Annotated in this window: 59 protein-coding genes (2 of these 59 running past the window's edge); 47 read left to right on the top strand and 12 right to left on the bottom strand. The window is 71.2% G+C overall.

Annotated features, from left to right (window positions below):
• The 14 genes from ACZBH1_RS17015 to ACZBH1_RS16950 all read left to right on the top strand — a co-directional run.
• Positions 1-287, top strand: the 3' portion of a protein-coding gene (locus ACZBH1_RS17015) for a UDP-N-acetylmuramoyl-tripeptide--D-alanyl-D-alanine ligase (RefSeq protein WP_452324269.1). It extends 1,129 nt beyond the left edge of the window; 287 of the gene's 1,416 nt are visible here — the last part of the coding sequence; the start codon falls outside the window, past its left edge; the stop codon is at positions 285-287.
• Positions 284-1,396, top strand: coding sequence for a phospho-N-acetylmuramoyl-pentapeptide-transferase (gene mraY / locus ACZBH1_RS17010; RefSeq protein ID WP_336397787.1), 1,113 nt, complete (start codon positions 284-286; stop codon positions 1,394-1,396). Before ACZBH1_RS17015 ends, mraY begins: the two co-directional genes overlap by 4 nt.
• On the top strand, positions 1,393-2,970 hold the full coding sequence (gene murD / locus ACZBH1_RS17005; RefSeq protein ID WP_463647000.1) for a UDP-N-acetylmuramoyl-L-alanine--D-glutamate ligase: 1,578 nt from the start codon (positions 1,393-1,395) through the stop codon (positions 2,968-2,970). Before mraY ends, murD begins: the two co-directional genes overlap by 4 nt.
• A complete protein-coding gene (ftsW, locus tag ACZBH1_RS17000; RefSeq protein ID WP_336397789.1) occupies positions 2,897-4,192 on the top strand; it encodes a putative lipid II flippase FtsW in 1,296 nt (431 codons plus the stop codon). Before murD ends, ftsW begins: the two co-directional genes overlap by 74 nt.
• A 148-nt stretch (positions 4,193-4,340) precedes the next feature.
• The gene (locus ACZBH1_RS16995; RefSeq protein ID WP_463646999.1) at positions 4,341-5,426 is read left to right on the top strand and encodes a UDP-N-acetylglucosamine--N-acetylmuramyl-(pentapeptide) pyrophosphoryl-undecaprenol N-acetylglucosamine transferase; all 1,086 of its coding nucleotides are present in this window, start codon (positions 4,341-4,343) and stop codon (positions 5,424-5,426) included.
• Between the two features lie 75 nt (positions 5,427-5,501).
• Positions 5,502-6,908, top strand: coding sequence for a UDP-N-acetylmuramate--L-alanine ligase (murC, locus tag ACZBH1_RS16990; protein WP_452324271.1), 1,407 nt, complete (start codon positions 5,502-5,504; stop codon positions 6,906-6,908).
• Positions 6,909-6,914: 6 nt separating this feature from the next.
• A complete protein-coding gene (locus tag ACZBH1_RS16985) occupies positions 6,915-7,931 on the top strand; it encodes an FtsQ-type POTRA domain-containing protein (RefSeq protein ID WP_463646998.1) in 1,017 nt (338 codons plus the stop codon).
• A 171-nt stretch (positions 7,932-8,102) separates the two neighbouring features.
• On the top strand, positions 8,103-9,257 hold the full coding sequence (gene ftsZ / locus ACZBH1_RS16980) for a cell division protein FtsZ (RefSeq protein WP_336397791.1): 1,155 nt from the start codon (positions 8,103-8,105) through the stop codon (positions 9,255-9,257).
• A 35-nt stretch (positions 9,258-9,292) separates the two neighbouring features.
• Positions 9,293-9,979 (top strand): YggS family pyridoxal phosphate-dependent enzyme, encoded by a 687-nt coding sequence (locus tag ACZBH1_RS16975; protein WP_463647070.1) that lies wholly within the window; start codon positions 9,293-9,295, stop codon positions 9,977-9,979.
• A gap of 32 nt (positions 9,980-10,011) precedes the next feature.
• Positions 10,012-10,476, top strand: coding sequence for a cell division protein SepF (locus ACZBH1_RS16970; RefSeq protein ID WP_336398050.1), 465 nt, complete (start codon positions 10,012-10,014; stop codon positions 10,474-10,476).
• 9 nt (positions 10,477-10,485) lie between these two features.
• Complete coding sequence (locus ACZBH1_RS16965) at positions 10,486-10,785, top strand: YggT family protein (protein ID WP_336397793.1); 300 nt, start codon at positions 10,486-10,488, stop codon at positions 10,783-10,785.
• A 141-nt stretch (positions 10,786-10,926) separates the two neighbouring features.
• Positions 10,927-11,505 (top strand): DivIVA domain-containing protein, encoded by a 579-nt coding sequence (locus tag ACZBH1_RS16960; protein WP_336397794.1) that lies wholly within the window; start codon positions 10,927-10,929, stop codon positions 11,503-11,505.
• A gap of 9 nt (positions 11,506-11,514) precedes the next feature.
• Positions 11,515-12,114, top strand: coding sequence for a signal peptidase II (gene lspA / locus ACZBH1_RS16955; RefSeq protein WP_336397795.1), 600 nt, complete (start codon positions 11,515-11,517; stop codon positions 12,112-12,114).
• A gap of 1 nt (position 12,115) precedes the next feature.
• Positions 12,116-13,036 carry an RluA family pseudouridine synthase gene (locus tag ACZBH1_RS16950; RefSeq protein ID WP_336397796.1) on the top strand — a complete coding sequence of 307 codons (921 nt, stop codon included), beginning with the start codon at positions 12,116-12,118 and terminating at the stop codon, positions 13,034-13,036.
• A 96-nt stretch (positions 13,037-13,132) separates the two neighbouring features.
• Here ACZBH1_RS16950 and ACZBH1_RS16945 read toward each other — a convergent pair whose 3' ends face one another.
• Positions 13,133-13,609 carry an NUDIX hydrolase gene (locus tag ACZBH1_RS16945; protein ID WP_378880494.1) on the bottom strand — a complete coding sequence of 159 codons (477 nt, stop codon included), beginning with the start codon at positions 13,607-13,609 and terminating at the stop codon, positions 13,133-13,135.
• A gap of 48 nt (positions 13,610-13,657) precedes the next feature.
• On the opposite strand from ACZBH1_RS16945, the gene ACZBH1_RS16940 reads away from it, so the two are divergent.
• The 7 genes from ACZBH1_RS16940 (at position 13,658) to ACZBH1_RS16910 (ending at position 22,493) form a co-directional block, all read left to right on the top strand.
• Positions 13,658-14,227, top strand: coding sequence for a GNAT family N-acetyltransferase (locus ACZBH1_RS16940; RefSeq protein ID WP_463646997.1), 570 nt, complete (start codon positions 13,658-13,660; stop codon positions 14,225-14,227).
• Between the two features lie 9 nt (positions 14,228-14,236).
• The gene (locus tag ACZBH1_RS16935; RefSeq protein ID WP_463646996.1) at positions 14,237-14,686 is read left to right on the top strand and encodes a DinB family protein; all 450 of its coding nucleotides are present in this window, start codon (positions 14,237-14,239) and stop codon (positions 14,684-14,686) included.
• A gap of 158 nt (positions 14,687-14,844) precedes the next feature.
• Positions 14,845-18,315: a DNA polymerase III subunit alpha gene (dnaE, locus tag ACZBH1_RS16930; RefSeq protein WP_378881281.1), complete on the top strand. Its 3,471-nt coding sequence runs from the start codon at positions 14,845-14,847 to the stop codon at positions 18,313-18,315.
• Positions 18,316-18,441: 126 nt separating this feature from the next.
• A complete protein-coding gene (locus ACZBH1_RS16925; protein WP_463646995.1) occupies positions 18,442-19,545 on the top strand; it encodes a hypothetical protein in 1,104 nt (367 codons plus the stop codon).
• A gap of 46 nt (positions 19,546-19,591) precedes the next feature.
• Positions 19,592-20,929, top strand: a complete 1,338-nt coding sequence (gene hisD, locus ACZBH1_RS16920; RefSeq protein ID WP_463646994.1) for a histidinol dehydrogenase — start codon at positions 19,592-19,594, stop codon at positions 20,927-20,929.
• A 12-nt stretch (positions 20,930-20,941) separates the two neighbouring features.
• On the top strand, positions 20,942-21,427 hold the full coding sequence (gene nrdR, locus ACZBH1_RS16915; protein WP_336397803.1) for a transcriptional regulator NrdR: 486 nt from the start codon (positions 20,942-20,944) through the stop codon (positions 21,425-21,427).
• Positions 21,428-21,467: 40 nt separating this feature from the next.
• The gene (locus ACZBH1_RS16910; protein WP_463646993.1) at positions 21,468-22,493 is read left to right on the top strand and encodes a quinone-dependent dihydroorotate dehydrogenase; all 1,026 of its coding nucleotides are present in this window, start codon (positions 21,468-21,470) and stop codon (positions 22,491-22,493) included.
• Positions 22,494-22,529: 36 nt separating this feature from the next.
• On the opposite strand, the gene ACZBH1_RS16905 is transcribed toward ACZBH1_RS16910, so the two are convergent.
• A complete protein-coding gene (locus ACZBH1_RS16905; protein WP_463646992.1) occupies positions 22,530-23,111 on the bottom strand; it encodes a DUF3043 domain-containing protein in 582 nt (193 codons plus the stop codon).
• Between the two features lie 46 nt (positions 23,112-23,157).
• Here ACZBH1_RS16905 and ACZBH1_RS16900 point away from each other — a divergent pair, with 46 nt between their 5' ends.
• The 6 genes from ACZBH1_RS16900 (at position 23,158) to ACZBH1_RS16875 (ending at position 29,211) form a co-directional block, all read left to right on the top strand.
• Entirely contained in the window at positions 23,158-24,561 is a 1,404-nt protein-coding gene (locus tag ACZBH1_RS16900) for a dipeptidase (RefSeq protein WP_463646991.1), read from the top strand.
• 113 nt (positions 24,562-24,674) lie between these two features.
• The gene (gene erpA / locus ACZBH1_RS16895) at positions 24,675-25,040 is read left to right on the top strand and encodes an iron-sulfur cluster insertion protein ErpA (protein ID WP_336397807.1); all 366 of its coding nucleotides are present in this window, start codon (positions 24,675-24,677) and stop codon (positions 25,038-25,040) included.
• Positions 25,041-25,227: 187 nt separating this feature from the next.
• The gene (ctaC, locus tag ACZBH1_RS16890) at positions 25,228-26,124 is read left to right on the top strand and encodes an aa3-type cytochrome oxidase subunit II (protein WP_336397808.1); all 897 of its coding nucleotides are present in this window, start codon (positions 25,228-25,230) and stop codon (positions 26,122-26,124) included.
• Between the two features lie 2 nt (positions 26,125-26,126).
• Positions 26,127-27,890 (top strand): aa3-type cytochrome oxidase subunit I, encoded by a 1,764-nt coding sequence (gene ctaD, locus ACZBH1_RS16885; protein ID WP_336397809.1) that lies wholly within the window; start codon positions 26,127-26,129, stop codon positions 27,888-27,890.
• On the top strand, positions 27,891-28,355 hold the full coding sequence (locus ACZBH1_RS16880; protein ID WP_336397810.1) for a cytochrome c oxidase subunit 4: 465 nt from the start codon (positions 27,891-27,893) through the stop codon (positions 28,353-28,355).
• A 118-nt stretch (positions 28,356-28,473) separates the two neighbouring features.
• Positions 28,474-29,211: a PP2C family protein-serine/threonine phosphatase gene (locus ACZBH1_RS16875; protein ID WP_463646990.1), complete on the top strand. Its 738-nt coding sequence runs from the start codon at positions 28,474-28,476 to the stop codon at positions 29,209-29,211.
• Positions 29,212-29,240: 29 nt separating this feature from the next.
• Here the strand turns inward: ACZBH1_RS16875 and ACZBH1_RS16870 are convergent, their stop codons facing one another.
• The 5 genes from ACZBH1_RS16870 to ctaE form a co-directional block, all read right to left on the bottom strand.
• A complete protein-coding gene (locus tag ACZBH1_RS16870; RefSeq protein WP_463646989.1) occupies positions 29,241-29,660 on the bottom strand; it encodes a rhodanese-like domain-containing protein in 420 nt (139 codons plus the stop codon).
• Positions 29,661-29,837: 177 nt separating this feature from the next.
• Complete coding sequence (gene qcrB, locus ACZBH1_RS16865) at positions 29,838-31,688, bottom strand: cytochrome bc1 complex cytochrome b subunit (RefSeq protein WP_378880524.1); 1,851 nt, start codon at positions 31,686-31,688, stop codon at positions 29,838-29,840.
• A complete protein-coding gene (gene qcrA, locus ACZBH1_RS16860) occupies positions 31,685-32,764 on the bottom strand; it encodes a cytochrome bc1 complex Rieske iron-sulfur subunit (protein WP_336397813.1) in 1,080 nt (359 codons plus the stop codon). Before qcrA ends, qcrB begins: the two co-directional genes overlap by 4 nt.
• Before the next feature lie 37 nt (positions 32,765-32,801).
• The gene (qcrC, locus tag ACZBH1_RS16855) at positions 32,802-33,605 is read right to left on the bottom strand and encodes a cytochrome bc1 complex diheme cytochrome c subunit (RefSeq protein WP_336397814.1); all 804 of its coding nucleotides are present in this window, start codon (positions 33,603-33,605) and stop codon (positions 32,802-32,804) included.
• 20 nt (positions 33,606-33,625) lie between these two features.
• The gene (gene ctaE, locus ACZBH1_RS16850; RefSeq protein ID WP_336397815.1) at positions 33,626-34,267 is read right to left on the bottom strand and encodes an aa3-type cytochrome oxidase subunit III; all 642 of its coding nucleotides are present in this window, start codon (positions 34,265-34,267) and stop codon (positions 33,626-33,628) included.
• Positions 34,268-34,454: 187 nt separating this feature from the next.
• Between ctaE and trpD the strand changes: the two genes are divergently transcribed.
• From trpD to ACZBH1_RS16835, 3 genes are all read left to right on the top strand, one after another.
• Complete coding sequence (trpD, locus tag ACZBH1_RS16845) at positions 34,455-35,516, top strand: anthranilate phosphoribosyltransferase (RefSeq protein WP_452324284.1); 1,062 nt, start codon at positions 34,455-34,457, stop codon at positions 35,514-35,516.
• Between the two features lie 94 nt (positions 35,517-35,610).
• Positions 35,611-36,099 (top strand): aromatic ring-opening dioxygenase LigA, encoded by a 489-nt coding sequence (locus tag ACZBH1_RS16840; RefSeq protein ID WP_336397817.1) that lies wholly within the window; start codon positions 35,611-35,613, stop codon positions 36,097-36,099.
• Between the two features lie 18 nt (positions 36,100-36,117).
• On the top strand, positions 36,118-37,113 hold the full coding sequence (locus ACZBH1_RS16835) for a PHP domain-containing protein (protein WP_463646988.1): 996 nt from the start codon (positions 36,118-36,120) through the stop codon (positions 37,111-37,113).
• Between the two features lie 18 nt (positions 37,114-37,131).
• On the opposite strand, the gene ACZBH1_RS16830 is transcribed toward ACZBH1_RS16835, so the two are convergent.
• Positions 37,132-38,055 carry a 5'-3' exonuclease gene (locus ACZBH1_RS16830; RefSeq protein ID WP_463646987.1) on the bottom strand — a complete coding sequence of 308 codons (924 nt, stop codon included), beginning with the start codon at positions 38,053-38,055 and terminating at the stop codon, positions 37,132-37,134.
• Between the two features lie 150 nt (positions 38,056-38,205).
• On the opposite strand from ACZBH1_RS16830, the gene ACZBH1_RS16825 reads away from it, so the two are divergent.
• The 4 genes from ACZBH1_RS16825 to ACZBH1_RS16810 are packed head-to-tail and all read left to right on the top strand — an operon-like array spanning position 38,206 to position 42,600.
• Complete coding sequence (locus tag ACZBH1_RS16825) at positions 38,206-39,117, top strand: hypothetical protein (RefSeq protein ID WP_463646986.1); 912 nt, start codon at positions 38,206-38,208, stop codon at positions 39,115-39,117.
• On the top strand, positions 39,114-40,373 hold the full coding sequence (locus tag ACZBH1_RS16820; protein WP_463646985.1) for a cytidylyltransferase domain-containing protein: 1,260 nt from the start codon (positions 39,114-39,116) through the stop codon (positions 40,371-40,373). The genes ACZBH1_RS16825 and ACZBH1_RS16820 overlap by 4 nt, the downstream gene beginning before the upstream one ends.
• Positions 40,370-41,242, top strand: a complete 873-nt coding sequence (locus tag ACZBH1_RS16815; RefSeq protein ID WP_336397823.1) for an N-acetylneuraminate synthase family protein — start codon at positions 40,370-40,372, stop codon at positions 41,240-41,242. Before ACZBH1_RS16820 ends, ACZBH1_RS16815 begins: the two co-directional genes overlap by 4 nt.
• Positions 41,239-42,600, top strand: a complete 1,362-nt coding sequence (locus ACZBH1_RS16810) for a DUF6716 putative glycosyltransferase (protein WP_463646984.1) — start codon at positions 41,239-41,241, stop codon at positions 42,598-42,600. Before ACZBH1_RS16815 ends, ACZBH1_RS16810 begins: the two co-directional genes overlap by 4 nt.
• On the opposite strand, the gene ACZBH1_RS16805 is transcribed toward ACZBH1_RS16810, so the two are convergent.
• Together ACZBH1_RS16805 and ACZBH1_RS16800 are read right to left on the bottom strand one after the other, a co-directional pair.
• On the bottom strand, positions 42,519-43,016 hold the full coding sequence (locus tag ACZBH1_RS16805; RefSeq protein ID WP_463646983.1) for a hypothetical protein: 498 nt from the start codon (positions 43,014-43,016) through the stop codon (positions 42,519-42,521). The two genes, ACZBH1_RS16810 and ACZBH1_RS16805, sit on opposite strands and share 82 nt — an antisense overlap.
• 263 nt (positions 43,017-43,279) lie before the next feature.
• A complete protein-coding gene (locus tag ACZBH1_RS16800; RefSeq protein WP_463646982.1) occupies positions 43,280-43,795 on the bottom strand; it encodes a hypothetical protein in 516 nt (171 codons plus the stop codon).
• Positions 43,796-44,159: 364 nt separating this feature from the next.
• On the opposite strand from ACZBH1_RS16800, the gene ACZBH1_RS16795 reads away from it, so the two are divergent.
• The 4 genes from ACZBH1_RS16795 to ACZBH1_RS16780 are packed head-to-tail and all read left to right on the top strand — an operon-like array spanning position 44,160 to position 46,920.
• Positions 44,160-44,525: a TraR/DksA family transcriptional regulator gene (locus tag ACZBH1_RS16795; RefSeq protein WP_378880546.1), complete on the top strand. Its 366-nt coding sequence runs from the start codon at positions 44,160-44,162 to the stop codon at positions 44,523-44,525.
• A gap of 1 nt (position 44,526) precedes the next feature.
• A complete protein-coding gene (locus ACZBH1_RS16790) occupies positions 44,527-44,964 on the top strand; it encodes a YchJ family protein (protein ID WP_378881283.1) in 438 nt (145 codons plus the stop codon).
• Between the two features lie 40 nt (positions 44,965-45,004).
• Entirely contained in the window at positions 45,005-45,781 is a 777-nt protein-coding gene (locus ACZBH1_RS16785) for an isocitrate lyase/PEP mutase family protein (RefSeq protein WP_378880548.1), read from the top strand.
• A 50-nt stretch (positions 45,782-45,831) separates the two neighbouring features.
• Positions 45,832-46,920 carry an NAD(P)-binding domain-containing protein gene (locus ACZBH1_RS16780; protein ID WP_378880551.1) on the top strand — a complete coding sequence of 363 codons (1,089 nt, stop codon included), beginning with the start codon at positions 45,832-45,834 and terminating at the stop codon, positions 46,918-46,920.
• Between the two features lie 3 nt (positions 46,921-46,923).
• On the opposite strand, the gene ACZBH1_RS16775 is transcribed toward ACZBH1_RS16780, so the two are convergent.
• Complete coding sequence (locus ACZBH1_RS16775) at positions 46,924-47,505, bottom strand: TetR/AcrR family transcriptional regulator (protein WP_336397830.1); 582 nt, start codon at positions 47,503-47,505, stop codon at positions 46,924-46,926.
• 68 nt (positions 47,506-47,573) lie between these two features.
• Here ACZBH1_RS16775 and ACZBH1_RS16770 point away from each other — a divergent pair, with 68 nt between their 5' ends.
• Positions 47,574-47,978 (top strand): VOC family protein, encoded by a 405-nt coding sequence (locus tag ACZBH1_RS16770; RefSeq protein ID WP_463646981.1) that lies wholly within the window; start codon positions 47,574-47,576, stop codon positions 47,976-47,978.
• Positions 47,979-48,092: 114 nt separating this feature from the next.
• A complete protein-coding gene (locus tag ACZBH1_RS16765) occupies positions 48,093-48,737 on the top strand; it encodes an SDR family oxidoreductase (protein ID WP_336397832.1) in 645 nt (214 codons plus the stop codon).
• 2 nt (positions 48,738-48,739) lie between these two features.
• Here ACZBH1_RS16765 and ACZBH1_RS16760 read toward each other — a convergent pair whose 3' ends face one another.
• Positions 48,740-49,033, bottom strand: coding sequence for a DUF503 domain-containing protein (locus ACZBH1_RS16760; RefSeq protein ID WP_463646980.1), 294 nt, complete (start codon positions 49,031-49,033; stop codon positions 48,740-48,742).
• A gap of 107 nt (positions 49,034-49,140) precedes the next feature.
• Here ACZBH1_RS16760 and ACZBH1_RS16755 point away from each other — a divergent pair, with 107 nt between their 5' ends.
• The 7 genes from ACZBH1_RS16755 to ACZBH1_RS16725 form a co-directional block, all read left to right on the top strand.
• Positions 49,141-50,190, top strand: coding sequence for a zinc-dependent alcohol dehydrogenase family protein (locus ACZBH1_RS16755; protein WP_463646979.1), 1,050 nt, complete (start codon positions 49,141-49,143; stop codon positions 50,188-50,190).
• Positions 50,191-50,308: 118 nt separating this feature from the next.
• Positions 50,309-50,476, top strand: a complete 168-nt coding sequence (locus ACZBH1_RS16750) for a hypothetical protein (protein WP_336397835.1) — start codon at positions 50,309-50,311, stop codon at positions 50,474-50,476.
• Positions 50,477-50,478: 2 nt separating this feature from the next.
• Entirely contained in the window at positions 50,479-51,249 is a 771-nt protein-coding gene (locus tag ACZBH1_RS16745) for a PH domain-containing protein (protein WP_463646978.1), read from the top strand.
• A gap of 269 nt (positions 51,250-51,518) precedes the next feature.
• Positions 51,519-52,967, top strand: a complete 1,449-nt coding sequence (rpsA, locus tag ACZBH1_RS16740; RefSeq protein ID WP_336397837.1) for a 30S ribosomal protein S1 — start codon at positions 51,519-51,521, stop codon at positions 52,965-52,967.
• Between the two features lie 137 nt (positions 52,968-53,104).
• A complete protein-coding gene (locus ACZBH1_RS16735; RefSeq protein WP_463646977.1) occupies positions 53,105-53,674 on the top strand; it encodes a GIY-YIG nuclease family protein in 570 nt (189 codons plus the stop codon).
• 104 nt (positions 53,675-53,778) lie between these two features.
• Entirely contained in the window at positions 53,779-54,492 is a 714-nt protein-coding gene (locus ACZBH1_RS16730) for a hypothetical protein (RefSeq protein WP_463646976.1), read from the top strand.
• Between the two features lie 92 nt (positions 54,493-54,584).
• Positions 54,585-55,808 carry the 5' portion of a sensor histidine kinase gene (locus ACZBH1_RS16725; protein ID WP_463646975.1) on the top strand. Its footprint extends 447 nt past the window's final position, so 1,224 of the gene's 1,671 nt are visible here — the first part of the coding sequence; it begins with the start codon at positions 54,585-54,587; its stop codon lies beyond the right edge, outside the window.

The raw sequence follows: 55,808 nt of genomic DNA, 5'->3' as shown, positions 1-55,808 counted from the left end.
GCGAGCTCGGCGAGTACTCCGAGGAGGAGCACGACCGCGTCGGGCTGCTGGCGGTGCGCCTGGGCATCCAGCGGATCGTGGTGGTGGGCGACGCGGCGCGCCGCATGTACCTCGAGGCCGTCGCGCAGGGTTCGTGGGACAACGAGGCGGTCTTCTTCTCGACCGCCGACGAGGCGTTCGACTACCTGCGGGGCGAGCTGCGCGAGGGCGACCGCGTGCTGGTGAAGTCCTCCAACTCGGCGGGACTGCGGTTCCTCGGCGATCGTCTGGGAGAATCGTTCTCGTGAGATCACTCCTTACCGCGGCAGCGATCTCGCTGGCATTCACCCTGTTCCTCACGCCGGTCTTCCTCCGGCTGTTCCGCCGATGGGGCTGGGGCCAGGTGATCCGGACCCCGGAGGACATCCGCAACCCCAATCACCAGACCAAGCGCGGCACGCCCACCATGGGCGGGACGATCTTCATCGTCGGAACCATCGTCGGATACCTCGTCGGCGGCTTCGCGGGCAACAACCCGCCCACGATCTCGGGTCTGCTGGTGATATGGATGATGGTCGGCCTCGGCGCGGTCGGCTTCATCGACGACTACATGAAGGTTCGTCAGCAGAAGTTCATGGGACTGAGTGGCTGGCGCAAGATCCTCGGCCAGGTGATCGTGACGGTGCCGTTCGGCATCGTGGCGCTCAGCTTCCCCAACCAGTACGGGCAGACCCCCGCCTCGCCCTACATCTCCGTCTTCCGAGACGTGCCCGTGCTCTCGTTCATGGCGCTCGGTCTCATCGTCGGCTGGATCCTCTACCTCGCCTGGGTGTCGTTCATCGGCGTCGCCTTCTCGAACAGCACCAACGTGACCGACGGGCTCGACGGGCTCGCGGCCGGCTCGGGCATCTTCGTCGCGGGCGCCTACAGCCTGATCGCCTTCTGGCAGTTCAACCAGGCCTGCTGGGGAGGCGAGGCGCTGTCGGCTGCGGCGAAGGCCGCGTGCTACCCGACGCGCGACCCCTTCGACCTGGCCATCGTCTCCGCGTCGTTCGTCGGCGCCCTGGTCGGCTTCCTGTGGTGGAACGCGCCCAAGGCGAACGTCTTCATGGGCGACGTCGGATCGATGGCGATCGGCGGGGTCCTGGCCGCCATGGCGATCCTGACCCGCACCGAGCTGCTGGCGGTCCTCGTCGCCGGCGTCTTCGTCATCGCCCCCGGCTCGGTGATCCTCCAGCGGCTGTACTTCAAGATCACCCGCGGCAAGCGGCTCTTCCTGATGAGCCCCTTCCACCATCACCTCGAGATGCGCGGCTGGTCCGAGGTGACCATCGTGGTCCGCATGTGGATCATCGCCGGCCTGCTCGCGGTGTCGGGTGTCGGATTCTTCTACGTCGAATGGCTCTCCCGCACATGACCTCGGAACGCCTGGCCACCCTGACCAGCTGGAACGCGGACTGGAAGGGGCTGCGGGTCGCCGTGCTCGGGCTCTCCGTCACCGGCTTCTCGGTCGCCGACACGCTCGCCGAGCTGGGCGCCGACGTCCTCGTCGTGACCGAAAGGGCCGACGAGGAGTACGAGCGCCTGCTGCCCGTCATCGGCGCCCGGCTCTGGACCGGGCCGCTCGGCTCCGTGCCGGCCGAGCTCTCCGGGTTCGAGCCCGACGTCGTCGTCGCCTCGCCGGGCTTCTCGCCGCGGCATCCGGTCATCACGTGGGCCCGCGAGCGCGACATCGCGCTGTGGGGCGACATCGAGCTGGCATGGCGCGTCCGCGACAAGGTGCTGCGCGCGGACGGCACGCCGGCGGACTGGATCCTCGTCACCGGGACGAACGGCAAGACGACCACGACGCGCCTGACGGCCGCCATGCTCGTCGCCGGCGGGCTGCGGGCGGCGCCGGTCGGCAACATCGGCACGCCGGTCCTCGATGCGGTGCGCGACCCCTCGGGATTCGACGCGCTCGTGGTCGAGGTCTCGAGCCACCAGCTCTGGTACCTGGGTCTGCAGAGCAGTCCCGAGCCGGTCTCGCCGCACGCGGCGGTGTGCCTGAACCTCGCCGACGACCACCTCGAGTGGCACGGCTCGTTCGACGACTACCGCGACGCGAAGGCGCACGTCTACGACAACACCCGCGTCGCGTGCGTGTACAACAAGGCGGATGCCGCGACCAGGCGCATGGTCGAGGACGCCGATGTCATCGAGGGCGCGCGGGCCATCGGCTTCGATCTCGGCGTGCCCGGCCCGAGCGACCTCGGCGTCGTCGAGGACATCCTCGTCGACCGCGCCTTCCTGGAGGACCGGCACAAGAGCGCACTGGAGCTGTCGACGGTCGACGAGCTGACGCAGCTCGGGCTGGCGGCACCCCACATCGTGGCGAACATCCTCGCCGCCGCCGCGCTCGCGCGCTCGCTGGGCGTGCCGCCGCTCGCGATCCGCGACGCGCTGCGCGGCTTCCGCCTCGACCCCCACCGCATCGAAGTGGTCGCCCGGCACGCCGGCATCACCTGGATCGACGACTCGAAGGCCACGAACCCGCACGCCGCCGCGTCGTCGCTCGCGGCGTATCCCGGTGCGGTGTGGGTGGTCGGCGGCCTGCTGAAGGGCGTCGACATCTCGGCTCTCGTCGCCGGCAGGGGCGCCGGAACGAAGGCGGCCATTGTCATCGGCCTCGAGCGGGCGGAGGTGGTCGCCGCGTTCGAGCGACACGCGCCGGCGGTGCCCGTGTTCGAGGTCGAGGCCGATGAGACTGAAGAGGTCATGGCGCAGGTCGTCGAACTGGCGGCGGCGGTGGCGCGCGACGGGGACGTGGTTCTCCTCGCTCCCGCCGCAGCATCCTTCGACCAGTTCACGTCATACGCAGACCGCGGCCGCAGGTTCGCCGCCGCGGTACGGGATCGGATCGGGACAGGGGAGACGGGTGACCACGACGCAGCCGCCTCGGACCCGGCCGACCCGGACGGGTCCGACACCGACGAGCGCCGAGGACACTGACTCCGCGCGCCGCGGGCTCGCCGCGCGGGTCTCCCTCGGGCGCATCTTCGCCCCGGTGCCGAGCGAGTTCCTGCTCATCGCGTCCACGACGCTGCTGCTGACGGTCTTCGGGCTGGTGATGGTGCTGTCGGCGACGTCGGCGATCGCGACCGCGCGCGGCGTGGCGCCGTGGGAGGACGTCATCAAGCAGGTCGCCTTCGCCGCGATCGGCATCCCGCTCATGCTCATCGCCAGCCGGCTGCCGCTGACCTTCTTCAAACGGGTGGCCTGGCCGGCCCTCATCGCGGCGATCGCGCTGCAGCTCCTGGTGTTCACGCCGCTGGGCATCGACATGGACGGCAACCGCAACTGGATCAACGTCGGCGGCGTGCAGGCGCAGCCGTCGGAGTTCCTCAAGCTCGCCCTCGCCCTGTGGGTGGCGTTCGTGCTGTTCCGCAAGCGCACGCTGCTGGCCGACTGGCGCCACGTCTACATCCCGCTCGTGCCGGTGGCGGGGCTGGCGATCGCGACCGTGATCGCGGGCCGTGACCTCGGCACCGCGATGATCCTCGTCCTGGTGGTGCTCGGCGGGCTCTTCTTCTCCGGCGTGAAGCTGCGCGTGTTCATCCTGCCGATGGTGGCCGCGGTCGGCTTCGTCGCGTTCTACTTCCTGACGAGCCCCGACCGCATGCGGCGGTTCATGAGCTTCCTCAACCCCAACTGCCTCGACGACTACTTCAACGACTGCTACCAGCCGCTGCACGGCATCTGGGGTCTCGCCAGCGGCGGCATCTTCGGGCTCGGGCTCGGCAACTCGCGCGAGAAGTACGACTGGCTTCCCGCGGCGGCCAACGACTACATCTTCGCGATCGTCGGCGAGGAGCTCGGGCTCATCGGCTGCGCGGTGGTGCTGACGCTGTTCGCCCTGTTCGCGGTCGGCGCGTTCCACATCATCCGCAAGACGGACGACCCGTTCGTGCGCATCGCCGCCGGCGGCATCACGGTCTGGATCGTCGGCCAGGCGCTCATCAACATCGGCGTGGTGCTGCGTGTCTTCCCGGTGCTGGGCGTGCCCCTGCCGTTCATGTCGCAGGGCGGCACGTCGCTGCTGTCGGTGCTCGTGGCGGCCGGCGTCCTGCTGGCCTTCGCCCGCACCCTGCCGGCCTCCGTCGCGCGACGCGAGGCGCGCATCGCCGAGGTGCGCGCCGCGCGCGAGCGGGCGAAGCTGCGCGCCGTCCGCTGACCGCGATCGTTGCCGCCGGCCTCGGGCGCCCCCGGTCTCTTCTCCCGGGTTTGGGGCGCGCCCCGTGCGCTCGGGGCGCGCGAGGTGCGCCCCGAACGGACGCGGTGCGCCCCGAACCTGGAAGGACCGAGCCGGGTAGGCTCGGGGAGTGACGACGTACCTCCTGGCCGGCGGCGGCACCGCCGGACACGTGAACCCGCTCCTGGCGGTCGCCGATGCACTGCGCGCCCGTGACCCGGAGGCCGTGGTGCTCGTCCTCGGCACCCGAGAAGGGCTCGAGGCGCGCCTCGTGCCCGAGCGGGGCTACGAGCTGCTGTTCGTCGACAAGGTGCCGTTCCCGCGGCGCCCCGACAAGGCCGCCGCAGCCTTTCCGGCGCGGTTCCCGCGCGCGATCGGACAGGTGCGCGCCCACATCCGCGCACGCGGCGTCGACGTCGTCGTGGGCTTCGGCGGCTACGCCTCGGCACCCGCCTACGTCGCGGCGCGCCGTGAGCGCGTGCCGTTCGTGGTCCACGAGGCGAATGCGCGCCCGGGACTGGCGAACGTGCTCGGCGCCCGCCGGGCCGCCGGCGTCGGCGTGGCCTTCGAGGGCACCCCGCTCAAGCGATCGCGGGTGGTGGGGATGCCGCTGCGCCGCGAGATCGTCACTCTCGACCGCGCCGCACTCCGCGCCGAGGCGGCCGCCCACTTCGGGCTCGACCTCGCCCGGCCCGTGCTGCTGGTGTTCGGCGGGTCACTCGGGGCTCAGCGTCTCAACGAGGCCTTCGGCGAGGGCCACGGCACCGCCTGGCGCGACGTCCTCGACGCCGGCTGGCAGCTGCTGCACATCACGGGGGAGCGTTCCGAACTCTCCGACCCCGGTGTGCCCGGCTACGTCGTGCGCCGCTACGTCGACCGCATGGACCTCGCGTTCGCCCTCGCCGACGCGATCGTGTCGCGCGCGGGCGCCGCGACCGTCAGCGAGATCAGCGCCCTCGGCATCCCGACGGTCTACGTGCCCTACGCCGTCGGCAACGGCGAGCAGGCGCTCAACGCGTCGTCCGCCGTCCGCGCGGGCGCGGCCGTGCTGATCCCGGATGCCGACTTCACGGGCGATCGCGTCCGCTCCGAGGTCATCCCCCTCCTGGGCGACGACGCCCGGCGTGCGGCGATGACGGCGGCCGCGGCATCCGTCGGCACGCGCTCGGGGACGCAGAACGTCGTCGCGATGATCGACGCCGCACTCCGGGGCTGACGAGGACCTCCGAGCCGGGGACGGTCAGCGCGCCCTGCCCGAGGCACCGGCCGCCCAACTTAGGATTGGACGGTCATGATCAGACCCGATCTCACCCTCCCCATTCCCGACGACATCTCCGCGGCCCACTTCATCGGCATCGGCGGATCCGGCATGTCGGGGCTGGCCCGCATGTTCCTCGAGCGCGGCATCCGCGTGTCGGGGTCCGACCGCGCCGACAGCGCGGCGCTTCGCGAGCTGGCCGGACTCGGAGCCACGGTGCACGTCGGGCACGACGCGGCGAACCTCGCCGACGACGTCGACACCGTCGTGCACACCGGTGCGATCTGGCCCGAGAACCCGGAGTTCGTGCTGGCGAAGCAGCGCGGCCTGCACGTCATCCACCGCTCCCAGGCGCTGTACTGGCTCATCGGCGGGCGGCGCCTCGTCTCGGTCGCCGGAGCCCACGGCAAGACGACGTCGACGGGCATGATCGTCACGGCCCTGCACGACCTCGGCGTCCAGCCGACGTTCGTCAACGGCGGCGTCATCGCCCAGCTCGGCGTGTCCAGCGGCAGCGGCTCGGACGACCTCTTCGTCATCGAGGCCGACGAGTCCGACGGCACGTTCCTGCTCTACGACACGTCGGTCGCGCTCATCACGAACGTCGACCCCGACCATCTCGACCACTGGGGCACCCGCGAGGCGTTCTACGAGGCGTTCGCGCGCTTCGCCGACGAGGCGCGCGAGGCCGTCGTGATCTCGTCCGACGACCCCGGTGCGCAGCTGGTCGCCGCCCGCCTCACGCACGCGCACGTCGTCACGTTCGGCGAGGCCGACGACGCCGCCGTGCGCGTGAGCGACGTCGTCACCGACGGCCCCGTGGCGTTCCGCGTCACCTACGACGGGCGCACCGTCGACGCGCAGCTGCCGGTCCCCGGCGCGCACAACGCGATCAACGCCGCCGGCGCCGTCGCGGTGCTGCTGACCCTCGGCCACGACCTCGAGCCGGCCGTCCGTGCCGTGGAGGGGTTCGCGGGCACGGTCCGCCGGTTCGAGCTGCACGGCGTCGAGCGCGGCGTCAGCGTCTTCGATGACTACGCCCACCACCCCACCGAGGTCGCCGCGGCGCTGGCCGCCGCACGGACGGTCGTCGGCGACGGCCGCATCATCGCGATCCAGCAGCCCCACACCTATTCGCGGACGCAGGAGATGTACCGCGAGTTCGCCGAGGTGCTCGAGCGGTACGCCGACCACACGGTCATGCTCGACGTGTACGGGGCGCGCGAGGACCCGGTGCCCGGCGTGACGGGCGAGCTCGTCAGCGGCGCGTTCGCCGACCCGTCGCACGTGCACTTCGTGCCCGACTGGCAGCAGGCGGCCGACTACACGGCGTCGGTGGCCCGCGACGGCGACTACGTCATCACCCTGGGCTGCGGCAACGTCTACCAGATCATCCCGCAGGTCCTCGAGGCTCTCGGCCGCACGCGCACGGGGGAGTAGCAGCCGATGCGCCGTCCGTCGCCGTTGCCGCAGCCGCCGGTCGCCTCGCGCACCCCTGCGCAGCCGGCCGCGCCGGCGCGCCGGTCGCGCGAGCGGGCCGAGGCGGCACCGGCCGCAGCCGCCCCCGAGGATCACGCCGGCACCGGCGTGGACGAGGGCGCGCCGGCGCCCGTCATCCCGCTCGCGGCACCGACGCCCGCCGCGCCCGGGTCCAGCCCGGACGTCGGCGGCGAGGCCGCCGATCCGGCGGAGGCGGCCGAGGTCGGCTTCCGCGAGGTGTGGAGGGCGGCGCACGCGCGACGCAAGGCGTTGCGCGCCGAGATCCGCCGCTTCACCGCGCGCCAGCGACGTCGCCGCATGATGTGGGTCGGGGCCGCGGCATCCGTGCTGGTCCTCGCGCTCGGCACCCTCGGTGCCGCCTACAGCCCGCTGTTCGCCGTCGAGGAGATCACCGTCACCGGGGCGCAGCAGCTCGACGTCGCCGCGGTCGAGACGGCCCTGGCCGGTCAGCTGGGCACGCCGCTTCCGCTGGTGGACGAGAGCGAGGTCAAGGCGGAGCTCGTCGCCTTCCCCCTCATCGAGACGTACGCCCTCGAGGCGCGTCCGCCGCACGAGCTCGTCGTGCGCATCGTCGAGCGCACGCCGATCGGGCTCATCGAGACGCGCGCGGGATACACGCTGGTCGATGCCGCGGGAGTCGCGCTGTCGACCACCGCCACGCCGGCGGCGGGGACGCCGCTGCTGTCGATCGAGGGCGGCGTCGACTCCGACGCGTTCGCCGCGGCCGGACAGGTGATGCGCTCGCTCCCCGCCGACATCCGCGCCCAGGTGACCGAGGTCTCGGCGACCACCCCGGACGACGTGACCCTCGCGCTCGGCGGCTCCAACGCGCAGATCGTATGGGGAAGCGCCGCGGACTCGGCCGAGAAGGCCGTGAACCTCGCCAAGATGATGGCCGCCCGGCCCCCGGCGGAGGTCTCCACGTACGACGTGTCGTCGCCCGACGTCGTCGTCGTCCGCTGATCGAGGGCGTCCCCGCGAAAGTTCGGGACCGGATGCCGCGACACGCCGATCCGCTCCCGGCGCGGGGGCGGCGTCCGCATACTTTCGAGTCGAGGAATTGCATACCGGGCAATTCTTTATACCTCTACTAGAGGTTGAAGGTTTAGAAGGTCCAGGGCTACGGAGGCCGGCATGAGCCAGAACCAGAACTACCTCGCCGTGATCAAGGTCGTCGGCGTCGGCGGCGGTGGTGTCAACGCGGTCAACCGCATGATCGAGCTCGGCCTGCGGGGCGTCGAGTTCATCGCCATCAACACCGACGCCCAGGCGCTGCTGATGAGCGACGCCGACGTCAAGCTCGACGTCGGGCGCGAGCTCACGCGCGGGCTCGGCGCAGGCGCCGACCCCGAGGTGGGCCGTCGGGCCGCGGAGGACCACGCCGAAGAGATCGAGGAGGCCCTGCGCGGCGCCGACATGGTCTTCGTCACCGCGGGCGAGGGCGGCGGAACCGGCACCGGCGGCGCCCCCGTCGTCGCGAAGATCGCGAAGTCGATAGGAGCGCTCACGATCGGTGTCGTGACGAAGCCCTTCTCGTTCGAGGGTCGTCGCCGCCAGCAGCAGGCCGAGACGGGCGTCTCGCGCCTGAAGGAAGAGGTCGACACCCTCATCGTGGTGCCGAACGACCGCCTGCTCGAGATCAGCGACCGCGGCATCTCGATGATCGAGGCGTTCGCCACGGCCGACCAGGTGCTCCTCGCCGGTGTGCAGGGCATCACCGACCTCATCACCACGCCGGGTCTGATCAACCTCGACTTCGCCGACGTCAAGTCCGTCATGCAGGGAGCGGGGTCCGCCCTCATGGGCATCGGCTCGGCGCGGGGGGCGGATCGCGCCATCAAGGCCGCCGAGCTCGCCGTGGAGTCTCCGCTGCTCGAGGCGTCGATCGAGGGTGCGCACGGCGTGCTGCTGTCGATCCAGGGCGGATCGAACCTCGGCATCTTCGAGATCAACGATGCCGCCCAGCTGGTGAAGGAGGCCGCGCACCCCGAGGCCAACATCATCTTCGGAACGGTCATCGACGACACGCTCGGCGACGAGGTGCGCGTCACCGTCATCGCCGCGGGATTCGACGGCGGCGAGCCGCAGACGCGCATCGAGCCGATCACGGCCGCCCGCGTGGTCTCCACGCCCGCGATCCCCGTCACCCCGGCCGAGGAGGCGGCGAAGGACCACCGCGAGACGACCGAGCAGGCGCCGGTGCCCGTCTCGGTGGGCGCGGTCACCGAGTCGTCGTACGACACGGCCTTCGGCGACGACGACCTCGACATCCCCGACTTCCTGAAGTAAGCCCTGCGGCGCGCTCAGGACAGGCTCAGAAGGTGATGGGAGATCTCCGGGCGCGCCTCGCGGCGGTCGACGACAGGATCGCGGATGCCGCGCGCGCGGCCGGTCGCGATCCCGCGGCGCTGACCCGCATCGTCGTCACGAAGTTCCACCCGGCGTCGCTGGTCGCCGAGCTGCATCGGCTCGGCGTCCGCGACGTGGGGGAGAACCGCCAGCAGGAGCTCAGCCGCAAGGTGGCCGAGGCCGGCGACCTCGACGGCCTGCGGTGGCACTTCATCGGGCAGGCGCAGACCAACAAGGCGCGGGCGATCCGGGCCGCGGCATCCGTCGTCCACTCCGTCGACCGTGCCCGCCTCGCCGACGCGCTCCACGCCGCCGCAGAGCCGGGGGAGCCGGCGCTGGACGTGCTCCTGCAGGTCAACCTGACCGACGATCCGGGGCGCGGGGGCGTGGCCCCGGCGGAGCTGGAGTCGCTGGCCGCACACGCCGCCGGGCTGCCGTCGCTGCGCGTGCGCGGGATCATGGCCGTCGCCCCCCTCGACGAGCCGCCCGCGCCCGCGTTCGAGCGTCTGCGCGGCCTCGCCGAGACGCTGCGCACCGTGGTGCCCGACGCCGGCTGGATCTCGGCCGGCATGACCGCCGACTTCGCCGAAGCCATCGCGGCCGGCGCGACACACCTACGCATCGGCTCGGCAATCACGGGCCCCAGACCACAACGCGGTTAACCTCGGAACAGATGAGCACTACGGAGGATCAGATGTCGAACCCGCTCAAGAAGACCATGGTGTACCTCGGACTCGCGGACGAGGAAGAGGTCTACGAAGAGCCGGCCCCGCAGCCCCGTGCTCGCACGTCCGAGAAGGCGGTCGAGAAGCCGGCCGCCCCGGTGACGCCGATCCACCGCCCTGCCGTCGTGCGGCAGCCGGCGCCCGCGACGATCAACGAGATCCTCACCGTGCACCCGAAGCAGTATCGCGATGCGCAGATCATCGCCGAGAACTTCCGCGACGGCATCCCGGTGATCATCAACCTCTCGCAGATGAGCGATGCCGACGCGCGCCGCCTGATCGACTTCGCCAGCGGACTCTCGCTGGGGCTCTACGGGCGCATCGAGCGCGTCACGAGCAAGGTCTTCCTGCTGTCGCCCGAGAACGTCGCCGTGTCGGGCGATGGGGCGGTTGCACAGGCGGATCCGGAGTCGGTTCCCTTCGCGCAGCCGTAATCTGGCTACGTGGCAGTCGTCCAACTCATCGCAGCGATCCTCAACCTCGCGCTGCTGCTCTATGTCTTCGTGTTGCTCGCCCGGCTGATCCTCGACTGGATCCCGTTCTTCAATCGGGAGTGGCGCCCTCGCGGCGCCGGCCTGGTGGCCGCCGAGATCGTCTACACCGTCACCGATCCGCCCATCAAGCTGTTCCGCCGCTTCATTCCGCCGCTCCGCGTGGGCGCGATCGCGATCGACTTCGGATTCGCGCTGACGATGCTGCTCGTGTTCATCCTGCTCAGCGTCACGCGCACCGTCGCGGGCTGAGCCGAAGGGCGGCATCCGACGCGCCGGTGCCCTTCGACACTCTCCGGACCGGTGACTATGCTTGCCTGATACGCACCGCCGTCCACCGGCGGTCGGCCCCGACATCGGCCAGCGACCAGAGCGCTCGAAAGAGGAATCACCATGGCATTGACCCCCGATGACGTCGTCACCAAGCAGTTCCAGCACGTCCGCTTCAAGGAGGGCTTCGACCCGGACGAGGTCGATGACTTCCTCGACGAGATCGTCGTCGAGTGGCGCAAGGCTCTGGCTGAGAACGAGGAGCTGAAGGCCAAGCTGGCGGCGTACGAGTCGGGCTCCGCTCCCGCGCCGGCCGCCGCCCCGGCCCCTGCCCCCGTCGAGGCCGCTCCTGCCGCCGCCGCCACCGCCGGCGGCCCCGCCGCGAGCGCCGGCATCATCGAGCTCGCGCAGCGTCTCCACGACGAGCACGTCGCCGAGGGCATCGCCCAGCGCGACCAGCTCATCGCCGACGCCAAGGCGCAGGCCGCCTCGATCGTGTCGGAGGCCGAGACCCGCGGTCGCGAGGAGGTCGCCCGTCTCGAGCGCGAGCGCACCAACCTCGAGGGCCGCATCTCCGAGCTGCGCAACTTCGAGCGCGACTACCGTGCGCAGCTCCGCAGCTACATCGAGGGCAAGCTGCGCGACCTCGAGACCACGGCGACGACGTCCGGCGCACAGCCGGTCTCGGCGCTCGGTCTCTAGGCCCGGTCCTTGACGGGCCGACCTCCCCTTCGTCAGGCGGCGGCCGGCACCATCATCGCGACTCTCGCGGTGCTGGTGCTGGCCGCCGACCAGTTGGCGAAGCAATCCGCTCTGCAGAACCTCCCGTACCAGGAGCCGGTGCACGTCATCGGCGACTTCCTGATCTTCTACCTCACGCGCAACCCGGGCGCCGCCTTCTCGCTGGGCGCCGAGGTCACGTGGATCTTCACCATCGCCCTGGCCGCCGTCGCCGTCGTGATCGGCTGGCTCGCGGCCACGCGGGTGCGCTCACGCCTCTGGGCGGTCGCGCTGGGACTCCTCCTCGGCGGCGTCCTCGGCAACCTGACCGACCGTCTGCTGCGTGAGCCCGGTTTCGCCGTCGGGCACGTCATCGACTTCATCAACACGCCGTGGCTCTGGTTCTTCCCGGGGATGTCGCCGGCGATCTACAACATCGCCGACATCTTCATCGTGTCGATGATGATCGGCGTCGCGATCCTCGTGGTGGTGGGCCTGCACCTCGACGGCACGCGCGAGCCGCGCCGCGGGGCCGCTGCGGCCGATGACGAGCAGGCGGATGCCGCGGCATCCGGCTCTCCCGAGGACTGACGTGGAGTCGCGCAGCCTTCCCGTGCCCGACGGCCTCGACGGCGCCCGCGTCGACGCCGCGCTTGCCAAGATGCTCGGCTTCTCGCGGACCTTCGCGGCCGACGTCGCCGAGGCCGGCGGGGTGTCGATGGACGGCCGCACGCTCGCGAAGTCCGACAAGCTGCGCGGCGGCGCCTGGCTGGACGTCTCGTGGGCGCCGAAGGAGGAGCCGCGGGTGGTGCCCGTCGAGGTCCCCGACCTCGGCATCGCCCACGACGACGACGACATCGTGGTGGTCGACAAGCCGGCCGGCGTCGCGGCCCATCCCTCGCTCGGGTGGGAGGGGCCGACGGTGCTCGGCGCCCTCGCCGCGGGCGGCTTCCGCATCGCCACGACGGGCGCGGCCGAGCGCCGGGGGGTCGTGCACCGCCTCGACGTCGGCACCAGCGGGCTGATGGTCGTGGCCAAGACCGAGCGCGCGTATGTCGCGCTGAAGCGGGCGTTCAAGGAGCGCGAGGTCGAGAAGATCTACCACGCGGTCGTGCAGGGCCACCCCGACCCGCTCGTCGGCACGATCGACGCGCCGATCGGGAGGCATCCGTCCCACTCCTGGAAGTTCGCGGTCACACCCGACGGCAAGGACTCCATCACCCACTACGAGACGCTCGAGGCGTTCCCGGGGGCGTCGCTTCTGGAGATCCACCTCGAGACGGGGCGGACGCACCAGATCCGCGTGCACATGGCCGCGCACCGGCATCCGTGCGTCGGCGATCCGCTGTACGGGGCGGACCCGACGATCTCGGCCCGGCTGGGGCTCACGCGCCAGTGGCTGCACGCGCGCGAGCTGTCGTTCGTCCACCCGGCGACCGGCGAATGGGCCACCTACACGTCGGAGTACCCGGCCGACCTGGCGCACGCGCTGGACGTGCTGCGCGGCGACTGAGCCCGGGGCCGTCGAGCACGGAATCGGACATTTCGTGCGACACGCGGCGAACGGATGCCGCGGCCCGGCGTGTCGGCGGAACCCTCCGATTCCGTGTCAGCGGCCGCCCTCGAACCGGGCGACGTCGTCGTCGGTCAGCGCAGACTCGATGCGCCGCCGCATGTCATCCTGCTCGAACGCCGGCAGGGCGCCCAGGTCGTACCAGCCGACTTCGGTCATCTCGCCGTCGACCGGGAACGGGTCGCCCGACACCCAGCGGCAGCGGAAGGTCAGATCCAGGTAGTCGCTCTGGTCGCCGTTGCTGTAGGTGATCCGCGGGATCTGGTGCACCCACGCGAGGCGCTCCACGCGGCAGCGGACGCCGGCCTCCTCGAGGGTCTCGCGGACGGCGGCGTCGGCGGGCTCCTCGCCGGGGTCGACGATGCCCGTGACCGGCGTGAGATGGCCGTTGTCGCTGCGGCGGCCGAGGAGCACGCGGTCGTCGCGGAGCACGACCGCCGTCACGCCGACCAGCGGCAGCGGGTCGGTGCCGATCTTGCGGCGGAGGTCGAGGACGAAGTCGGGGGTGGGCACGCACCCACCCTAGGCGCGGATGTCGGAGCCGCCGGTCAGACTGGGGGCATGGCGATCGAGGTGCGGCCGGCGACGGTGTTCGAAGACGTCGCGACGCTGGTGGGCCCCAAGAACCCGCAGTCGAGCGTGTGCTTCTGCCTCAGTTACCGCATCCCCTCGAAGGAGAACGTCGCGCTCAAGGGCCCGGAGCGGGCAGACCGCGTGCGCCGGCTCATGGCGGAGGAAGGACCCATCGGCGTGCTCGCGTACGACGGCGACGAGCCGGTCGGGTGGGCGGCCGTCGCACCGCGCCGCCGGACGCACTTCGCCACCTTCCGCAAGATCCCGCACGTCGACGACCTCGACGTGTGGTCGCTGTGGTGCTTCCGCGTGCGCCCCGGGCACCGCAAGAAGGGCGTCATGCACGCCCTCATCGACGGTGCGGTGGAGTTCGCCCGTGCGCAGGGCGCCCCGGCGATCGAGGGGTACCCGGTCGACAACGGCGGCCAGAAGGTCGACCTCACCATGGCGTACGTCGGAACCCGCGGCCTGTTCGAGAAGGCAGGCTTCGCCAAGGCGGCCGACACCGCGTCGGTGCTCTCGGGGTTTCCGCGCGTGCTGATGCGACGCGACCTCTAGCGTGGACGCGTGAACGACCTGCTGCGCCGGCGCTTCGAGCGCTCGAACACCCTGTACCTCGAGTTCCTCGACACCGTGCCCGAGAGCCGCCTCGGCTCGAGGCTGGCCGACCTTCCGTCCGACACGATCGGGCATCAGCTGTGGTGCGTGCTCGGCGCGCGCGAGAGCTACCCGCGCGCGGCGAAGGCGGGCCAGTGGCAGGGCTTCACGAGCCCCGTCACGGCGGAGCAGACGACGGATGCCGGGGCCCTGCGATCCGCGTTCGTCCAGACTGCCGCCGACCTCGACGCGTGGATCGCCGGCCTCGCCGCCGACGACGAGGAGTCCCTGCGGTACGTGCTCGCCCTCCTCGAGCACGAGACGCAGCACCAGGGCCAGCTCATCCGCTACCTGTACGGATTGGGCATCGACCGTCCGCACACGTGGCAGCAGCAGTACGCCCTCGACGAGGAGTTCTGACGCGGGGCGACCCTCACCCTCCACTCGAGGGTGAGGCGTATCCGCCGGGCGGCTCGCGGACCCGCCGACAGCGGCCCGCCCATGTCGGCGCCGGTTCGTAGACTCGTTGCGTGGCATCCGACTCCTTCGTTCATCTGCACGTCCACAGCGAGTACTCGATGCTCGACGGAGCCGCCAAGATCGGCGCGATGACGCAGGCGGCAGCCGACTACGGCATGCCCGCGATCGCCGTGACCGACCACGGCAACACGTTCGCCGCGTTCGAGTTCTACAACGCGGCCAAGGCGGCCGGGGTCAAGCCGATCATCGGGCTCGAGGCGTACGTCACGCCCGGCACGCACCGCAGCGACAAGTCGCGCGTCGCGTGGGGCACACCCGAGCAGAAGAGCGACGACGTCTCGGGCTCAGGCGCCTACACCCACATGACGATGTGGAGCCAGAGCACCGAGGGCATGCACAACCTCTTCCGGCTGAGCTCGCTGTCGAGCATGGAGGGCTACTACTTCAAGCCCCGCATGGACCGGGAGCTGCTCGAGACGTACGGCAAAGGGCTCATCGCCACGACGGGATGCCCCTCCGGCGAGGTGCAGACGCGTCTGCGGCTCGGCCAGTACGACGCCGCCCGCGCGGCCGCCGCGGAGTTCCAGGACATCTTCGGCAAGGAGAACTACTTCGCCGAGATCATGGACCACGGGCTGTCCATCGAGCGTCGCGTGATGACCGACCTGCTCCGGCTGGCCAAGGACCTCGACATCCCCCTGGTCGCGACCAACGACTCCCACTACACGCACCAGCACGAGGCGGACGCGCACGCGGCCCTCCTCTGCGTGCAGTCCGGCTCCACGCTCGACGACCCCAACCGCTTCAAGTTCGACGGCGACGGCTACTACGTCAAGACCGCGCAGGAGATGCGGCAGATCTTCCGCGACCACCCGGAGGCCTGCGACAACACGCTGCTCATCGCCGAGCGGTGCGAGGTCGAGTTCAACACGTCGGCCAACTACATGCCCCGCTTCCCGGTGCCCGACGGCGAGACCGAAGACAGCTGGCTCGTCAAAGAGGTCGAGGCGGGGCTGCACTACCGGTACCCCCAGGGCATCCCCGACCGGGTGCGCAAGCAGGCCGAGTACGAGACGGGAATCATCCTCCAGATGGGGTTCCCCGGCTACTTCCTCGTCGTCGCCGACTTCATCAACTGGGCCAAGGACAACGGCATCCGCGTGGGTCCGGGCCGCGGTTCCGGAGCCGGGTCGATGGTCGCGTACGCGATGCGCATCACCGACCTCGACCCGCTCGAGCACGGACTGATCTTCGAGCGCTTCCTCAACCCCGACCGCGTCTCGATGCCCGACTTCGACGTCGACTTCGACGACCGTCGCCGTGGCGAGGTGATCGACTACGTCACCGAGAAGTACGGCTCCGAGCGGGTTGCGCAGATCGTGACCTACGGGACGATCAAGTCCAAGCAGGCGCTGAAGGACGCCGGCCGCGTGCTCGGCTTCCCGTTCAGCATGGGGGAGCGGCTCACCAAGGCGATGCCCCCGGCCGTCATGGGCAAGGACATGCCGCTGAGCGGCATGTTCGACCCGCAGCATCCGCGGTTCAAAGAGGCCAGCGAGTTCCGTGCCCTCATCGACACCGACCCCGAGGCCAAGACGGTCTTCGATCGCGCGCTCGGTCTGGAAGGGCTGAAGCGGCAGTGGGGCGTGCACGCGGCGGGCGTCATCATGTCCAGCGAGCCGCTCCTGGACATCATCCCCATCATGCGCCGCGAGCAGGACGGCCAGATCGTCACGCAGTTCGACTATCCGTCGTGCGAGACGCTGGGCCTGATCAAGATGGACTTCCTGGGGCTGCGCAACCTCACGATCATCTCCGACGCGCTCGACAACATCCGCATGAACAGGGGCGAAGAGCTCGACCTCGAGCATCTCGCCCTCGACGATCGCGCCGCGTACGACCTGCTCACGCGGGGTGACACCCTCGGGGTGTTCCAGCTCGACGGCGGGCCGATGCGGTCGCTGCTGCGCCTGATGAAGCCCGACAACTTCGAGGACGTCTCCGCCGTCATCGCGCTGTACCGGCCCGGGCCCATGGGCGCGAACTCGCACATCAACTACGCCCTGCGCAAGAACGGCCAGCAGGAGGTGACGCCCATCCACCCCGAGCTCGAGGAGCCGCTGCGAGAGATCCTCGACATCAGCTACGGCCTGATCATCTACCAGGAGCAGGTCATGGCGATCGCCCAGAAGGTGGCGGGCTTCTCCCTCGGACAGGCCGACATCCTCCGCCGCGCGATGGGCAAGAAGAAGAAGTCCGAGCTCGACAAGCAGTACGAGGGCTTCTCCGGCGGCATGAAGGAGCGCGGGTTCGGCGACGCCGCGATCAAGGCGCTGTGGGACATCCTGCTCCCGTTCTCCGATTACGCCTTCAACAAGGCGCACTCGGCCGCCTACGGCCTGGTGTCGTACTGGACCGCGTACCTGAAGGCGCACTATCCGGCCGAGTACATGGCCGCGCTGCTGACGAGTGTGGGCGACTCGAAGGACAAGATGGCCGTGTACCTCAACGAATGCCGTCGCATGGGCATCAAGGTGCTGCCGCCCGACGTCGGGGAGTCGATCCGGTACTTCGCGGCCGTCGGCGAAGACATCCGCTTCGGGCTGGGCGCCGTCCGCAACGTCGGCACCAACGTCGTCGACGCGATCGTCGAGGCGCGGGCCGATGCGCCGTTCACGTCGTTCCACGACTTCCTCGCCAAGGTGCCCGTCCCCGTCGCCAACAAGCGCACGGTGGAGTCGCTCATCAAGGCGGGGGCGTTCGATTCGCTCGGTTCCACCCGCCGCGCGCTCATGGAGATCCACGAGGACGCCACCGAGGCGGCCGTGCTCGACAAGCGCCGCGAGGCCAACGGCGAGGTCGGCTTCGACTTCGACTCGCTGTGGGGCGAGGACGAGCCGCAGCAGGCGGCGAAGGTCCCCGAGCGTCCCGAGTGGACCAAGAAGGACAAGCTGGCGTTCGAGCGCGAGATGCTGGGCCTGTACGTGTCGGACCACCCGCTGGCCGGGCTCGAGATCCCCCTCGCGAAGCACGCCTCCACGAGCATCCACGACCTCCTCGCCTCCGAGGACATCGGCGACGGCGACCAGGTCACGGTCGCGGGCCTGGTCACGAGCGTCCAGCATCGCGTGGCCAAGCAGAGCGGCAACCCGTACGGCATGATCACCGTCGAGGACTTCGACGGCGAGATCACCGTCATGTTCATGGGCAAGACCTACACCGAGTTCCAGCACATGCTGCAGGGAGATGCGATCCTGGTCGTGCGGGGACGGGTGTCGCGCCGCGACGACGGCATGAACCTGCACGCGCAGTCGGCCTTCACGCCCGACCTCGGGTCGCTGGACGAATCCGGCTCCCTCGTGCTCGTCATGCCCGAGAGACGGGCGAGCGAGGACGTGATCGGCGAGCTGCTGCAGACGCTGCAGCGTCACGGCGGCGATACGGAGGTATCGCTCAAGCTGCACAGCGGCAGCGTCGCGAAGGTGTTCGAGGTGCCCCACACCGTGCGGATCACCCCGGACCTCTACGGCGAGCTCAAGGGCCTGCTGGGGCCGCAGTGCCTGGGCTGAGCTCCCGCCCGCGTTCGAGCGTCCGTGATGTGGCCGTGGATCGCGTGGTCTCATCGCGGTCTCATGCGCGCTGAGTAAAATCGGCTCGACGCGGGCCTCGCGGGCCCGCCGGAAGGAACAGACATCGTGACGGACGAGAATCAGAACGTGCAGGTCGACAGAACGGCAGCCGACGAGCCGCAGTACGGGGTGGGTCCGTTCTCGATCCGGGAGGTCGCACTCGTCGGCACCTGGCTCGTCGCGTTCGTCGTCTCGTTCTTCCCCATCATCGGCGAGCTCGGCGAGGGGCCGTCGGTGTGGACCCACGGGATCGACTGGGTGCTGACCATCGGCCTTCCCACCGTGGCGGTCTTCCTCATCGTGCTGCGCCGCCTCTCCCCGCAGGGCATCCGCCGCGTCGGCTCGCTCGGCATCGACCAGTTCGCGTCGGTGGCCTTCTCGGTCGCCGCCGTGACGTGGCTGAACATCCTGTGGCACTCCTTCGTCTCCCTCGCCGAAGAGCGCTTCTTCATCGCGACGTGGGTCGTGTGGGTCGAGTTCTTCCTCATGCTCGCCGGTGTGGTGCTGACCGTCGTCGCGCCGTTCATCGCCCCGTTCGCCCAGGACTTCCAGGGGCGCCCCGAGGCTCCGGCGCACCGCAACGCGCGGCAGGTCCGTCCGGTCACCCCGCGTCCGCCCGTCGAGCGCCCCGAGCGGGCGCCCGAGCAGCACGAGCCCGCCCCGTACGAAGCGGCGGCCGCCGCGCCGTACCCGCCCGAGGCGGCGCCCTCCGCGTCCGAGGCGGCTCCGGCGGCGAACGAGCCGGCTCCGGCGTACGTGCCCGATCGCGAGGATGCGGCCGGCGCCCGCGGTGCCTCGAGCGCCGAGGCCACCACCACGGTGATCCCGGTCGATCGCGAGACGGATGCCGTCGCCGCGGACGACGCCGCCGCCGCGGACACGGCGCCCACCGTGGCCGAGCCGGTGCAGACGCGCGAGTCGTTCGAGCACGTCGAGAACCCGAGCTCCACGGTCGAGCCGGCGGCCGCGACGACGCCGCAGAGCCAGGCCTTCTGGGCGCTCGTGCCCGAGGAGCGCGACGTCGTCGACGAGATCGGCATCCCGGTGTTCCGCATCGGCCCGACCGCGTGGGCCCTCGTGATCGAGGACCGCGGTGACGCGTTCGTCGTCCGTCACGAAGACGGCCGCATCGGCTACCTGCACGACGTCTCCGGCGTCACGCGGGGCTGACGGCGCGACGACCGATCCCGCGGCGACCGCGCGATACCGTAGAAGGATGCTCCGGACGATCGACCTGCGGGGACGCACGCTGTCTCCCGCGGAACTCCTCGCCACCGTTCCCCGCGCCGCCGCCGCCCGCGAGGAGGCGCTCGCCACCGCGGCGCACATCGTCGACGACGTCGCGGCGCGCGGCGAAGCAGCTCTCCGCGAGCAGGCCGAGCGCTTCGACGGGGTGGCCGGCCACGACCTCCGGGTGCCGGCGGAGCACCTCGACGAGGCGCTCGCGGCGCTCGATCCCGCCGTCCGCGCGGCACTGGAGGAGGCCATCCAGCGCGTGCGGGAGGCATCCGCCGCGCAGGTGCCGTCGCCCTCGGTGACCGAGCTCGGCCCGGGCGCACGGGTGACGCAGCGGTGGCAGCCGGTCCGCCGCGTCGGCCTCTACGTGCCGGGCGGCAAGGCGGTCTACCCGTCGAGCGTCGTCATGAACGTCGTCCCCGCGCAGGTCGCCGGCGTCGCCGAGATCGCCCTGGCCTCGCCGCCGCAGCGCGGATTCGGGGGCCGCGTGCACCCGGTGATCCTGGGGGCCGCGCGCCTCCTCGGCGTCACCGAGGTCTATGCGATGGGAGGCGCCGGCGCGATCGGCGCGCTGGCGCACGGCGTGCCGGCGCTCCGCCTCGAGCCCGTCGACGTCGTCACCGGTCCCGGAAACAACTTCGTCGCCGCCGCCAAGCGCGCCGTGGCGGGCCTGGTCGGGACGGATGCCGAGGCCGGCGCCACCGAGATCCTCATCGTCGCGGACGACAGCGCCGACGCCGACCTCGTCGCCGTCGACCTCATCAGCCAGGCCGAGCACGACGAGCAGGCCTCTGCCGTGCTCGTGACCACGTCGGAGCGCCTCGCGCAGGACGTGGTCGCCGCGATCGCGCCGCGCGCAGCGGCGACCCGCCACGCGGAGCGTGTGGCGGCCGCGCTCGGCGGACCGCAGTCCGCGATCGTGCTGGTCGACGACCTCGCCGCCGCCACCGCGTTCAGCAACGCGTACGCCCCCGAGCACCTCGAGCTGCACGTGACCGACCCGCGCCCGCAGGACTTCGTGCACGCCGGGGCCGTCTTCGTGGGCGACGACTCGCCGGTGAGCCTCGGCGACTACCTGGCGGGGAGCAACCACGTGCTGCCGACCGGCGGGCAGGCGCGCTACTCGGCGGGGCTCTCCGCCGCCACGTTCCTGCGCCCGCAGCAGGTGATCGAGTACGACCGCGGCGCGCTGGCGGCCGTCCGCGACGCGATCGTCACCCTCGCCGAGGCGGAGGCGCTCCCCGCGCACGGCGAGGCGATCACCGCGAGGTTCGGCGCTCGACAGGGCCAGGAGCCCGTCGTCGAGGACCCGGCGTAGGCTGTCTGCACCATGCACTGCCCCTTCTGCCGTCACGCCGATTCGCGGGTGATCGACTCCCGCACGAGCGACGACGGGCTCAGCATCCGTCGCCGTCGTCAATGCCCGCAGTGCGGGGGCCGGTTCACCACCGTCGAGACGGCGAGCCTGAACGTCATCAAGCGCTCCGGCGTGATCGAGCCGTTCAGCCGCGAGAAGGTCATGTCGGGGGTCCGCAAGGCCTGCCAGGGCCGCCCGGTGACCGAGGCCGACCTCGCGGTGCTCGCGCAGACCGTCGAGGAGAGCATCCGCCAGACCGGAGCGTCGCAGCTGGATGCGAACGAGATCGGGCTGGCCATCCTGGGTCCGCTGCGCGACCTCGACGAGGTGGCCTACCTGCGCTTCGCGAGCGTCTACCAGGCGTTCGACTCGCTGGAGGACTTCGAGTCGGCGATCGAGCAGCTCCGCGTCGACCACGGACGCGCTCCCGCGCGCGCCGAGGGCGTCGCCGGGGACTGACCGCCGAGGCCCGGAGTGCCGAGCCGATAATCTAGGGGGGATGTATCCCCTCCTCTTCCGCACCGTGCTGTCGCGCATGGATCCCGAATCCGCCCACCACGCCGCGATGCGGGTCATCCGGGTGCTCGGCGTGCCGCCGTTCTCATGGGCCGCCCGTGCGGTGACGCGCCCGGCGCCGGAGCTGGCCACCACCGCGCTCGGCCTCCGGTTCGACTCGCCGTTCGGCGTGGCCGCCGGATTCGACAAGGACGTGAAGGGCGCCGCGGGGCTCTTCGCGCTGGGATTCGGGCACGTGGAGGTGGGCACCGTCACGGCCATCCCGCAGGAGGGCAACCTGCGACCCCGGCTCTTCCGACTCATCCCCGACCGCGCCGTCGTGAACCGCATGGGGTTCAACAACCACGGGGCGGAGGCGGCCGCGGACCGCCTGCGCAAGCTGCGTGCACGCAGGCGCCGTGGCGTGATCGGGGTCAACATCGGCAAGAGCCGCGTGGTCGAGGTGGCCGACGCGACCGCCGACTACGTGCGCAGTGCGACGCTCCTGGCTCCGCTCGCGGACTACCTCGTCGTGAACGTCTCGTCCCCGAACACGCCCGGCCTGCGCGGCCTGCAGGCCGCCGAGACGCTGCGTCCGCTCCTGGAGGCGGTCCGCGAGGCGGCCGGCGCGACCCCGCTGCTGGTGAAGATCGCCCCCGATCTGCCCGATGACGAGATCGTCGCGATCGCCGGGCTCGCCGTGGACGCGGGCCTCGCCGGCATCATCGCCACCAACACGACGGTCTCGCGCGACGGGCTGATCACAGACCCCGGGACGGTCGCCGCGGCGGGTGAGGGGGGACTGTCGGGTGCGCCGCTGAAGGTGCGCTCACTCGAGGTGCTGAGGCTGCTGCGTGCGAGCGTTCCCGCGGCCTTCTGCGTCATCTCGGTCGGCGGCGTCGAGACGGCCGCCGACGTGCAGGAACGGTTGGATGCCGGTGCCACGCTCGTGCAGGGCTACACGGCGTTCCTCTACCGCGGCCCGCTCTGGGCTCGTCAGATCAACCGCGGGCTCGTCGGGCGACGCTGAGCGCGCTGGGCGGGCTGGGCCGGGGAGGCGCCTCGCTCAGGCGGGCTTCTGGCCGCGCTTGACCTGCGGCTTGGGCAGGCGGAGGAAGCGCATCTGGACGGTGCGCATCGCGGCGTACCAGCCGAGGCCCTTCTCCATCTTGTCGGCGCCGAACTTCTTCTTCACGGCGCGCTTGACCGAGATCGAGGTGATCACCATGTCGCCGATGACGAAGAGGATGAAGATCCACAGACCGACGAACGCGTAGTACTGCAGCGCGGCGATGGGCAGGAACGTGGCGAGGATGACGAGCACCATGGCCGGCATCACGGCCTCACCGAGGTGCCATCCGGCGTCCACCCAGTCGCGGGCGAACTTGCGCTGGGCGCCCTGATCGCGCGCCGGGAGGTAGCGGGGGTCGCCGGCCGCCATGCCGAGACGGGCCTTCTCGCGCTGGGCGGCGAGGTCCGCGCGGGCGCGGGCCTTCGCCTCCTTCGTGTCGGGCACGAGCGGCCGCTTCCGGGCGGCCTCCCGCTCGGCGCGGGACGGCGTGGCGCGGCCCTTGCCGGCGGGCGTGCCGTTCAGGACGGTTCCCTCGCTGGGAGCGTCGTTCGGAACGGGGGCGGAGTTCTTGGCCACGGATCATCCTCGAGTGCGGAGAAGGGGTGCACTTAAGATTACCCGCATGACCTCTGAGCTCTCCCGACAGGATGCTGTGCGTGACGCGGCGGCCTCCGGCATCCCCTCCGCCCTGGCCGATCTCGGCACCCTCGTGCGCATCCCCTCCATCGCCTTCCCCGGATTCGACCCGGCAGCGGTGCAGCGCAGCGCCGAGGCGGTGGCCGAGCTCGTTCGCGAGACCGGGCTGTTCGAGACCGTCGAGATCCGCCGCGCGACCATCCCGGAGACGGGGGAGCAGGGCAACCCCGCCGTGCTGGCGACGCGCGCGGCCCGCAACGGCCGCCCGACGATCCTGCTCTACGCGCACCACGACGTGCAGCCCGTCGGCGACGAGGCGCTCTGGGAGTCGGCGCCGTTCGAGCCCACGGTGCGCGGCGGCCGTCTCTACGGGCGCGGCGCCGCCGACGACAAGGCCGGCATCATGGCGCACGTCGCCGCGCTCCGCGCGCTCAAGGAGGCGCTGGGCGAGGACTTCGACCTCGGGGTCGCACTCTTCTTCGAGGGCGAGGAGGAGGCGGGATCCCGCTCCTTCGCCCAGTTCCTCTCGGACAACGCCGCCGCCCTGCGCGCCGATGTGATCGTGGTGGCGGACTCCGGCAACTGGGACGACAAGACGCCGGCGCTCACGGTGTCGCTGCGCGGCAACACCCGGTTCACGCTGCGCGTGCGCACGCTCGAGCATGCATCCCACTCCGGGATGTTCGGGGGAGCGGTGCCCGACGCCATGATGGCGACGGTGAAGCTCCTCGCGACGCTCTGGGACGCCGACGGCGCGGTCGCCGTCGCGGGCCTGACCGAGCGGGATGCCGAGACCCCTCCGTACAGCGAGGAGACGCTGCGCGACGAGGCGGGCCTTCCCGACGGCGTCTCGCCCGTCGGCCGCGGAACGATCCTCGGCCGCATCTGGAACAAGCCGTCGATCACGGTGACGGGCATCGACGCGCCGAGCGTCGTGAACGCCTCGAACACGCTCACGCCCGAGGTCTCGGTGGTCATCAGCGCGCGCATCGCCCCTGGGCAGCCGGCGCGCGAGGCTTACGCCGCCATCGAGGCGCACCTGCGCGCACACGCGCCGTTCGGCGCGCAGCTGGAGTTCAGCGACCAGGACTACGGAGACGCCTTCCTCGTCGACACGAGCGGCTGGGCCGTCGCGGCGGCACGCGAGGCACTCCACGAGGGCTACGGGGTCGCGCCGGTCGACATCGGCGTGGGCGGGTCGATCCCGTTCATCGCCGACCTCGTGCGCGAGTTCCCTGGTGCGCAGATCCTCGTCACCGGCGTGGAGGACCCGCACTCGAAGGCGCACAGCCCCAACGAGTCCCTGCACCTGGACACGTTCCGCAACGCGGTGCTCGCGGAGGCGCTCCTGCTGGAGAAGCTCGACGGCCGGACCCCGCACGAGGGGTAGGCCGTGGGCCGCCGCACCGCAAACCGGGGTCGCGGAGCCTCCTCCCGGCGGGCGCGCGTACAATCGAGGCATCCCGCCGCCGATCGCCTCGGCGGCCCGTCCGGAGGAGTGCCATGACCGACACCGCACTGACGACCGAGCAGACCGCCCGCGACCACGGTGTGCTGCTGACCGATGCCGCCGCCGGAAAGGTGAAGAGCCTGCTCGAGCAGGAAGGACGCGACGACCTGCGTCTGCGCGTCGCCGTCCAGCCGGGCGGATGCAGCGGCTTGATCTACCAGCTCTACTTCGACGAGCGCTATCTCGACGGCGACAAGACGGTGGACTTCGACGGCGTCGAGGTCATCATCGACGACATGAGCGTCCCGTACCTCGACGGCGCCACCATCGACTTCAAGGACACGATCTCGGAGCAGGGCTTCACGATCGACAACCCGAACGCCGCCGGCTCGTGCGCGTGCGGCGACAGCTTCCACTGAGTCAGCGCCGACCGACGGTCGGCTGAGGATCCGAGCACTTCGCGGCGGGTCCGGTGCGCCTTTTTATGGCGCCCGGGCCCGCCTTTTTCGTCTTCGCACGCCGATTCAGCCTGAGTGAATGGCCTGAATGGCCTGGGCGCTTGCCCTAGACTTGCAGGAGTCCTGTTCGTGATCGGAAAGGTGCAACGTGCCTTCGAAACGCCGTATCCGCTGGGCCGTTCTCCCGCTCGGGATCGCGGCGGCTGCAGTCCTCGCCGGATGCACCCCGACCGAGCTCAACGGCTTCCTGCCCGGGTTCACCGAAGACGGCCAGGCGGCCACGAACCGCACCGACATGGTGAGCGGGCTCTGGGTCAACTCGTGGATCGTGCTGCTCGTCGTGGGCGTCATCACGTGGGGTCTCATGGGCTGGGCGGCGATCGCGTACCGGCGTCGCAAGGGCCAGATGGGACTTCCGGTCCAGCTGCGCTACAACATGCCCATCGAGATCTTCTACACGGTGGTGCCGCTCATCCTCGTGATCGGGTTCTTCGCATTCACCGCGCGCGACCAGACGATCCTCGAGACGCAGTACGACGACCCGGACGTCGAGATCACGGCGATCGGCAAGCAGTGGTCGTGGGACTTCCAGTACGAGGGCGAGTCCGAGGACGACACGGTGTGGACCATGGGCGTCCAGGCCGAGACCGACGAGCGCGGCGACGTCGTCAGCGACCTGCCGACACTGGTCCTCCCCGTCGACCAGACGGTGAAGATCAAGCTCCAGTCGCGCGACGTCATCCACTCCTTCTGGATCATCGACTTCCTGTACAAGAAGGACATGTACATCGGGAAGGACAACTACTGGTCCTTCACGCCCACCCGCGAGGGCAGCTACGCCGGCAAGTGCGCCGAGCTCTGCGGCGAGTACCACTCCATGATGCTGTTCAACGTGGAGGTCGTGAGCGAGGCCGAGTACGACGAGTACCTCGCGACGCTCCGCGACGCCGGCCAGACCGGCGACATCAACGACGCCTACGACCGCCTCCAGAACCTCCCGGGCACGGGATCGGGCGAGGCGTCCGAGGAAGAGGGAGACAACTGATCATGGCGACGACGCTTCCGCTTCAGGAACCGACGCAGGGTCGCCCGACCACCCTGCCGCCGCGTCAGGCTGCGCTGCTCAGCGCCACGCGCGTCGAGGACAAGGGCAACATCATCGTCAAGTGGATCACCTCCACCGACCACAAGACGATCGGCTACCTCTACCTCATCTCGTCGGTCCTGTTCTTCCTCCTCGGCGGGGTGATGGCGCTGATCATCCGCGCCGAGCTGTTCGAGCCGGGGATGCAGATCATCCCGACCAAGGAGCAGTACAACCAGCTGTTCACCATGCATGGCACGATCATGCTGCTGATGTTCGCGACGCCGCTGTTCGCGGGCTTCGCCAACGCGATCCTGCCGCTGCAGATCGGCGCCCCCGACGTCGCCTTCCCGCGCCTGAACGCGTTCGCATTCTGGCTGTTCCTGTTCGGCTCGACCATCGCGGTCGCCGGCTTCCTCACCCCGCAGGGCGCCGCGTCGTTCGGCTGGTTCGCCTATCAGCCGCTCGCGAACGCCTCGTTCTCGCCCGGCGCCGGCGGCAACCTCTGGATGCTCGGGCTCGGCATGAGCGGCTTCGGCACGATCCTCGGTGCCGTGAACTTCATCACGACGATCATCACGATGCGCGCGCCCGGCATGACCATGTGGCGGATGCCGATCTTCTCGTGGAACACGCTGGTCACCAGCATCCTGATCCTGATGGCGTTCCCCGTGCTCGCCGCGGCGATCCTGGCCGCCGCCGCCGACCGCGTGCTCGGCGCCCACATCTACGACCCGCAGAACGGCGGCGTGCTGCTGTGGCAGCACCTGTTCTGGTTCTTCGGCCACCCCGAGGTGTACATCATCGCGCTGCCGTTCTTCGGCATCGTGTCGGAGATCTTCCCGGTCTTCAGCCGCAAGCCGATCTTCGGCTACAAGACGCTCGTCTACGCGACGATCGCCATCGCGGCGCTGTCGGTCGCCGTGTGGGCGCACCACATGTACGTCACCGGTGGAGTGCTGCTGCCGTTCTTCGCCCTCATGACGATGCTCATCGCGGTGCCCACGGGCGTGAAGATCTTCAACTGGATCGGCACGATGTGGCGAGGCTCGGTGACGTTCGAGACGCCGATGGTGTTCGCGCTCGGCTTCCTGGTGTCGTTCGTGTTCGGCGGTCTCACCGGCGTCATCCTGGCGTCGCCGCCGCTGGACTTCCACCTGTCCGACTCGTACTTCGTGGTCGCGCACTTCCACTACGTCGTGTTCGGCACCGTCGTGTTCGCGATGTTCGCCGGCTTCTACTTCTGGTGGCCCAAGTGGACGGGCAAGATGCTGAACGAGCGTCTGGGGTACGTCCACTTCTGGATGCTCTTCATCGGGTTCCACATGACCTTCCTCATCCAGCACTGGCTGGGCGTGGACGGCATGGTCCGCCGCTACGCCGACTACTCGGAGGCGGACGGCTGGACGTGGCAGAACCAGGTCTCGACGGTCGGCGCCATCCTCCTCGGCGCCTCGATGATCCCGTTCCTGTTCAACGTGTGGATCACCGCCCGCAAGGCGCCGAAGGTCACCGTGAACGACCCGTGGGGCTACGGGGCATCGCTCGAGTGGGCGACCTCCTGCCCGCCGCCGCGCCACAACTTCACGTCGATCCCGCGCATCCGCAGCGAGCGTCCCGCGTTCGACCTGAACCACCCCGAGGCGGGCATCCCCGTGGGCGTCGGGCCGGCCAAGGACGCTCCCGAAGCCCCGACTGTCGACCTCGCCGAGGGAGAGGTGAAGTAAGTGCGTACCAACGCCGGACTCTGGTGGCTGCTGTCCGCCTTCTTCCTCGTCGTCGCGGTGGTGTACACCGCGTGGAACCTGCTGTCGCACTGGGACACCAACGCCACCGGCGGCCAGCAGATGTGGGAGACGGTCACCCTCTCGATCGAGTGGGTCGGCAGCATCGCCCTGCTGTTCACCGCCTTCATGGCCGCGCTCATCGCGTTCTACGTGGGCAAGGTGCACAAGGCGCAGGGCGGTGAGCTGCCCGAGGACCTGCTCACGGCGGACATCGACGACGGCGACCCCGAGCTCGGCGAGTTCAGCCCGTGGTCGTGGTGGCCGATCGTCCTGGCGTTCTCGGCGGCTCTCGCCATGATCGGCCTCGCGGTGGGCGCCTGGCTCATGCCGATCGGCATCGCGGTCTTCGTCGTCGCGATCGTCGGCTGGGTCTACGAGTACTACCGCGGCTACTTCGCCCGCTGATCCGGGATCAGCCGAACTGAGCGACTTCTCGCGCGACGTACGCGGGGTTCCGTCACCGACGGGACCCCGCGTACGGCTGCATGCGGCCGCATACTCGGACATCGGCCCGCATCGGGCGGTGAACCAGGATGCGGCGTTCACGGCCCCCTGGGGTGCTGCCGTGGCGGACGGCGTCGGCGGCGGCCCCGCAGGCGACCTCGCCTCGGCCGCATTCGTCCACCGGCTGGCCGCCGGACGCGTCGGCGCTGTGGAGCCGGAGGCGCTGGCGACGAGCGTCCGGGCGGCGAACTGGGACCTGCGTGCGCACGTGGAGCGGGACGTGACCCTCAGCGGCATGGCCACCACATTCACCGGACTGTTCGTGTCGAGTGCCGGGGATCTCCTCCTGGCGCACACGGGCGACTCCCGTGCGTACCGGCTTCGGGACGCGGCGCTCGTGCAGCAGAGCCGCGACGACTCGCTCGTCCAGGCGCTGCTGGAGCAGGGGCTGGTGTCGGCGGAGGACGCGCTGGCGCATCCGCACCGGAACATCATCACGGCGTCGCTGGGCGGCAGGGAGCGCGACGCGGCCAGTGTCGACGTGCACGAGGCGCGCATCGGCGACAGGTGGATGCTGTGCAGCGACGGGCTCACCGACTACGTTCCCGAGGCCGAGATCCACGCGATGCTCGCCTGGCATCCCGACCCTGCTGAGGCCGCACGTGCGTGCGTGGAGCTGGCGCTGACCGCCGGAACGCACGACAACGTGACGGTCGTCGTGTGCGACGTGCTCCCGGAATCCGGGGCCGATGCCGGCGAGACGGCGGGCACGGCGTTCTACGGGTCCGCCGCCGTGCGCTTCATGGAAGGGCTGTAGGACGAGCCGCTACCCGGGGAGCGGTACGCTCAGCCGGCCACGGGCGCGCGCACGACCATGACCTGCGCGTCGAAGACGCGGGGGAGCGGGCCTTCGTCGTTCTCGACGGGCTGTCCTTCGCGGACCCAGTACTCGTAGCCGCCGATCATCTCCCTGACGCTGTACCCGAGCTTCGCGAACTCCACCGCGCCCTTCGCTCCGGCGTTGCAGCCGGGGCTCCAGCAGTACACGACGACCGGTGTCGACGCGTCGATCTCCTGCGGAGCACGCTCGGCGATCTCGCGGTAGGGCATGTGGACGGCCCCGGGAACGCGTCCCTGCGCCCACGCCTCGTCGCCCCGCACATCGACGAGCACGAACTGCTCGCCGGCCTTCTGGGCGGCGTACACGTCGGAGGCATCGGTCTCGAGGGCGAGTTTGGCGGAGAAGTACGAGAGCGCGTCGATCATGCTTCCACGCTAAGGCAGGCACGCCGCGGCGGCCGTCCGGACGTCGGACACCGGCCGTGCGATTCCTGCCGTTCGAGACGAGGTGGAGTCGTCGCGCACCTATCAGGCCGACATGACGGATGCCCCGGCACGATCTGGGCGATCGTGCCGAGGCATCCGTCGGCGAAGCGTCGAGCTCTACGCGCCGGGCTCCTTCTCGCGGTTGCGCGGCGCCTTGGTGCCTGCATCCGGCTCGGGGACGATGACGTTCGAGGGGCGCACCGGGATCTCGCCGTGCTTGCCGTCATCGATCGGCTTGTGCGGGGCATCCGGCACACCGGCGCGCTCGTGGGCGCCCTGCAGCTCGAGGTCTTCCTCCGCCGCGATGTGCTCGAGATCGTGGTGCTGGTGGGCCAGCGCCGCGTCCAGCTCGCTCTGCGTCACCGGGGTGAGGCGGTCCTCGAAGAACCAGCGCGAGATGGACGCGCGGAGGTTCTCGTGCCACGGAATGCGGCCCTTGGCGTTCGGACGCACGACGAGCGGCTCGTAGGAGTCGAAGTCGGCGAGCTTGAAGCGCTCGTACTCGTCGACCGGCTGGTGCACCTCGATGTACTCGCCGCCCGGGAGGCGGACGATGCGGCCCGACTCGTAGCCGTGCAGCACGATCTCGCGGTCCTTCTTCTGAAGGGCGATGCAGATGCGCTTGGTGACGAAGTACGCGATGATCGGGCCGATGATCAGCAGCACCTGGAGGGTGTGGATGACACCTTCCATCGTGAGCCAGAAGTGCGTGGCGATGATGTCGGACGACGCCGCCGCCCACATGACCGCGTAGAACGTGACACCGGCCGCGCCGATGGCGGTGCGGGTGGCCGCGTTGCGCGGGCGCTGGGCGATGTGGTGCTCGCGCTTGTCGCCGGTCACCCACGCCTCGATGAAGGGGTAGATGATGACCAGCACCAGGAAGATGCCGATGATGCCGAGCGGAACCAGGATGTTGAACGACCACGTGCGGTCGAGGAAGACGACCTCCCAGCCCGGCGGGATGAGGCGCAGCATGCCGTCGGCGAAGCCGATGTACCAGTCCGGCTGGGTGCCGGCGGACACGGGGGACGGGTCGTAGGGCCCGTAGTTCCAGATCGGGTTGATCGTGAACAGCGACGCGATGAGCACGATCACGCCGAACGTGATGAACAGGAAGCCGCCCATCTTCGACATGTACACGGGCATCATCGGGTAGCCGACGACGACGCTGTTGGTGCGACCGGCCCCCGCGAACTGCGTGTGCTTGTTGATCACCATCAGCATGAGGTGCACGACCAGCAGGGCCACCAGGATCGCCGGCAGCAGCAGGATGTGCAGGGTGTACAGGCGTCCGACGATGGCGGTGCCGGGGAACTCGCCGCCGAACAGCAGGAACGAGGTCCACGTGCCGATCAGCGGGATGCCCTTGACCATGCCGTCGATGATGCGCAGGCCGTTGCCCGACAGGACGTCATCGGGGAGCGAGTATCCGGTGAAGCCCTCGCCCATCGCCAGGACGAACAGGACGAAGCCGATCACCCAGTTGAGCTCGCGCGGCTTGCGGAAGGCGCCGGTGAAGAACACGCGGAGCATGTGCACGCCGATGCCGGCGACGAACACGAGCGCGCCCCAGTGGTGGATCTGGCGGACGAGGAGGCCGCCGCGCAGGTCGAACGAGATCTCGAGCGTCGAGGCCATCGCCGCCGACATCTCGATGCCGCGCATGGGCAGGTACGCGCCGTCGTAGTGCGTCTCGGTCATCGAGGCCTGGAAGAAGAACGTCAGGAACGTTCCCGAGAGCAGGACGACGACGAACGCCCACATCGCGATCTCGCCCAGCATGAACGACCAGTGGTCGGGGAAGATCTTGCGTCCGAGCTCCTTCACGAAGCCGGAGAGGCTCGTGCGCTCGTCGATGTAATTGGCGGTGGCGCCGATGAAGCGGCCGCCGAGAGGCTTGTCGCGCCCGTTCGAGGAGACGGGAGCGCCGGGAGCCTCAGGCTGGGTGACGGTTGGGGTGCTCAATGACGCTCCCAGAAGCTCGGGCCGACGGGTTCGGTGAAGTCGCTGCGCGCGACGAGGTAGCCCTCATCGTCGACGGTGATGGGCAGCTGCGGCAGCGGGCGGGCGGCCGGGCCGAAGATGACCTTCGCCTGGTCGGTCACGTCGAACTGCGACTGGTGGCAGGGGCACAGCAGGTGGTGGGTCTGCTGCTCGTACAGCGCGACCGGGCATCCGACGTGCGTGCACACCTTGGAGTAGGCGACGATGCCGTCGTACGACCAGTCCTTGCGGTCCTCGGGCTCGGTCAGCTGCTCGGGGAGCAGACGGACGAGGAGGACGAGGGCCTTCGCCTTCTCTTCGAGGTAGCCCTCGCTGTGCGACAGCTCGGCCAGCGCCTCGGGGATGACGTGCACGGCGGAGCCGAGGGTCAGATCGGCGGCGCGGATCGGCTCGCCGGTCGGGTCGTGCGCGAGACGCATTCCCTCGGTCCACATGGTGTGCTCGAGGAGGAACACCGGGTCGCCCGCGTGCGGGTGCTCGGGGGAGCTGAAGGGCGCGAGGCCGCGGAACAGCACGACACCGGGCACGATCGAGGCGGCCAGCGCGGCGAACAGCGAGTTGCGGATCATGACCCGGCGACCGAAGCCCGAGTCGGCGTCGGCGTCGGCGAACGCCTGGATGGCGGCCGCACGCGTCGTGTCGCGTCCGCGGGTCGCGTGGCGGGGCTCGACGAACTCCTTGTCGGACATGACGGCCTTCGACCAGTGGATCGCGCCGATGCCGATGGCCAGCAGCGCGAACGCGATGCCGAGACCGATGAAGAGGTTGTTCGCGCGGATGTCGACGATCCGCCCGCTCTCGATGGGGAACAGCATGTAGGCGGCGACCGCCCAGATGCTGCCCGCGATCGACAGGTAGAACAGGGTGTAGACCGTGCGGACCGCGCGCTTCATCGAAGCGGGGTCCTTGTCGGTCATCCGCTCGCGGTGCGGGGGGAGGCCAGGGTTGGTGACCGGGTCGGGGACCGCGACGGCGAGCCCGGGGGAGGGCTTCCAGGTAGCCCTCTCGTGCTCGAGCGGGTCGTCCACGTGGGCCATGCTGCTCCTCGTCAAGTGTTGCTGTGGTGTTCGTCGATCAGTTGGACTTCGCCGTGATCCACACGGTGATGGCGATCAGCGAACCGATCCCGAAGATCCAGATGAAGAGGCCCTCGGAGACCGGGCCGAGCGAGCCGAGCGAGAACCCGCCCGCGGACTCGTTGTCCTGCAGGTAGAGCAGGTAGGTGATGATGTCGCGCTTCTCTTCGGTGGTCAGCGTCATGTCGTTGAACACCGGCATGTTCTGCGGACCGGTGACCATGGCCGCGTACATGTTGAGAGGCGTCGTGGTGTGCAGTGCCGGGGCGTACTTGCCCTCGGTGAGCGCACCGCCGGCGCCGGCGACGTTGTGGCACATCGCGCAGTTGATGCGGAACAGCTCGCCGCCCTCGGCCGCGTTGCCCTCGCCGTCCAGGACCTCCTCGTCGGGGAAGGTCGGTCCGGGTGCGATCGACTGGATGTAGGCGCCGATCGCCTCGATCTGCTCGTCGGTGAACTGCACCGGCTTCTGCGGGGCCTGCGGCCCCTGCGCCTGCAGCGGCATGCGGCCCGTGCTCATCTGGAAGTGCACCGCCAGCTCGCCGACGCCGTAGAGCGACGGGCCGTCCTCGGTGCCCTGCACGTCGAGCCCGTGGCAGGTGGCGCAGTTGGCCTGGAACAGCCGCTCGCCGTCCTCGACGGTCAGCGCGGAGTCCACCGCGGTCTCGGTGGTCGTGGCGGCCATCGCGGCGGAGGCGCCCGCGTAGACGCCGCCGGTGATGAGCAGGCCGATGCCGATGAGCGCTGCGGCGGCCCAGGGGCTGCGGCGGCCTTTCGAGCGGCGCGTGGTCTCTCGTGCCATGTCGGGGTTCAGCTCCGCTCTCACTTGAGGAAGTAGATGACGAGGAAGAGGGCGATCCAGACGACGTCGACGAAGTGCCAGTAGTACGACACGACGATCGAGGACGTCATCTCTTTGCGCCCGAAGTTCTTGACGGCGTACGCGCGCCCGATGACGAGCAGGAACGCGATGAGGCCGCCGGTGACGTGGAGGGCGTGGAAGCCGGTGGTCAGGTAGAAGGCGGACGCGTAGGCGTTGGCCGTGATGGGCATGCCCTCGGCGACGAGCTGTGCGTACTCCCACACCTGGCCCGAGACGAAGATCGCACCGAGTGCGAAGGTCAGCCAGAACCACTCGACCATGCCCCAGCCCAGCCAGCCGCGCTTCTTGGTCGAATACGGCTGGAAGCGCTCGGCGGCGAAGACGCCCATCTGGCACGTGACGGACGACAGCACGAGGATGATCGTGTTGACGGTCGCGTACGGGATGTTCAGAAGCTGCGTCTCTTCCGCCCACAGTTCGGGGGAGGTGCTTCGGAGGGTGAAGTAGATCGCGAACAGGCCCGCGAAGAACATCACCTCGCTGCCGAGCCACACGATGGTGCCGACAGCGACCGGATCCGGCCGCTTGACGGACCGCATGGCCTGGGAGTAGGTCGCTGTGGAGGTCGTCACGCTCCCCATTATGGCCGATTCGGGACGCAGAGTTCCGCACCGCGGACCATCTCTTCGGCCGGATGTGAAGTTAGGAGAACCTAAGAGTTCCCTGCGACTCTGCCTTGAACACGTGGTGAAGACGCGGAATCGGCGCCGCCGGGACGCCGTGTCACGAAAAGGTTCCGATTCACGGGCCCGGCTAGGCTTCTTCGTTATGGCGGAGTTGTACACCTGGCCGGCGATCCTGACCGCGCTCCTCGAGCGCCGCGACCTCAGCGTGTCGGAGTCGACGTGGGCGATGCGGCAGATCATGTCGGGCAGTGCGACGCCCTCGCAGCTGGCCGGCTTCCTGATCGCGCTGCGGGCGAAGGGCGAGACGGTCGACGAGATCGTGGGCTTCCGCGACGCGATCCTCGAGGCGGCCCTCCCGCTCCCCGTCGACGCCGCGGTGCTCGACATCGTCGGCACCGGCGGCGATCGCTTCGGCACGGTGAACGTCTCGACCATGGCCGCACTGGTGGCCGCGGCATCCGGCGTCCCCGTGGTCAAGCACGGCAACAAGGCGGCGAGCTCGTCGTCGGGCTCGTCGGACGTTCTGGCCGCCCTCGGGGTCGACCTCGCGCTCCCGCCCGAGGCGGTGGCCGAGACGCTGTCCCGCGCGGGCATCACGTTCGCGTTCGCGGCGGCCTTCCACCCCGGCTTCCGTCACGCCGGCGCCACGCGCGCCGAGCTGGGCGTGCCGACCGTGTTCAACTTCCTCGGCCCGCTGTGCAACCCGGCGCGGGCAGAGGCCAACGCCGTCGGCGTCGCGCACCTCGACCGGGTGCCCCTCATCACGGGCGTCTTCCGCACCCGGGGCGCCACGGCGCTCGTCTTCCGCGGCGACGACGGGCTGGACGAGCTCACCACGACCGGCCACAGCCGGCTGTGGGAGGTCAGCCGGGGCGACATCCACGAACACGACCTCGACCCGCGCGATCTGGGCATCCCGCTCGCCGACATCGACGACCTGCTCGGCGGCGACCCGGCGCACAACGCGAAGGTGGTTCGGCGCGTGCTCGACGGCGAGGCGGGCGCCGTGCGCGACATCGTGCTGCTGAATGCCGCCGCCGGAATCGTCGCGTACCGGCTGTTCCGCGATGCGACGCAGGTGCAGCGGCCCATCCTGGAGCGCCTGGCCGAGGCCCGGGACGACGCCGCGCTGGCGATCGACAGCGGCGCCGCGACGGCGACGCTCGACCGCTGGGTCGAGGCCACGCGGTCGTTCGCGGCCTGAGCCCCGGCGCGACCCCTCCCGGCGCGTGGTCTTCCGCGGCGCGCGGCGTCCCCGCTAGCGTGTGGCGCAAGACGTCCCGTTCCGAGGAGGCAGCATGAGCCAGGTTGAGCCCCGCACCGCCGACGTGATCGAGCCCCCCGAGAAGAAGGTCGGCCTCGTGAAGGCCGTGGGCATCCTCGGAATCGTCGGCGGCATCCTGCTGATCGTCGTGGGCATCATCGCCTGGATCGGCGTCACCACCCAGCTGACGGCCGAGAACATCACGATCCCCGATGACGCCGCGGCGTTCCAGGGGCAGCAGGTGACGGGGCCCTTCACCGCCTATGTGCAGGCCGACATCATCAACCAGCACGCGCTGGAGGCGTCCGGCGGGAAGACCTACGCCGAGCTCGACCAGGACGACCCGGTGCGCGCGACGGTGATGCAGGCGTCCTTCCTCCGGGCGTCGCTCTTCACCTCCGTGGTCGCCTACGGGGTCGCGCTCTTCGCCGCCGGCATGGGAGTGCTGGCGATCCTGTTCGGGTGGGCGATCCACCGCCTCGCCGACGTCCCCGTCGTGATCAAGCGGGCGAATGTCGTCTGACCTCGCCCGCAGCCACGCGTGAACCCGCACGACGCGCTCACCGAGATCGCGACGCTGCTCGAGCGCGAGCGGTCGTCGAGGTACAAGTCCAAGGCGTTCCGGGCCGCAGCCGACGCGATCGCGGGGCTGAGCGACGAGGAGCTGCGGGATGCCGCATCGCTGCGCCGGCGCAAGGGCATCGGCGAGTCCACGTTCGCTGTCATCCAGCAGGCGCTGTCGGGCGAGGTGCCCGGGTACCTCGCCGACCTGCGGGAGCGCGCCGGGGTGCAGCGGACGTCGTCGCTGCGGCCCCTGCTGCGCGGTGACCTGCACTCGCACAGCGACTGGTCCGACGGCCTCACCTCGATCGACCTCATGGTGGCGGCCGCGCGGTCGCTCGGGCACGAGTACCTCGCCCTGACCGACCACTCGCCCCGGCTGCGGGTAGCGAACGGACTGTCGCCCGAGCGCCTGCGGGCGCAGCTCGAGGTCGTCGGGGGGATGAGCGGGGACGGGTTCACGCTGCTGTCGGGGATCGAGGTCGACATCCTCGAGGACGGCGCGCTCGACCAGGAGCCGGAGCTGCTGGGAGAGCTCGACGTCGTGGTGGCCTCGGCCCACTCGAAGCTGCGCATGGAGCGCGCGCCGATGACCAGACGCCTGGTCGCGGCGGCGCGCAACCCGCACGTGGACGTGCTCGGGCACGTCACCGGGCGTCTGGTGGAGGGCTCCCGCGGCACGCGCCCGCCCTCGACGTTCGATCCCCGCGCGGTCTTCGAGGCGTGCGCCGAGCACGGCGTCGCCGTGGAGATCAACTCGCGCCCCGAGCGGCAGGACCCGCCGGATGAGCTGATGGCGCTGGCGCTGGAGATCGGATGCCTCTTCTCCATCGATTCGGACGCCCATGCGCCCGGGCAGCTCTCGCTGCTGGACTACGGCGCCGAACGGGCGGAGCGGCTGGGCGTACCCGCCGAGCGCATCGTCACGACGTGGCCGCTGGAGCGGCTGCGCGCGTGGACGGGCCGCGACCGCTGACGACAGCCCGACTGCTGCCTACAGCGCGTCCAGGGCGTCGACGATGCGCGTCATCGCGCCGGTGAGGGCCCACCGCTCGGCCAGCGCGGCGGCATCCGCTCTCGCGCTGTCGTCCAGGGGGCGCAGACGGGGATCGGGGACCTCGAGCGGCAGGTCGCGGACGACCGCGACCACCTGTGGTGCGACGGCCAGATAGGGCAGACCCGCCAGCACCTTGGAGCGCACCCCCGCCGACATGCCCTCGCCCGCCTGCGCGGCGGCGATGATGCCCTCGAGATCGCCGTGGGTGGCGAGCAGGCCGGCCGCGGTCTTCTCGCCGATACCGGCGACGCCCGGCAGCCCGTCCGACGAGTCGCCGCGCAGCGTCGCGTAGTCGGCGTACTGCGAGGGGAGGACGCCGTACTTCGCCACGACCGACGCGTCGGTGAGCACTTCGAGGTTGCTCATGCCCCGGGCGGTGTAGACCACGCGCACGTCGCGTCCGTCGTCGACGAGCTGGAACAGGTCGCGGTCGCCCGTGACGATGTCGACGGGCATCGCCGCGGTCGTCGCGAGGGTGCCGATCACGTCGTCGGCCTCATGCGCCGGCGCGCCGACGATCCGGATGCCGAGGGTGTCCAGCGCCTCGCGGATCACCGGCACCTGCACCTCGAGGGGGTCGGGGACGACCTCGACGTCGGGCCCGCCGGCGACGACCTCGGCGACGCGGTGCGTCTTGTAGGTGGGGATGAGATCGACCCGCCACTGCGGCCGCCAATCGTCGTCCCAGCAGGCGACGAGGTGGGAGGGGCGGTAGGTGGACACGAGCCTCGTGATGATGTCGAGGAAGCCGCGCACCGCGTTCACGGGCGTGCCGTCGGGCGCCCGCACGGTGTCGGGGACGCCGTAGAACGCGCGGAAGTACAGCGAGGCGGAGTCCAGCAGCATGAGGCGTTCTGTCACGCGTTCATCCTGGCACGCGGGTCCGACGGCGCGCCCACCGGGCCGAGGCACGCGTCGTTCACCCGCCGGACGTCCGTCGGTCGCCTGCCGGCACCCGTCGCGTTCACGTCTCGCGCCCACCGTGGGGAGACAGCGGTGAGAGGAGACGCCATGGGCCGCGAGGACGTGCTGGCGTGGGTGGAGTCGCCGCTCCAGCTCATCGGCGCCGCCGAGTGGGCCGCCGCGCATCGCACGGCGGTCCCGGTCGCCGGGCGCCTCACGGCGCAGATCTCGGCGACCGCCGACGAGCTGCTCGCCCGTGGGGCCGCGTTCGGCGAGCTCGCGCCCTACCTCGGCATCCCGTGGAGCCTGCTCGCCCGCCATGACCACTGGCTCGTGGGCGACGGCTTCTCGGGGCAGTTCCGTCTGGCCGCCGCCGTCCTGCGGCCGCGTCGGATCACGTTCCTCGACGACGGCGGACTCGCCGTCGCGTTCGCCGACACGCTCTTGGGCCGGCGCCCGTACGCGCGGCCGCACGTCGACGAGCGCGGTCTCACGACGATGGTCGCCCCGCTGGCCGCGGAGCTGGTGCACCGTCGCGCCGCGGCGCGGCGGGTGAGCGTGTTCACCGCCTTCGACCTGGGCGCGGACCGCTTCGACGCGCTGGCCGACCGCGGCTTCGGCATCCGTCGACACGATTTCTCCTGGACGCGCGCGACGGCGCCCGCCGCGCCCGAGCTCGGGCCGCGCATCGTGCTCGGCAGTGCGCTGCCGGTCGACGGCCGCATGATGCTGGTGGACTACCTGCGCTGGGTGCGGGATGCCACGGCCGGCGCCGCGGTCTATCTGCCGCATCGCCGCGAGACGCAGGAGCAGCTCGACGCCGTCGCGACGCTGCCCGGAGTGCGGATCCATACGACAGGGCTGCCGGTCGAGCTGGTGCTCGCGGGCGCCCGCGAGGCGCTGGACGTCCACACGCTGCCGTCGAGCACCGCTACGACGCTTCCGCTGGTGCTGGCGGGCACGGGCGCCGTCGTGCGCACGGGCGCCGCGCGGCCCTCCGCGCGAAGGGCGGCCGCATGAGCGAGGCCGTCGCGATCATCCCCGCGCGGGGCGGGTCGAAGGGCATCCTGCGCAAGAACCTGCAGCGCGTGGGCGGGGTGCCGCTGGTGGCGCGCGCCGTCGACGCCGCTCGCCGATGCCCCGCCATCGACCGCGTTGTGGTGACCACCGACGACGCCGACATCGCCGCCGTCGCCGCCGAGTGGGGCGCCGAGATCGTCGAGCGCCCCGCCGACCTCTCGGGCGACGGGGCCGGCTCCGAGAGCGCGCTGCTGCACGCGCTCGATGTGCTCGAGGCGCGGGGGGTGGATGCGGGGATCGTGGCCTTCCTGCAGGCGACGTCGCCGTTCCTCGACGTCGATGCGCTGACCACCGCGGTGCAGCTGGTGCGCTCCCGCCGGCGCGACAGCGTCTTCTCCGCGGTCGAGACCTACGGGTTCCTGTGGCGGAAGGGCGGCGGGGGCGCGGCCGAGGCGATCAACCACGCCGCCGACGTGCGCCCGCGCCGCCAGGACCGCGATCCGCACCACCTCGAGACGGGCGGCTTCTACGTCCTGCGGGCCTCCGGTCTCCGCGCCGCGCGCCACCGCTTCTTCGGCAGCATCGGCATCGTCGAGGTTGACCCGCGCACGGCGATCGAGATCGACACCCTCCAGGAGCTCGAGACGGCCCGCGCGGTCGCCGGCCTGATCGACCGGGCGCCCGACGGCCACGGTGCGGCGATCGCCGCCGACGCCGTCGTCACCGACTTCGACGGCGTGCACACCGATGACCGGGTGCGGGTCGATCAGGACGGCATCGAGTCGGTCGCCGTCAGCAGGTCCGACGGCATGGGCGTGTCGCTGCTGCGTGCGGCCGGCATCCCCTTCCTCATCCTCTCCACCGAGGCGAACCCGGTCGTCGCCGCGCGCGGCCGCAAGCTCGGCGTCGAGGTGCGGCATGGAGCGGCCGACAAGGCGGCCGTCCTGCGCGACTGGGCGGCGGGGCGCGGCATCCCGCTCTCCCGCATCGCCTATCTCGGCAACGACGTCAACGACCTCTCCTGCCTCGAGCTCGTCGGGTGGCCGGTCGCCGTCCCCGACGCGCACCCGCTCGTGCTCTCCGCCGCGCGCGTCGTCCTCGACCGGCCCGGGGGCTCCGGCGCCGTCCGGGACCTCGCCGAGCGCGTGCTCGCCGGACGCAGCCCCGCGACGCCCGCAGGAGCACCCCGACAGGTCCACGAACACGCCGCCGATGCGGCATCCGATCACCCCACCGCACCACTGGAGGCCTCATGACCGTCACCATCGGATCCCGCGTCGTCGGGGGCGGACGCCCCGCCTACGTCATCGCCGAGATCGGACTGAACCACAACGGCGACGTCGAGCTCGCCAAGCGGCTCATCGACGTCGCCGCCGACGCCGGCGCAGACGCGGTGAAGTTCCAGAAGCGCACCCCCGAGATCGCGACGCCCGAGCACATGCGCGACGTCGCCCGCGAGACCCCGTGGGGCACGATGTCGTACCTCGAGTACCGCCGGCGCGTGGAGTTCGACCGGGATCAGTACATCGAGATCTCCGATCACGCGCTGCTGCGCGGCCTCGAGTGGTTCGCCTCGCCGTGGGACGTGCCGAGCATCGCGTTCCTCGAGGACCTCGGCGTCGTCGCCCACAAGGTGGCGTCGGCATCGGTGACCGACCGCGAGCTGCTGGAGGCGCTGCGCGACACCGGCAAGCCCGTGATCCTCTCCACCGGCATGTCGACGATCGAGCAGATCGACGCGGCGATCGACATCGTGGGAACCGACCGCCTGCTGCTGATGCACGCCACCTCGACCTACCCGATGGAGCCTGCCGAGGCGAACCTGCGCATGATCCCGACGCTGCGCGACCGGTATCCGGGCGTCCCCGTCGGGTATTCGGGGCACGAGCGCGGCCTGCAGATCTCGCTCGCCGCGGTCGCCCTCGGCGCGGTGGCCGTCGAGCGGCACATCACCCTCGACCGCACCATGTGGGGCTCGGACCACGCGGCGTCCCTCGAGCCGACGGGCCTCGCGCACCTCGTGCGCGACATCCGCGTCATCGAGGCCGCGCTCGGCGACGGCGTCAAGCGGGTGTACCCCGGCGAGCTCGCGCCGATGGCGAAGCTGCGCCGCGTGCCGGCGTGACGGCGACGACCGGCGACGGCGCGCGGCTGCGGATCGTCGCGATCGCCGACACCGACTCGTACGTGAAGTGGGCCGCGGCGCTGCTCGGCGGCGTCGCGGACCGGTGGGATGCCTCGCTCCTGGTGCTCGAGACGCCGCTCGTGGTCAGCGCACCGCAGCTGCGCGCGGCGCTCCGGGGCAGCGGCCTGGATCGTGACCGGGTCGAGCGCGTGACGTACGACGGGCTCGCCGCGCGGCTGTCGGAGCTGCGCGCCGACGTCGTCGTCCTCGGTGCGCGCGGGCCGCTCGTCCGTGTGCTCGCCCGGGATGTCGCCGCCCTGGCGCCGCGTCCTGTCGTGGTCACGGGGCTGCCCGGGATCGCGATCCCCGCCACGCGCAAGGCCGTCGTGTACCGCCTGCAGTGCGACCTGTTCGTGATGCACTCCCGACGCGAGCTGCGGGAGTTCGCCGCCCTGTCGGCACGCACCGGCTACGCGCACCGCTACGCCCTCGCGACGCTGCCGTTCGCACGCGGCGCGGCGGTGGCGGGGACAGGCGCGCGCGACGAGCGCGGGGCGACGGGCGGCACCGACCTCGTCTTCGCCCCGCAGGCCAAAGTGCCCGCCGGCCGCTCCGACCGACTCGGGATCGCGCGGCTCATGGTGCGGGCGGCCGTCGCCGATCCGTCGCGGCGGGTGGTCGTGAAGCTGCGGGCCGCGAGCGGGGAGCACCAGACCCACCTCGAGCAGGACGGATACCCCGAGCTGCTCGCCTCGCTGGGGCCGCTGCCGCCCAACCTCGTCACCTCGACGGGCCCGATGGGGGAGGCGCTCTCGACGGCCGAGGGGCTCGTGACGGTCAGCTCGACCGCCGCGATCGAGGCGGTCGCCCGCGGCGTCCCCGTCATCGCGCTGGACACCTACGGAGTGTCGCCGCAGCTGATCAACGAGACGCTCGCCGACGCGGATCTGCTGGCCTCCGAGCACGACGTCGTCGCGCGGCGGTTCCGCCATCCCGACCCGGAGTGGCTCGACGACAACTACTTCCACGATCCGGCCGAGGACGACTGGGCCGACCGGGTCGAGGAGCTGGTCACGGCGCGCCGGTCCGGGATGCTGCCGGGGCGCGCCGCCTTCGCACGGCGCGGCGGCGCCCTCCGAGACGCGTGGGAGCGCAAGGTCGCCCTCGGACGCAGCGACACCTCTCCGGCGGGTGCGGTCGCCCTCGTCATCGGCGTGCCGCTGCGGGCGCTCGCGCGCCTCGCCGGCCGGCTGCGCGCTGCGATCGGGTTCGGCGCTCAGCAGCCCGCCGCGGAGGAGTCCTCGGCGCACGTCCGGTCGACGAGCGCCGTGCGCGCCTCGACGATGCGGACGCCGTAGCCCGGCCCGGCCGCGCGGACGACACCCGGCACGGCGTGCCACGCGCCGCTGCCGAAGTCGACGGATGCCGCGTACTCGACGGTCACCGACACGTCGTAGGTGCCGCGCTCCCGGTACACGTGGCTCGTCGCGGTCGGCGTGAACTGCCCCTGTCCGAGCGACGTCCACGACGCGCCCCCGGTCGTGGAGCGTCCGACGGTGCCGTCGCCGTGGTCGAACACGTACGCGGTCGGCAGGAACCGCACCGTCACGTCCCAGCCCAGCACGGTCCCCGGGATGCGCTCCTCGGATGCCGTCGCCAGCAGGTTCGTCGGCATGCCCACGACCCCGAAGCCGGCCGGCTCGCCGCCGAGCGTCGGCGGCGAGGGGCGGAACGACGCGAGATCGGCGAGCGTCACGTCGGGGATCCCGACCACGCTGTACTCGATGCAGCGGTTCAGCGGCCCGCAGTCCTCGGGAGGCGCGGGGGATGGCGTGAAACCCGCTCCGTCCCGATCCTCCTGTGGGTTGCTGCCTGTCCCATCCGTGCCCGGCCTGCTGGCATTGCCTGACACCACCACCTGTTCGTCCGTGGCATAAGAGCAGAGGCCCGCCTGCAGTTGTGCAGCTGTGCACTGATTAGCCGAGAATGCCGCCGTGTTAGGCAAGAGCATCGTTGCCGCCAACAGTGCCACTACCCTCAGCATGTCTGAGTACTTGCCACTACGCTGCGGGTGATCGCCAAGTCGCCCCCCAGGTCCGCAAACTCGACGTCTAGAGCGAGGATGTCGGGGCGGTCAGTCGGGGTGACGTCGTTGCTCTCGGCGTCGATAACGCGCGACATAGTGACGTCGAGACAAACGACGGCATTAATCCGCTCCATTTCATGTGACGTGCTGGTTCCAGAGAAGCGCATCACCGTCGCCGGGCCTTCGATCTTGAGTGAGCGTTGAGCGAGCGTCTCTTGCGTCTCCAACTCGGATTCGAGGGCTTCGCCGATAAGAAAGTCGGTCGGTGCTGGGGCAGCGTTTGGATCGTCGTGACTTGCGTTCAGCGCATCCACGTACGCCCGGTAGGTCTCCTCGGCGGCGGCGAAGGCTTCTTCCTCGCTGGAGAAGGCCGCCGTGGGGGTAGGGGTGGCCGGCTCGGGGGTCGTGCACCCGGACAGGGCGAGCAGCACCGCAGTGCCGATGACTGCGAGCGCGCGATTCCTCACGCCCCCACGGTAACCGGCAGGCCCGGAGCCGCTCGCGAGTTATCCACACCCGAAGACAGAGAAGCCGGCGATCACGACGGGGGCTCGGATCGCCGGCTTCGGGCGGGTCCGCGGGAAGCCGGCGCTAGGGGGACGCACGGTCCGGGCGAGACGCATCGCCGTTCGGTGCACGAGACGAAACCGGACAGCTCCGCCTCGTGAACGCAACCATGGTGGCACTCCCGCCTGGGAGCCGGCCATGCCTCCGCCGTGCAAACACCGGACGCGCGCGCGGGCACTGCCGGGGCGCCGCCACGCGGCCGCGCCGGGACCGTCCACGGCACGCCGCCGCGGCGGTCGCGGCATCCGGGCGTATCCTCGTGCGATGACCACCGCCGCGGGCCGGCGCGAGCTGCGCGCGCTCCTCGACGAGCTGCACGACGCGGCGACGGCCCGCCTGGCCACCCTGGACGACACGCTCGCCGAGCTCCGCGCCGACCGCGGTGCCGATGTCGCCGACGACGAGCACGACCCCGAGGGTGTCACGCTGTCGGGCGAGTGGGCGCGCGCCGTCGGTCTGGCCGAGGCCGCGCGCAGGGAGATCGGGGAGATCGACGAGGCTGTCCGGCGCTGGGAGGCGGGCACCTACGGGGTCTGCGTGGACTGCGGGCGAGGCATCCCGATCGCACGCCTCCGGGCGCGCCCCTTCGCGACCCGCTGCGTCTCGTGCGCCGAGAAGGCGGGTGCGTGACATGCCGTCCGGCGCCGCCCGCGGCGGGCCGGGAACCGGCTTCCCGCGCGTCGCAGACACCGACCCCTGCCCGTGCGGCAGCGGAGACGCTTTCGGCGGATGCTGCGCCCCGCTGCTGCGCGGGACTCCGGCCCCGACAGCCGAGCGCCTCATGCGCTCGCGCTACACCGCTTTCGTCGTCGGAGACGAGCGTCACCTGTCCGACACGTGGCATCCGGGCACCCGGCCCGAGGAGCTGACCCTCGACCCCGCGCAGCGCTGGACGGGCCTGGAGATCATCGAGGTGGACGCCGGGGCGGAGGGCGACAAGCGCGGGATCGTCGAGTTCCGCGCCGGCTGGCGGTCCGGCGCCGAGCGTGGCGTGCTGCACGAGCGCAGCCGGTTCGTCACGCAGAGCGGGCGGTGGTGGTACCTGGACGGACGCATCGATCCGGGCTGACCGGGCCGCGGCATGCTCGGGCGCCGATAGCGTGAAACCCATGACCACTCACGCCGAGAAAGCACTGACCCTCGCCCGGATGCACGCCGCCCCCGAGATCCTGCGCCTGGTGAACGTCTGGGATGCCGTGTCGACCCGGACCATCGCCGCGCTCCCCGAGACGCGGGCCATCGCGACCGCCGGGCACTCGATCGCCGCGTCGTTCGGCTACCGTGACGGCACCATCCCCCTCGACGTCTCCCTCGACATGCTCGGCCGCATCGTCGAAGCCGCCGGCGACCTGCCGGTGAGCGCCGACCTCGACGCCGGCTACGACGACGCGGGCGAGACCGTCCGCCGGGCGATCGGCGTGGGCGTGGTGGGCGGCAACGTCGAGGACCGGCTGCGACCCCTCGACGAAGCCGTCGCGGCCGTGAAGGCCATCGTCGCCGCCGGTGAGGCCGAGGGCGTGCCGTTCGTGCTCAACGCCCGCACCGACGCCTTCGTGCGTGCGGGGGACCGGCCGGTGGAGGAGTCGATCGCGGACGCGATCGAGCGCGGGCGCGCCTACCTCGACGCCGGCGCCGACCTCGTGTTCGTACCGGGAGTGCTGAACGCCGACGTCACCCGGCAGCTCGTGGACGGCATCGGGGAGCGCAAGATCAGCGTCATCGGCCTGCCCGGCGCCCTCTCGTCGACGGAGTACGAGCAGCTCGGGGTCGCTCGCATCTCGTACGGCCCGACGACGCAGCGCGTGGCGCTGACGGCGCTGCAGGACACCGCGGCCGATCTCTACCGGGGTGGCGTCATCCCGTCGTCGACGCGCGCCCTCAACTGACACCGGCCCGGCCCGGGAATCCCCTCGGGCCGGGGAAGGTTGTCGGGGGTATGGAGCCCGCACCCGTCGACGTCGTCGTGATCGGCGCCGGGCAGGCGGGCCTGTCCGCCGCCTACCACCTGCAGCGGCGCGGCTTCGTGCCGCTCGCGCGAGCGGCGGCCTCCGATCCGTCGTTCGTCGTCCTCGACGCCGACGTGCGGCCGGGCGGCGCGTGGCAGCACCGGTGGGCGTCGCTGCGGATGGCGACGGTCAACGGCATCCACGAGCTGCCGGGCTTCCCGGTTCCGCCCGCCGACCCGGCGGCAGCCAGCCGCGACGTCCTGCCGGCGTACTTCGCCGCGTACGAGGAGCGCTTCGCGCTCGACGTGCTCCGCCCGGTGAGGGTGAGGGCGGTGCGACGCGCCGACTCGGACGGCCGCCTCGTGGTCGAGAGCGACAGCGGCTCCTGGGCCGCAAGGCACGTCGTCAACGCCACCGGCACGTGGCGACGTCCCTTCTGGCCGCACTATCGCGGGCAGGAGCGGTTCCGCGGCCGGCAGCTCCACGTCGCGGACTACGTCTCGGCGGAGGAGTTCCGCGGCAAGCGTGTCGTGATCGTCGGTGCCGGGATCTCGGCCGTGCAGCTGCTCGACGAGATCTCGCACGTGGCCGACACGTTCTGGGTCACCCGGCGGGAACCCCACTGGGTCGACGAGGACTTCGACGTCCCCGCCCGCGTCGCCGCCATCGCCGGGGTCGAGGATCGGGTCCGTCGCGGTCTGCCGCCGGGCAGCGTCATCTCGGTGACGGGCATGCGCTGGACGCCGTGGGCGCGCGCCGCCGAGGCGCGTGGCGTGCTCGTGCGCCATCCGATGTTCACCGGGATCGAGGAGCACGGCGTGCGCATGCCGGACGGGTCCTTCGAGCCGGCCGACGCGATCCTGTGGGCCACGGGCTTCCGGCCTGCGCTCGACCACCTCGCCCCGCTGCGGCTGCGCACCCCCGAGGGAGGCGTCCGTGTCGAGAACGGCCGGTCGATCGACGAGCCACGGCTGTTCCTCATCGGCTACGGACCGTCGCAGTCGACGGTCGGCGCCAATCGCGCCGGGCGCGACGCGGTGCGGGCGATCGTCGCCGAGCGCGAAGCGCTCGCCGCCTGATCCTCAGCGGGGCGCGACGGCGTCCAGAAGCAGGTCGAGGGCGTCATGCGCGGACGCCCGGGCCCGGGCGTCGCCCGGCCCGTCAGCCAGCCACAGCGCCGCCTCGTTCATGGCGCCGCTCAGCTGGCGGGTCACGGCGTCGACGAGACCCGGCGGAACGGTGCCGAGCGCCGCGATCGCCTCGCGCAGCTCACGCCCCGCGGCTTGCGCGTCGAGCTCCCGCCACTGCGCCCACCCCAGGACGGCGGGTGCGTCGACGAGGAGCACGCGCACCGCGCGATCGTCGGTGATCGCGTCGAGGAAGGCATGGCTTCCGGCGCGCAGCTGGTCCGCGGCATCCGTCTCGCTCTCCGCCGCCGCGACGACCCGCGCGGCGATCTCGCCCTGCAGCCGCTCGGCGACGGCGCGGAACAGCCCGGGCTTGCTCCCGTAGTGGTGGTAGACGGCCCCGCGGGTGACGCGCGCGCGGCGGGCGATGTCGTCGACGGATGCCGCGGCGAAGCCATCCGCGGCGAAGCGCTCCTGCGCCGCCTCGAGCACGCGGCGTGAAGTCTCGGCGGCGTCGGCAGCACTTGCTCGGGGCATGGGTTCCTTTACGTGCGTGGTGTATGTATCGTTGGTTACGAACTCATCGTATGTAAAGGAGCCGGCCGATGGAGACGATGACGAGCTTCTACCCGGTGGTCATGACGACGGATGCCGCGGCCGCCGCGCGCTTCTTCGAGGAGCGCTTCGGCTTCACGCGGACGTTCGCGGCCGACTGGTACGTCAGCCTCGTGCGGGACGGAGCAGAGCTGGCGTTCCTCGCGAGCGACCACGACTCGATCCCGGCAGGCTTCGGCGCGCCGGTGCGGGGCGTGCTGCTGAACGTGGAGGTCGACGACGCGCGGGCGGCGTACGAGCGCCTGGTCACCGGTGGCGGAGCGGAATGCGCGCTGGCGCTGCGCGACGAGCCGTTCGGACAGCGGCACTTCATCCTCGCCGCACCCGGCGGCGTGCTCGTAGACGTCATCGAGCCGATCGAGCCCTCGGAGGAGTTCGCCGCGGCGTTCGCGTGAGCAGCGACCGCGACGGTGCCGGGAGGGGCGGCCTGCGTGCGCCCGCGGACCGGAGGCGGTGACCCGGCCGATGGCCCGCTGGCGTAGCGTGGGTGGTCCGACGGAGGGAGTCCCATGGCCCGCATCCTGATCCTCGGTGGCCACGGCAGGGTCGCGCTGCTGCTCGAGCCGCTGCTGGTGTCGCGAGGACACACCGTGACCGCGGTGATCCGCAACCCCGACCATGCCGCCGAGGTCGCGGCGACCGGCGCGCAGGCGCTCGTCGCCGACATCGAGACCTTCGACCTCGACCAGCTGACCAACCTCGTCGCGGGGAACGACGTCGTCGTGTGGTCCGCCGGCGCCGGCGGAGGAGACCCGGCGCGCACGTACGCCGTCGACCGGGATGCGGCGATCCGCTCGATGGACGCCGCCGCGGCCGCGGGCGCGCTGCGGTACGTGATGGTGTCGTGGATCGGCTCCCGGCAGGACCACGGCGTCGCCCGCGACAGCTCGTTCTTCCCGTACGCCGACGCGAAATGGGCCGCCGACGCGCACCTCGCGCAGAGCGGCCTCGACTGGACCATCCTGGCCCCGGGGACGCTGACGCTCGACCCGCCCACCGGACGCATCGCGATCGACCCCGAGGGCTCCGGCGAGGTGCCGCGTGCCGACGTCGCGGCGGTGATCGCGGCGGCGATCGCGGACGACTCGACCATCGGCCGCACCATCCGCTTCGGAGCCGGGGACGAGGCCATCGGCCACGCGGTGGCCGGCTGAGCTCAGTCCTCGCTCGAATGCAGCCCGCGGTGGGCCGAGAGCAGGGTCACCTCGGGCCGCTCGGCCACCAGCCGCTCGGCGTGGTCGAGGACGTCGCGCACGTGCGACGCCCCGGATGCCACGACCGCCACGCCGATCCGGGCGCGTCGGTGCAGGTCGTGCTCGCCGACCTCGGCCGCGGCCGCCTCGGTGCGGCGGCTGAGCTCGGCGATCAGCGGCCGCAGCACGCTGCGCTTCTCCTTCAGCGATCGCACGTCGCCCAGGAGCAGGTCGAACTCGATCCATCCGATCCACATGGGTACATGCTGACAGGGGCCGGGCCCGGGACACCCTATCGTCGGGACGTCTCGCGTCGAGCGGCAGCGCAGCCCGCCGCCCGACCGGGGCCCTTAGGCTCGGAAGCATGCTCGCCACCGTCATCCACGCAGCCAGAGACATCCGCGTCGAGTCCGTCCCCGATCCGGTGCTGTCCACCGGCGGCGATGCGATCGTCCGCGTCGTCGCCGCCTGTGTGTGCGGCTCTGACCTCTGGCCGTACCGCGGCGTGACCCCGACGACCGAGCCGCACCGGATCGGCCACGAGTTCGTCGGCGTGGTCGAGGAGGTCGGCCCCGACGTGAGGATCGTGCGTCCCGGCGACTTCGTGATCGCGCCGTTCTACGTGTGCGACGGCACCTGCGCGAACTGCCGCAACGGCGTCAGCACCTCTTGCCTCACCGGCGGCTGGTGGGGGAGCGACGATCGCTTCGGCGGCTTCGCCGACGGCGGACAGGGCGAGCGCGTCCGCGTGCCGCTCGCGGACGGCACCCTCGCCGTCGTCCCGGGACCGGTGGCCGACGACGAGATCCCCGGTCTGCTCACGCTCAGCGACGTCATGGGCACCGGCCACCACGCCGCCGTCTCTGCCGGAGTCCGGCCCGGCGACAGCGTCGCGGTCGTCGGCGACGGCGCGGTGGGACTGTGCGCGATCATCGCGGCCAAGCGGCTGGGCGCCGGGACCATCATCGCGATGTCGCGCCACCCGCAGCGACAGGCGCTCGCCCGCGAGCTCGGCGCCACCCACATCGTGCAGGAGCGCGGCGATGCGGGCGTCGAGGCCGTCCGCGAGCACACCGACGGCGTCGGCGCAGACCGCGTGCTCGAGTGCGTCGGCACCAAGGAGTCGATGGATCAGGCGCTGCGCTCCACCCGGCCCGGCGGGATGGTCGGATACGTGGGCGTGCCCAACGGCGGCCCCGAGCTGCCGGTGCGTGAGATGTTCGGTCGCAACGTCGGGGTCAACGGCGGCGTCGCGCCGGTCCGCGGCTACATCGAGGAGCTGCTGCCCGACGTCCGCTCGGGCGCGATCCGGCCCGGGCGCGTGTTCGACCTCGTGCTCCCGCTGTCGGAGGCCGCCGAGGCGTATGCCGCGATGGACGAACGACGCGCCGTCAAGGTGCTCCTGCGGCCGTGAGCAGGGACGCGCGCAGCGGCCGATCCGGTGCGCCGGCGATCCGCGACGCGCCCGCGCGCCTGCGCGCGACCGGCCGCGCGTGCGGTAGAACAGCAGAAGTCGAAGGGACACCCGAACCGTGAAGCTCGTCAAGCGCATCGTGCTGCTGCTCGTCATCGCGTTCGCGGTCTTCTACCTCATCACCAGGCCGCAGGACGCGGCGAACGCCGTGCAGGGCGCCATCGGTGCGGTGTGGGGTGCGGGTGCCGCCGTGGTCGACTTCTTCGTGGCCCTCGCCCAGGGCTGACCGTGTTCGATCCGCGGATCGACAAGCACCTGATCACGGATCAGGGGGAGCGGATCGTCGACGAGGTGCGCAAGCACTGGGCCGCCAGCGCCTCGGCCGCGCTCGAGCTGCTCGCCGGCATCGTCGTGCTGCTCCTGACGTTCTCGGTCCCCGCGCAGGCGTGGTGGGTGCCCGCGGTGCTCGGCGGGGCGGTGATGGTGCACGCCGTCTGGCGCCTCTTCGAACAGCACACCGACCGGTTCGTGATCACCAACATGCGGGTGTTCCGCGTGCACGGCATCGTGTCGCAGCGCATCGCGACGATGCCGCTCACGCGCATCCTCGACATCTCGGTGCACAAGCCCGCCATCGGCCGCATCTTCGGCTATGGGCACTTCGTCTTCGAATCGGCCGCCCAGGAGCAGGGCCTTCGCGACATCCGCTACGTGGGCGATCCCGACGGACGCGGTCTGACGATCCAGCGGGTGATCCAGCAGGCGGGCCTGCGCGGTGCCGCCGGGCGGCCCGACTTCGCCGGCGCGCCGATGATGCCCGCTCCGCAGCCGGCGCCCGCCGCCTCGCTCACCACCGCCGAGACTGTGCACGAGAACCATGCCACGGCGCCGGTGCCCGAGGTCCGGCACGCCGCCGCGGCCTCGGGGTGGGACTGGCTCGCCGAGGCGCAGCGGCGCGAGGACCAGCGGCTGGCGCAGCTGCGCGGAGAGCCCGCCCCTGCCGCCGAGGCCTTCGATCCCGACCGCACCAGCACCGCGCCGATCGACCTGCCGCGGTGAGCCGCGGGTCGCCGGCGGCGCCCGAGCCGCGCTTCGCGGGAACATCGCGGGGGACCCCGTCGTTCTGATACCCTGGATCGTCACTCGTGTGGCTGTTTCGCCACGCCTGAGTACCGGTTCGCGCCGGTGACCGGACTCCGCAAGGGCCGGGTGGCATCGCTTTACACAATCCGCTTCGCCTCGGCTCGAGGCATCCGTTCGCGCTCGCGTGGCCGGCTGCCGCTGAAAGCCGCGGCCCGACTCCCAACCCAACAAGGACAACCCACTACATGACTAGCGCAACGACCGCCACGGCCACCAAGCAGGTCGCGATCAACGACATCGGCTCTGCTGAGGACTTCCTGGCCGCGGTCGAGAAGACTCTGAAGTTCTTCAACGACGGCGACCTGATCGAGGGCACCGTGGTGAAGATCGACCGCGACGAGGTCCTCCTCGACGTCGGCTACAAGACCGAGGGTGTCATCCCCTCGCGCGAGCTCTCCATCAAGCACGACGTCGACCCCAACGAGGTCGTCAAGGTCGGCGACGAGGTCGAAGCCCTCGTTCTCCAGAAGGAGGACAAGGAAGGCCGCCTCATCCTCTCCAAGAAGCGTGCGCAGTACGAGCGCGCGTGGGGCGACGTCGAGAAGATCAAGGAGAACGACGGTGTGGTCACCGGCTCCGTGATCGAGGTCGTCAAGGGCGGTCTGATCGTCGACATCGGCCTGCGCGGCTTCCTCCCCGCCTCGCTCATCGAGCTCCGCCGCGTCCGCGACCTCACGCCGTACCTCGGCCAGGAGATCGAGGCGAAGATCCTCGAGCTCGACAAGAACCGCAACAACGTGGTGCTCTCGCGTCGCGCACTGCTCGAGCAGACGCAGTCCGAGTCGCGCACGACGTTCCTCAACAACCTCCACAAGGGCCAGGTCCGCAAGGGCACGGTCTCGTCGATCGTCAACTTCGGTGCGTTCGTCGACCTCGGTGGCGTCGACGGTCTCGTCCACGTCTCGGAGCTGTCGTGGAAGCACATCGAGCACGCGTCCGAGGTCGTCGAGGTGGGCCAGGAGGTCACCGTCGAGATCCTCGAGGTCGACCTGGACCGCGAGCGCGTCTCGCTGTCGCTCAAGGCGACGCAGGAGGACCCGTGGCAGGTCTTCGCCCGCACCCACGCCATCGGCCAGGTCGCGCCGGGCAAGGTCACCAAGCTCGTTCCGTTCGGCGCGTTCGTGCGCGTCGCGGACGGCATCGAGGGCCTCGTGCACATCTCGGAGCTGTCGGGCAAGCACGTCGAGCTCGCCGAGCAGGTCGTGTCGGTCGGTGAAGAGGTCTTCGTCAAGATCATCGACATCGACCTCGAGCGTCGCCGCATCTCGCTCTCGCTCAAGCAGGCGAACGAGTCGGTCGACCCCAACGGCACCGAGTTCGACCCGGCCCTCTACGGCATGGTCACGGAGTACGACGAGAACGGGGAGTACAAGTACCCCGAGGGCTTCGACCCCGAGACCAACGCGTGGCTCGACGGCTTCGACGAGCAGCGCGAGAAGTGGGAGCAGGAGTACGCCGCCGCCCACGCTCGCTGGGAGGCCCACAAGGCCGCCGTCACGAAGGCTCTCGAGGCCGAGGCTGCCGCCCCGGCCGAGACCGGCTCGTCGACCTTCTCGTCCGACAGCAGCCCGGTGGGCACGCTGGCCGACGACGAGGCGCTCGCCGCTCTGCGCGAGAAGCTCTCGGGTCGCTGATCCCGGGCTGAGCCCCGCGGTTCGCTGAACCTCTGGTCGAAGGGCCGTCACCTGCCGGTGGCGGCCCTTTCGCCTGCCTGCCGGGCATCCGCCGTCGCCTCGGCAGCGGCGTCGGTGGTCCTGGGTAGTGTCGCGGTGTGCCCGTGAACCCCGCTCCCGTCCGCTGCGCCGTGGACGACGACGGATGCCGCGGCCCGGTGCCCGCCGGCGCTCCGGTGCCGCTGTGCGAGGCCCACCTGGCGATGGCGGGGGAGTGGGCCGGGGTGGAGTACGGTCTCACCGACGCGCTGCCGTCGCCCTGCCTGCTCTGCGGGTCGCGCCTGGGAGTGCACTACGCATCAGGATGGCTGTGCGCGGTGTGCGAGTGGCGCCACGGCGAGATACCCGACGGCGAGCTGGCGCCCCCGCGCGTGGACGTCGTCTACTACCTCGGCTACGCCGACCGCATCAAGATCGGAACGAGCTCGAACCCGAGGCAGCGCCTGTCGGCGATCTGGCACGACGAGCTCCTCGCCTTCGAACGCGGCGGGCGCGCGCTCGAGCAGCGTCGGCACGCGCAGTTCGCGGCCGACCGCCACCCGCGCACGGAGTGGTTCCGACGCTCCGAAGCCCTCACCGCCCACATCGCCGTGGTCGCCGCCGGGGTCGACGACCCGTGGGATCAGCACGCTCGGTGGCTGAGCGAGGCGCTCGCCGCGCGCGGGTAGGAACCCTACGCTGGGCGGACGGCGGCGGTCGACCCTCCAGCCCGCTCAGAGGAACCGCCTCTAGCGTGTGAGACACCGCACCACCCCGCAGGACGGAGCAGACCATGGGATTCCTCGATCGACTCTTCGGAGGCTCGGACGACGCGCGCCAGGCCCCGCCGGTGCCGCAGAACTCCTACGGCGGGCAGACTCCGCCGTCCCGGCCGGGCATGCAGCCGCCGCGCAGCCAGGACGAGATCGCGGTCGAGCGCTACCGCTACCTGCTGCGGACGGCGCCGCCCGAGACGATCGAACAGGTGCACGCGGAGGCCTTCGCGAAGCTCACCGAGCCGCAGCGGCAGCAGGTGCTCGCCGAGCTCTCCGCGGGCCTGCCGCCGTACGAGCAGCCTCGGTCGACCGACCCGCAGGCGATGGCGCGGGCGGCGACGCGGGCCGAGTACCAGAACCCCGGCTTCATGGAGCGCACCCTCGGGCCGCAGCGACAGGGCGGCGGCCCCTCGTTCGGGTCGATGCTCGGCTCGTCGATCCTCGGCACCGTCGTCGGCTACGTCATCGGCTCCGCGCTCGTGAGCTCGTTCCTGGCGCCCGGCATGGCGTACGACCAGGGCTACCAGGACGGCTCGGCCGCCGAGGACGGCTCCGGCGACGGCGGGGGAGACACCGGAGCGGATGCCGCGGGCGACGCCGGGGCGGGCGACGCCGGGGCGGGCGACGCCGGCTGGGGCGACCCCGGCTCCGGGTGGGGCGGCGACGCGGCCGGCGACATGGGCGGATTCGGAGACATGGGCGGCGACTTCGGCGGCGACTTCGGGTTCTGACTCCTCGCGGGGCGTTCCCGCCCGCTGTCGCGGGACGGGAATGCCGCGCGCGCCCCGCACACGTGCGGGCGGGCATCCGTTAGCGTCGCGGTATGACCGCCGCGAGACCGCGCGAACCGGGCGTGCTCACCGGCCGCCCGCGCCCGGGAGTGACGGCACCCGACGCGGCCGACCGCACGCGCGGTCGCACGGCGACGCTCAATCAGCTGCTGCTGGCGGCCGTCGTCTTCGTCCTCGGCGTGTTCGTGGCGATCGGGCCGTTCGCGGGCGACCCGCAGCTGTTCTTCCTCGGCGTGGTGATCGTGGTCGTCGTCGCGGCGGCGACCGTCGTCATCCCGTGGGGCCGCATCAGCTACGGCTGGGTCGCGCTGGTGCCGGCCGTCGACATCCTCGCGATCACACTGATGCAGGTCGCAGCACCCGACACCGTCATCGGCCTCCTGTGGATCTTCCCCACGACCTGGCTCGCCGGCGGTTTCGGGCTGATGGGGCTGTCGGGGGTGATCGTGGCGATCGCGGGCATCGCCAGCGTGCTGGCCGCGCTCAGCGCGACGGAGGTCACGTACCTCACCTTCCTGCTCCCGCTCGTGCTGACCGCGCTGGCGGCGACGAGCCACCTCAACGCGCGGCGCTCGGACGCGCAGCGGATGCTGCTGGCCAAGCAGTCCGAGCTGCTGCGGAGCGTCCTGGCCCGTACCCGCCGACAGGAGCAGGTCGTCACCGAGGTGCTCGACGCCGTCGACTTCGGAGTCGTGCGGCTGCGCCCCGACGGGCGGGTCACGATCACCAACGAGGCGCACGGCAGACTGCAGCTGGGCCTCGAACCGGACGAGGCGTCCGAGGTGCCCGCCTTCCGGGACGACGGCACCTCCCGGATGCCGCACGACGAGCTTCCGCTCGAACGGGCGCGGCGCGGCGAGGCGTTCGACGATCAGGTGGTGTGGTTCGGTGAGGAGCCCGGCCCGCGTCGCGCGCTGAACATCACGGCGCGGCGCATCACCGACCCGGACGGGGGCGACGCGGGCGCCGTGGTCGTGTCGCGCGACGTGACCGCCGAGCTGACCGCTCTCCGTGCCCGGGACGACCTGGTCGCCTCGGTCTCGCACGAGCTGCGCACCCCCCTCACGTCGATCCTCGGCTACCTCGATCTGGCGATCGAGGACCCCGACACCCCCGAGACCGTGCGTGCCGGGCTCGACATCGCCGAGCGCAACGCCGAGCGACTGCTGCGGATCGTCGCCGACATCCTGGCGGCGTCGAGCTCGTCCCCGTCCTCGGTGGCGGCCTCGCTCGTGCCCCAGCTGCTCGACGCGCGC

The organism is Microbacterium sp. ZXT2-5 (assembly GCF_055329545.1).
The sequence above is the reverse complement of the archived record's forward strand: the minus strand, read 5'-3'. Positions and strand labels throughout refer to the sequence as shown.

Excerpts from the sequence above, each read along its gene's own strand:
- murD (WP_463647000.1), top strand. The coding sequence starts at position 1,393 with ATGACCTCGGAACGCCTGGCCACCCTGACCAGCTGGAACGCGGACTGG.
- murC (WP_452324271.1), top strand. The coding sequence starts at position 5,502 with ATGATCAGACCCGATCTCACCCTCCCCATTCCCGACGACATCTCCGCG.
- ACZBH1_RS16985 (WP_463646998.1), top strand. The coding sequence starts at position 6,915 with ATGCGCCGTCCGTCGCCGTTGCCGCAGCCGCCGGTCGCCTCGCGCACC.
- ftsZ (WP_336397791.1), top strand. The coding sequence starts at position 8,103 with ATGAGCCAGAACCAGAACTACCTCGCCGTGATCAAGGTCGTCGGCGTC.
- ACZBH1_RS16975 (WP_463647070.1), top strand. The coding sequence starts at position 9,293 with ATGGGAGATCTCCGGGCGCGCCTCGCGGCGGTCGACGACAGGATCGCG.
- ACZBH1_RS16970 (WP_336398050.1), top strand. The coding sequence starts at position 10,012 with ATGTCGAACCCGCTCAAGAAGACCATGGTGTACCTCGGACTCGCGGAC.
- ACZBH1_RS16960 (WP_336397794.1), top strand. The coding sequence starts at position 10,927 with ATGGCATTGACCCCCGATGACGTCGTCACCAAGCAGTTCCAGCACGTC.
- ACZBH1_RS16940 (WP_463646997.1), top strand. The coding sequence starts at position 13,658 with ATGGCGATCGAGGTGCGGCCGGCGACGGTGTTCGAAGACGTCGCGACG.
- dnaE (WP_378881281.1), top strand. The coding sequence starts at position 14,845 with ATGCTCGACGGAGCCGCCAAGATCGGCGCGATGACGCAGGCGGCAGCC.
- hisD (WP_463646994.1), top strand. The coding sequence starts at position 19,592 with ATGCTCCGGACGATCGACCTGCGGGGACGCACGCTGTCTCCCGCGGAA.
- nrdR (WP_336397803.1), top strand. The coding sequence starts at position 20,942 with ATGCACTGCCCCTTCTGCCGTCACGCCGATTCGCGGGTGATCGACTCC.
- ACZBH1_RS16910 (WP_463646993.1), top strand. The coding sequence starts at position 21,468 with ATGTATCCCCTCCTCTTCCGCACCGTGCTGTCGCGCATGGATCCCGAA.
- ACZBH1_RS16900 (WP_463646991.1), top strand. The coding sequence starts at position 23,158 with ATGACCTCTGAGCTCTCCCGACAGGATGCTGTGCGTGACGCGGCGGCC.
- erpA (WP_336397807.1), top strand. The coding sequence starts at position 24,675 with ATGACCGACACCGCACTGACGACCGAGCAGACCGCCCGCGACCACGGT.
- ctaD (WP_336397809.1), top strand. The coding sequence starts at position 26,127 with ATGGCGACGACGCTTCCGCTTCAGGAACCGACGCAGGGTCGCCCGACC.
- ACZBH1_RS16870 (WP_463646989.1), bottom strand. The coding sequence starts at position 29,660 with ATGATCGACGCGCTCTCGTACTTCTCCGCCAAACTCGCCCTCGAGACC.
- qcrA (WP_336397813.1), bottom strand. The coding sequence starts at position 32,764 with ATGGCCCACGTGGACGACCCGCTCGAGCACGAGAGGGCTACCTGGAAG.
- qcrC (WP_336397814.1), bottom strand. The coding sequence starts at position 33,605 with ATGGCACGAGAGACCACGCGCCGCTCGAAAGGCCGCCGCAGCCCCTGG.
- ctaE (WP_336397815.1), bottom strand. The coding sequence starts at position 34,267 with ATGGGGAGCGTGACGACCTCCACAGCGACCTACTCCCAGGCCATGCGG.
- trpD (WP_452324284.1), top strand. The coding sequence starts at position 34,455 with ATGGCGGAGTTGTACACCTGGCCGGCGATCCTGACCGCGCTCCTCGAG.
- ACZBH1_RS16840 (WP_336397817.1), top strand. The coding sequence starts at position 35,611 with ATGAGCCAGGTTGAGCCCCGCACCGCCGACGTGATCGAGCCCCCCGAG.
- ACZBH1_RS16825 (WP_463646986.1), top strand. The coding sequence starts at position 38,206 with ATGGGCCGCGAGGACGTGCTGGCGTGGGTGGAGTCGCCGCTCCAGCTC.
- ACZBH1_RS16820 (WP_463646985.1), top strand. The coding sequence starts at position 39,114 with ATGAGCGAGGCCGTCGCGATCATCCCCGCGCGGGGCGGGTCGAAGGGC.
- ACZBH1_RS16815 (WP_336397823.1), top strand. The coding sequence starts at position 40,370 with ATGACCGTCACCATCGGATCCCGCGTCGTCGGGGGCGGACGCCCCGCC.
- ACZBH1_RS16795 (WP_378880546.1), top strand. The coding sequence starts at position 44,160 with ATGACCACCGCCGCGGGCCGGCGCGAGCTGCGCGCGCTCCTCGACGAG.
- ACZBH1_RS16790 (WP_378881283.1), top strand. The coding sequence starts at position 44,527 with ATGCCGTCCGGCGCCGCCCGCGGCGGGCCGGGAACCGGCTTCCCGCGC.
- ACZBH1_RS16785 (WP_378880548.1), top strand. The coding sequence starts at position 45,005 with ATGACCACTCACGCCGAGAAAGCACTGACCCTCGCCCGGATGCACGCC.
- ACZBH1_RS16780 (WP_378880551.1), top strand. The coding sequence starts at position 45,832 with ATGGAGCCCGCACCCGTCGACGTCGTCGTGATCGGCGCCGGGCAGGCG.
- ACZBH1_RS16775 (WP_336397830.1), bottom strand. The coding sequence starts at position 47,505 with ATGCCCCGAGCAAGTGCTGCCGACGCCGCCGAGACTTCACGCCGCGTG.
- ACZBH1_RS16770 (WP_463646981.1), top strand. The coding sequence starts at position 47,574 with ATGGAGACGATGACGAGCTTCTACCCGGTGGTCATGACGACGGATGCC.
- ACZBH1_RS16765 (WP_336397832.1), top strand. The coding sequence starts at position 48,093 with ATGGCCCGCATCCTGATCCTCGGTGGCCACGGCAGGGTCGCGCTGCTG.
- ACZBH1_RS16760 (WP_463646980.1), bottom strand. The coding sequence starts at position 49,033 with ATGTGGATCGGATGGATCGAGTTCGACCTGCTCCTGGGCGACGTGCGA.
- ACZBH1_RS16755 (WP_463646979.1), top strand. The coding sequence starts at position 49,141 with ATGCTCGCCACCGTCATCCACGCAGCCAGAGACATCCGCGTCGAGTCC.
- rpsA (WP_336397837.1), top strand. The coding sequence starts at position 51,519 with ATGACTAGCGCAACGACCGCCACGGCCACCAAGCAGGTCGCGATCAAC.
- ACZBH1_RS16730 (WP_463646976.1), top strand. The coding sequence starts at position 53,779 with ATGGGATTCCTCGATCGACTCTTCGGAGGCTCGGACGACGCGCGCCAG.